Origin of the sequence: Pseudomonas sp. 13B_3.2_Bac1 (genome assembly GCF_025466205.1) — a bacterium.
GTDB classification, from domain to species: Bacteria; Pseudomonadota; Gammaproteobacteria; order Pseudomonadales; family Pseudomonadaceae; genus Aquipseudomonas; species Aquipseudomonas fluorescens_H.
The window spans coordinates 1-57,671 of the sequence record NZ_JANLOG010000013.1 but is presented as its reverse complement, the minus strand read 5'-3'; the positions used below and the strand labels follow the sequence as shown (position 1 = coordinate 57,671).

At 61.2% G+C, this 57,671-nt stretch carries 47 protein-coding genes (1 of these 47 running past the window's edge); 27 read left to right on the top strand and 20 right to left on the bottom strand.

All coding sequences use genetic code 11. The features are described 5' to 3' along the window. From betA to betI, 3 genes are all read right to left on the bottom strand, one after another. On the bottom strand, positions 1-370 hold the beginning of the coding sequence (betA, locus tag NTD85_RS02320; RefSeq protein ID WP_262141324.1) for a choline dehydrogenase. 1,334 nt of this gene lie to the left of the window's left edge; 370 of the gene's 1,704 nt are visible here — the first part of the coding sequence; it begins with the start codon at positions 368-370; the stop codon falls past the left edge of the window. A 180-nt stretch (positions 371-550) separates the two neighbouring features. Beyond that, positions 551-2,023 carry a betaine-aldehyde dehydrogenase gene (betB, locus tag NTD85_RS02315; RefSeq protein ID WP_003228997.1) on the bottom strand — a complete coding sequence of 491 codons (1,473 nt, stop codon included), beginning with the start codon at positions 2,021-2,023 and terminating at the stop codon, positions 551-553. 62 nt (positions 2,024-2,085) lie between these two features. Then, positions 2,086-2,706 carry a transcriptional regulator BetI gene (betI, locus tag NTD85_RS02310; protein ID WP_003228996.1) on the bottom strand — a complete coding sequence of 207 codons (621 nt, stop codon included), beginning with the start codon at positions 2,704-2,706 and terminating at the stop codon, positions 2,086-2,088. A 428-nt stretch (positions 2,707-3,134) separates the two neighbouring features. Between betI and betT the strand changes: the two genes are divergently transcribed. Next, positions 3,135-5,132 carry a choline BCCT transporter BetT gene (gene betT, locus NTD85_RS02305; protein WP_262141323.1) on the top strand — a complete coding sequence of 666 codons (1,998 nt, stop codon included), beginning with the start codon at positions 3,135-3,137 and terminating at the stop codon, positions 5,130-5,132. A gap of 201 nt (positions 5,133-5,333) precedes the next feature. Here the strand turns inward: betT and choV are convergent, their stop codons facing one another. The 3 genes from choV to NTD85_RS02290 all read right to left on the bottom strand — a co-directional run bounded on the left by choV (position 5,334) and on the right by NTD85_RS02290 (position 8,368). Next, positions 5,334-6,512 carry a choline ABC transporter ATP-binding protein gene (gene choV, locus NTD85_RS02300; protein WP_003228994.1) on the bottom strand — a complete coding sequence of 393 codons (1,179 nt, stop codon included), beginning with the start codon at positions 6,510-6,512 and terminating at the stop codon, positions 5,334-5,336. Next, positions 6,509-7,354 carry a choline ABC transporter permease subunit gene (choW, locus tag NTD85_RS02295; protein WP_007962645.1) on the bottom strand — a complete coding sequence of 282 codons (846 nt, stop codon included), beginning with the start codon at positions 7,352-7,354 and terminating at the stop codon, positions 6,509-6,511. Before choW ends, choV begins: the two co-directional genes overlap by 4 nt. 66 nt (positions 7,355-7,420) lie before the next feature. Next, positions 7,421-8,368: a choline ABC transporter substrate-binding protein gene (locus NTD85_RS02290; protein ID WP_003228992.1), complete on the bottom strand. Its 948-nt coding sequence runs from the start codon at positions 8,366-8,368 to the stop codon at positions 7,421-7,423. A gap of 434 nt (positions 8,369-8,802) precedes the next feature. On the opposite strand from NTD85_RS02290, the gene NTD85_RS02285 reads away from it, so the two are divergent. Both NTD85_RS02285 and NTD85_RS02280 read left to right on the top strand, forming a co-directional pair. Further along, entirely contained in the window at positions 8,803-10,179 is a 1,377-nt protein-coding gene (locus tag NTD85_RS02285; RefSeq protein WP_003228991.1) for an L-serine ammonia-lyase, read from the top strand. 550 nt (positions 10,180-10,729) lie between these two features. Further along, a complete protein-coding gene (locus tag NTD85_RS02280) occupies positions 10,730-11,833 on the top strand; it encodes a GlxA family transcriptional regulator (RefSeq protein WP_103484870.1) in 1,104 nt (367 codons plus the stop codon). 153 nt (positions 11,834-11,986) lie between these two features. Here NTD85_RS02280 and NTD85_RS02275 read toward each other — a convergent pair whose 3' ends face one another. The 5 genes from NTD85_RS02275 to NTD85_RS02255 all read right to left on the bottom strand — a co-directional run bounded on the left by NTD85_RS02275 (position 11,987) and on the right by NTD85_RS02255 (position 16,145). Then, positions 11,987-12,250 (bottom strand): hypothetical protein, encoded by a 264-nt coding sequence (locus NTD85_RS02275; protein ID WP_262141322.1) that lies wholly within the window; start codon positions 12,248-12,250, stop codon positions 11,987-11,989. 262 nt (positions 12,251-12,512) lie between these two features. Beyond that, entirely contained in the window at positions 12,513-12,989 is a 477-nt protein-coding gene (locus NTD85_RS02270) for a thioesterase family protein (protein ID WP_201136385.1), read from the bottom strand. A 127-nt stretch (positions 12,990-13,116) separates the two neighbouring features. Further along, entirely contained in the window at positions 13,117-14,082 is a 966-nt protein-coding gene (locus NTD85_RS02265; protein ID WP_262141321.1) for an L-carnitine dehydrogenase, read from the bottom strand. A gap of 155 nt (positions 14,083-14,237) precedes the next feature. Next, complete coding sequence (locus NTD85_RS02260) at positions 14,238-15,125, bottom strand: 3-keto-5-aminohexanoate cleavage protein (protein WP_103484867.1); 888 nt, start codon at positions 15,123-15,125, stop codon at positions 14,238-14,240. Positions 15,126-15,200: 75 nt separating this feature from the next. Next, positions 15,201-16,145 (bottom strand): choline ABC transporter substrate-binding protein, encoded by a 945-nt coding sequence (locus NTD85_RS02255; protein WP_262141320.1) that lies wholly within the window; start codon positions 16,143-16,145, stop codon positions 15,201-15,203. Between the two features lie 190 nt (positions 16,146-16,335). Between NTD85_RS02255 and NTD85_RS02250 the strand changes: the two genes are divergently transcribed. Beyond that, a complete protein-coding gene (locus NTD85_RS02250; protein ID WP_166495372.1) occupies positions 16,336-17,280 on the top strand; it encodes a GlxA family transcriptional regulator in 945 nt (314 codons plus the stop codon). Positions 17,281-17,419: 139 nt separating this feature from the next. On the opposite strand, the gene NTD85_RS02245 is transcribed toward NTD85_RS02250, so the two are convergent. The 3 genes from NTD85_RS02245 to NTD85_RS02235 form a co-directional block, all read right to left on the bottom strand. After that, positions 17,420-17,836: a DUF3010 family protein gene (locus tag NTD85_RS02245; RefSeq protein ID WP_064589572.1), complete on the bottom strand. Its 417-nt coding sequence runs from the start codon at positions 17,834-17,836 to the stop codon at positions 17,420-17,422. A gap of 28 nt (positions 17,837-17,864) precedes the next feature. Then, positions 17,865-18,188: a helix-turn-helix domain-containing protein gene (locus NTD85_RS02240; protein WP_262141319.1), complete on the bottom strand. Its 324-nt coding sequence runs from the start codon at positions 18,186-18,188 to the stop codon at positions 17,865-17,867. A 103-nt stretch (positions 18,189-18,291) separates the two neighbouring features. Next, positions 18,292-18,693, bottom strand: a complete 402-nt coding sequence (locus NTD85_RS02235; RefSeq protein ID WP_262141318.1) for a lysozyme inhibitor LprI family protein — start codon at positions 18,691-18,693, stop codon at positions 18,292-18,294. Positions 18,694-18,927: 234 nt separating this feature from the next. Here NTD85_RS02235 and NTD85_RS02230 point away from each other — a divergent pair, with 234 nt between their 5' ends. The 9 genes from NTD85_RS02230 to NTD85_RS02190 all read left to right on the top strand — a co-directional run bounded on the left by NTD85_RS02230 (position 18,928) and on the right by NTD85_RS02190 (position 34,559). Then, a complete protein-coding gene (locus NTD85_RS02230) occupies positions 18,928-19,905 on the top strand; it encodes a dipeptidase (protein ID WP_007962626.1) in 978 nt (325 codons plus the stop codon). A gap of 78 nt (positions 19,906-19,983) precedes the next feature. Then, positions 19,984-20,514 carry a DUF5943 domain-containing protein gene (locus tag NTD85_RS02225; protein WP_003228980.1) on the top strand — a complete coding sequence of 177 codons (531 nt, stop codon included), beginning with the start codon at positions 19,984-19,986 and terminating at the stop codon, positions 20,512-20,514. A gap of 15 nt (positions 20,515-20,529) precedes the next feature. Continuing rightward, positions 20,530-22,590, top strand: a complete 2,061-nt coding sequence (gene dgcA, locus NTD85_RS02220) for a dimethylglycine demethylation protein DgcA (protein WP_003228979.1) — start codon at positions 20,530-20,532, stop codon at positions 22,588-22,590. Between the two features lie 154 nt (positions 22,591-22,744). Continuing rightward, positions 22,745-24,694: a dimethylglycine demethylation protein DgcB gene (dgcB, locus tag NTD85_RS02215; RefSeq protein ID WP_262141317.1), complete on the top strand. Its 1,950-nt coding sequence runs from the start codon at positions 22,745-22,747 to the stop codon at positions 24,692-24,694. Continuing rightward, entirely contained in the window at positions 24,694-25,914 is a 1,221-nt protein-coding gene (locus NTD85_RS02210) for an electron transfer flavoprotein subunit alpha/FixB family protein (RefSeq protein ID WP_262141316.1), read from the top strand. The genes dgcB and NTD85_RS02210 overlap by 1 nt, the downstream gene beginning before the upstream one ends. Before the next feature lie 10 nt (positions 25,915-25,924). Next, positions 25,925-26,695: an electron transfer flavoprotein subunit beta gene (locus tag NTD85_RS02205; RefSeq protein ID WP_262141315.1), complete on the top strand. Its 771-nt coding sequence runs from the start codon at positions 25,925-25,927 to the stop codon at positions 26,693-26,695. A 1,074-nt stretch (positions 26,696-27,769) separates the two neighbouring features. After that, positions 27,770-31,222 carry a GMC oxidoreductase gene (locus NTD85_RS02200; protein ID WP_262141314.1) on the top strand — a complete coding sequence of 1,151 codons (3,453 nt, stop codon included), beginning with the start codon at positions 27,770-27,772 and terminating at the stop codon, positions 31,220-31,222. A 198-nt stretch (positions 31,223-31,420) separates the two neighbouring features. Next, positions 31,421-33,289, top strand: a complete 1,869-nt coding sequence (locus tag NTD85_RS02195; protein ID WP_262141313.1) for a hypothetical protein — start codon at positions 31,421-31,423, stop codon at positions 33,287-33,289. Positions 33,290-33,314: 25 nt separating this feature from the next. Then, complete coding sequence (locus NTD85_RS02190; RefSeq protein ID WP_103520297.1) at positions 33,315-34,559, top strand: metallophosphoesterase family protein; 1,245 nt, start codon at positions 33,315-33,317, stop codon at positions 34,557-34,559. Positions 34,560-34,681: 122 nt separating this feature from the next. On the opposite strand, the gene gbcA is transcribed toward NTD85_RS02190, so the two are convergent. Continuing rightward, positions 34,682-35,977, bottom strand: coding sequence for a glycine-betaine demethylase subunit GbcA (gbcA, locus tag NTD85_RS02185; RefSeq protein ID WP_016772823.1), 1,296 nt, complete (start codon positions 35,975-35,977; stop codon positions 34,682-34,684). Between the two features lie 281 nt (positions 35,978-36,258). Here gbcA and gbcB point away from each other — a divergent pair, with 281 nt between their 5' ends. Further along, positions 36,259-37,359 (top strand): glycine-betaine demethylase subunit GbcB, encoded by a 1,101-nt coding sequence (gene gbcB, locus NTD85_RS02180; RefSeq protein ID WP_262141312.1) that lies wholly within the window; start codon positions 36,259-36,261, stop codon positions 37,357-37,359. A gap of 121 nt (positions 37,360-37,480) precedes the next feature. Here the strand turns inward: gbcB and NTD85_RS02175 are convergent, their stop codons facing one another. Both NTD85_RS02175 and NTD85_RS02170 read right to left on the bottom strand, forming a co-directional pair. Further along, on the bottom strand, positions 37,481-38,305 hold the full coding sequence (locus tag NTD85_RS02175; protein ID WP_262141311.1) for an SDR family oxidoreductase: 825 nt from the start codon (positions 38,303-38,305) through the stop codon (positions 37,481-37,483). A gap of 278 nt (positions 38,306-38,583) precedes the next feature. Next, positions 38,584-39,624, bottom strand: a complete 1,041-nt coding sequence (locus NTD85_RS02170; protein ID WP_003228968.1) for a low specificity L-threonine aldolase — start codon at positions 39,622-39,624, stop codon at positions 38,584-38,586. Positions 39,625-39,750: 126 nt separating this feature from the next. Here NTD85_RS02170 and NTD85_RS02165 point away from each other — a divergent pair, with 126 nt between their 5' ends. The 8 genes from NTD85_RS02165 (at position 39,751) to fdhA (ending at position 49,924) form a co-directional block, all read left to right on the top strand. Next, positions 39,751-40,461 carry a conjugal transfer protein TraX gene (locus tag NTD85_RS02165; RefSeq protein WP_262141310.1) on the top strand — a complete coding sequence of 237 codons (711 nt, stop codon included), beginning with the start codon at positions 39,751-39,753 and terminating at the stop codon, positions 40,459-40,461. A gap of 272 nt (positions 40,462-40,733) precedes the next feature. Next, complete coding sequence (gene glyA, locus NTD85_RS02160) at positions 40,734-41,987, top strand: serine hydroxymethyltransferase (RefSeq protein WP_003228965.1); 1,254 nt, start codon at positions 40,734-40,736, stop codon at positions 41,985-41,987. A gap of 20 nt (positions 41,988-42,007) precedes the next feature. Further along, entirely contained in the window at positions 42,008-43,258 is a 1,251-nt protein-coding gene (locus tag NTD85_RS02155; protein WP_003206307.1) for a sarcosine oxidase subunit beta, read from the top strand. Positions 43,259-43,272: 14 nt separating this feature from the next. Further along, positions 43,273-43,602, top strand: a complete 330-nt coding sequence (locus tag NTD85_RS02150; protein WP_003228964.1) for a sarcosine oxidase subunit delta — start codon at positions 43,273-43,275, stop codon at positions 43,600-43,602. Then, positions 43,599-46,616: a sarcosine oxidase subunit alpha gene (locus NTD85_RS02145; RefSeq protein WP_262141309.1), complete on the top strand. Its 3,018-nt coding sequence runs from the start codon at positions 43,599-43,601 to the stop codon at positions 46,614-46,616. Before NTD85_RS02150 ends, NTD85_RS02145 begins: the two co-directional genes overlap by 4 nt. 194 nt (positions 46,617-46,810) lie before the next feature. Further along, on the top strand, positions 46,811-47,443 hold the full coding sequence (locus NTD85_RS02140; protein ID WP_262141308.1) for a sarcosine oxidase subunit gamma: 633 nt from the start codon (positions 46,811-46,813) through the stop codon (positions 47,441-47,443). A 223-nt stretch (positions 47,444-47,666) separates the two neighbouring features. After that, positions 47,667-48,524: a formyltetrahydrofolate deformylase gene (purU, locus tag NTD85_RS02135; RefSeq protein ID WP_003228959.1), complete on the top strand. Its 858-nt coding sequence runs from the start codon at positions 47,667-47,669 to the stop codon at positions 48,522-48,524. Positions 48,525-48,724: 200 nt separating this feature from the next. Next, positions 48,725-49,924, top strand: a complete 1,200-nt coding sequence (gene fdhA / locus NTD85_RS02130) for a formaldehyde dehydrogenase, glutathione-independent (RefSeq protein ID WP_103484819.1) — start codon at positions 48,725-48,727, stop codon at positions 49,922-49,924. A 215-nt stretch (positions 49,925-50,139) separates the two neighbouring features. Here fdhA and NTD85_RS02125 read toward each other — a convergent pair whose 3' ends face one another. Continuing rightward, positions 50,140-50,814, bottom strand: a complete 675-nt coding sequence (locus NTD85_RS02125) for an anti-sigma factor domain-containing protein (protein WP_262141307.1) — start codon at positions 50,812-50,814, stop codon at positions 50,140-50,142. Then, on the bottom strand, positions 50,811-51,446 hold the full coding sequence (locus tag NTD85_RS02120; protein ID WP_262141306.1) for an RNA polymerase sigma factor: 636 nt from the start codon (positions 51,444-51,446) through the stop codon (positions 50,811-50,813). The genes NTD85_RS02125 and NTD85_RS02120 overlap by 4 nt, the downstream gene beginning before the upstream one ends. Before the next feature lie 148 nt (positions 51,447-51,594). Here NTD85_RS02120 and NTD85_RS02115 point away from each other — a divergent pair, with 148 nt between their 5' ends. Next, entirely contained in the window at positions 51,595-52,152 is a 558-nt protein-coding gene (locus NTD85_RS02115; protein ID WP_103521264.1) for a DUF2780 domain-containing protein, read from the top strand. Position 52,153: 1 nt separating this feature from the next. Here NTD85_RS02115 and NTD85_RS02110 read toward each other — a convergent pair whose 3' ends face one another. Next, the gene (locus tag NTD85_RS02110) at positions 52,154-53,041 is read right to left on the bottom strand and encodes an acyltransferase (RefSeq protein WP_262141305.1); all 888 of its coding nucleotides are present in this window, start codon (positions 53,039-53,041) and stop codon (positions 52,154-52,156) included. Positions 53,042-53,351: 310 nt separating this feature from the next. On the opposite strand from NTD85_RS02110, the gene NTD85_RS02105 reads away from it, so the two are divergent. From NTD85_RS02105 to creD, 4 genes are all read left to right on the top strand, one after another. Continuing rightward, entirely contained in the window at positions 53,352-53,858 is a 507-nt protein-coding gene (locus tag NTD85_RS02105; RefSeq protein WP_103486433.1) for an ATP-dependent zinc protease, read from the top strand. A gap of 68 nt (positions 53,859-53,926) precedes the next feature. Beyond that, positions 53,927-54,607, top strand: a complete 681-nt coding sequence (gene creB, locus NTD85_RS02100) for a two-component system response regulator CreB (RefSeq protein ID WP_103486457.1) — start codon at positions 53,927-53,929, stop codon at positions 54,605-54,607. Beyond that, positions 54,607-56,025: a two-component system sensor histidine kinase CreC gene (gene creC / locus NTD85_RS02095; RefSeq protein WP_262141304.1), complete on the top strand. Its 1,419-nt coding sequence runs from the start codon at positions 54,607-54,609 to the stop codon at positions 56,023-56,025. Before creB ends, creC begins: the two co-directional genes overlap by 1 nt. Before the next feature lie 200 nt (positions 56,026-56,225). Further along, complete coding sequence (gene creD, locus NTD85_RS02090) at positions 56,226-57,596, top strand: cell envelope integrity protein CreD (protein ID WP_262141303.1); 1,371 nt, start codon at positions 56,226-56,228, stop codon at positions 57,594-57,596. Positions 57,597-57,671: the final 75 nt, after the last annotated feature.

Below are 57,671 nucleotides of genomic sequence, written 5' to 3'. Positions count from 1 at the left end.
GGCAGTCGAGGTAGGTCCAGTCTTCCAGGCCTGGCAGTTTCGCCCAGTTGTCGTAGTCCATCGCGTTGCCACGGATGTAGCACATGCCGTTGATCAGCGAAGAACCGCCGAGGCCTTTGCCGCGACCGCATTCCATCCGGCGACCGTCCATGTGTGGCTCCGGATCGGTTTCGTACGCCCAGTTGTAGCGACGACCTTGCAGCGGGAATGCCAGTGCAGCCGGCATTTGCGTGCGGAAGTCAAAACGGTAGTCCGGGCCGCCGGCTTCGAGCAGCAGAACGGTGACGCCTTCGTCTTCAGTCAGACGGGTCGCCAGGGTGTTACCGGCCGAGCCGGCACCGATGATGATGTAATCGAATTCTTGGGACATTGAATGCACCCTCTTTAGATGTGGTCAGGTAGGACCTCGGCGAGTGCTGCGCACTCGAATCGCTGGCAAGCCAGCTCCCACAAGGATTGGGAGCTGCCACAGATTTGATGGACGACTCCAGACCTGTGGGAGCGGGCTTGCCCGCGAAGAGGCCCTCGCAGGCAATACAAGACTCGGGGCTTAGAACACCGAAACGTAATCGCCCAGCTCGACCTGTACCGATTTGATGCGTGTGTAGTTGGTCAGCGAGCTGATGCCGTTTTCACGACCCACGCCCGACTGCTTGTAACCGCCCACCGGCATTTTTGCGTCGGACTCGCCCCAGGCGTTGATCCAGCAGATACCGGCTTCCAGTTGATGAATCACGCGGTGTGCGCGGTTCAGGTCTTTGGTGACGATACCGGCGGCCAGGCCGAAGTCGGTGTCGTTGGCGCGGCGGATCACTTCTTCTTCGGTCTCGTAGGAGAGGATCGCCATCACCGGGCCAAAGATTTCTTCACGGACGATGGTCATCTCGTCGGTGCAATCGGTGAACACGGTCGGTGCAACGAAGGCGCCTTTGGCGAATTCGCCGTCGGTCAGACGCTCGCCGCCGCACAGGACGCGGGCACCTTCTTCTTTACCCTTGGCGATGTAGCCCAGCACGCTTTCCATGTGGGCGAAGCTGACCAGCGGGCCGAAGTTGGTGTTTTCGTCTTCCGGGTTGCCGATGCGGATGCGCGCTACGCGCTCGACGATCTTGGCTTCGAAAGCGGCTTTCAGGTGGCTCGGTACGAACACGCGAGTACCGTTGGTGCAAACCTGACCGGAGCTGTAGAAGTTGGCCATCATCGCGGTGTCGGCGGCGCGATCGAGGTCGGCGTCGTCGCAGATGATCAGCGGCGACTTGCCGCCCAGTTCCATGGTCACGTCTTTCAGCGACGAAGCCGAAGCGCTGGCCATGACTTTCTTGCCGGTGTCGGTGCCGCCGGTGAAGGAGACTTTTTCGATGCGCGGGTGCTCGGTCAGCCAGGTGCCGACTTCACGGCCGCTGCCGGTCAGGACGTTGAACACGCCGTTTGGCAGGCCGGCTTCGGTGTAGATCTCGGCCAGTTTCAGGGTGGTCAGCGAGGTGACTTCGCTTGGCTTGAAGATCATCGCGTTACCAGCGGCCAGGGCTGGTGCGGATTTCCACAGCGCGATCTGGATCGGGTAGTTCCACGCGCCGATACCGGCGACCACGCCCAGCGGCTCGCGACGGGTGTAGACGAAGGACGTGTCGCGCAGCGGGATCTGCTCGCCTTCGATCGCCGGCACGAGGCCTGCGTAGTATTCCAGCACGTCGGCGCCGGTGACGATGTCGACGTATTTGGTTTCGGAGTAAGCCTTGCCGGTGTCCAGGGTTTCCAGAGCAGCCAGTTCATCGTTGCGCTCGCGCAGGATGTCGACGGCGCGACGCAGGATGCGCGAACGCTCCATGGCGGTCATTGCGGCCCAGATTTTCTGGCCCTTTTCAGCGCTGACCACTGCGCGCTCGACGTCTTCCTTGGTCGCACGTTGCACTTGGGCGAGGACTTCACCGTTCGCCGGGTTGATGGCTTCGAAGGTGGCATCGCTGCCAGCGTCGGAGTACGCGCCATCGATGTAGAGTTTTTGCAGTTCGAAACGGGCCATAGTGTCCTCGCAAGTGCATTAGTGGTTGGCGTCGACCACCGCGCTGAAACTGCGGTGGCGGTTCAGGTGCCGAGCGTTTTCTGTGTGCTCTGGCTCACCTGCTTGGCCAATTGGAAATCCATGTATTCGTAAGCGATCTGTTGCGCCTGCGCCGTGTCGAAAGCGTCTCCCGACAGCGCGCCGCGCAACCACAAGCCGTCGATCAACGCTGCCAGTCCACGCGCTGCACTGCGCGCCTCTTCGAGCGGCAACACACGGCGGAACTCGCAGCACAGGTTGGAATACAGACGGTGATCGTTGATCCGCTGCAACCTGTGCAAAGACGGCTGGTGCATGCTGGTGGCCCAGAAGGCCAGCCAGGTTTTCATTGCCGGGCCATTGACCTGGCTGGCGTCGAAGTTGCCTTCGATGATCACCTGCAGATGCGCCCGTGGGCTGCTGTCTGCCAGCGCCTGACGGCGCGCGGTGACGTTCTCGCTGAGGACGTTCATCAGATACCGCATCGTGGCGGCGATCAGGCCGTTCTTGTCCTGAAAGTAATGACTGATGATGCCATTCGAGACACCGGCCAAACGGGCGATCAGCGCAATGCTGGCGTCCCCCATTCCGACCTGATCGACCGCTTGCAACGTGGCTTCGATCAGTTGTTGGCGGCGGATGGGTTGCATACCGACCTTGGGCATCTTGCACATCTCCTTAGGCCTTCCGACGGGCGATAAACGCCTATCGGATTGAGGGCCAGTCTATTTTGTTTTGATTGAACGTTCAATCAACAAAGAATAAGATCTGCGACAAATCGTCGCTGCCTACAGATTTTTTCTGCTTGTAAATGGCGATAAAACGACATCCGAAAATGCTTGAAACCTGCGTGGGGCATGGCGCGGTTCGCTATTCGATGGACGTGTTGAAAGGGCAAGACGCTCGGGGCCAGGTTTCGGATGAACGTCCGCACAGCTTTGGCCACGAAAGCGATTCGCAACGCCATTTCGGCAGGTTCGGGCTTTTTTCGGGGTGTCTTTATATCACCCGCCGGTCGGCTGCCAACTAACCGATTGGTCGGGTTCCGTGTTGCCTTGTGTTCTTCTCTCGCACTGCCTGGAGCATTTGTGCCATGAGTTCTGCCTCTCTTATAAAGACCCCGCCCGAGAAGGTGACGGTCAACGGTTGGGTGTTTTACACCTCTACCGCGTTGATTCTGTTGTTGACCGCCATTCTGATCATCGCCCCGCAAGAGGCCGGCAGATTGTTGGGTATCGCTCAGGCCTGGTTGTCGCGCAGCTTCGGCTGGTACTACATGGTGGTGATCGCCGCCTACCTGGTGTTTGTGGTGGGCCTGGCGTTTTCCTCCTACGGCAAACTCAAACTGGGCAGCAAGGACGACACCCCGGATTTCAGCTACGGCGCCTGGGCGGGGATGTTGTTCTCGTCGGGTATCGGTATTTCGCTGCTGTACTTCGGCGCCTCCGAGCCGCTGGATCATTACTTCAATCCGCCGGAAGGCGCATCGGCCACCAACATGGCCGCGCGTCAAGCTGTACAGCTGACCTTCCTGCACTGGGGCCTGCACGGCTGGGCGATCTATGCACTGGTCGGTCTGGCCGTGGCGTACTTCGCTTACCGTCATAACCAGCCATTGGCCCTGCGTTCGGCGCTGTATCCGCTGGTCGGCGAGCGTTGGGTCAAGGGCGCCGCCGGTCATGCGGTGGACGGCTTCGGTATGTTCGTGACCCTGCTGGGTCTGGTGACCAACCTGGGGATCGGTTCGCTGCAAGTGTCCTCCGGCCTGGAAAACCTGTTCGGCATGGAACACAGCAACACCAACCTGCTGATCGTGATCATCGTGATGAGCACCGTGGCGACCATCGCTGCGGTGTCCGGTGTGGAAAACGGCATCCGTCGTCTGTCCAACCTGAACATCGTGCTGTTCAGCGGTCTGCTGATTTTCGTCCTGCTGTTCGGCCCGACCCTGCACCTGCTCAACGGCTTCGTGCAGAACATCGGCGACTACCTCAACGGCGTGGTGCTGAAGACCTTCGACCTGTACGTCTATGAAGGCGACAGCGCCAAGTCCGACCGCTGGCTGGGCCTGTGGACCCTGTTCTACTGGGCGTGGTGGATTTCCTGGGCGCCATTCGTCGGCATGTTCATCGCGCGTATTTCCCGTGGGCGTACCGTGCGTGAACTGGTGGCCGGCGTGCTGCTGATCCCGCTGGGCTTCACCTTGGCCTGGTTGTCGATCTTCGGTAACTCGGCGCTGGATCTGGTGATGAACCAGGGGGCGGTGGAACTCGGCAAGACGGCGCTGGAACAGCCGTCGATGGCGATCTACCAGTTGCTGGAACACTACCCGGCGTCGAAAGTCGTCATCGGTGTGTCGATCTTCGTCGGTTTCGTGCTGTTCCTGACCCCGGCCGACTCCGGCGCGGTGATGATGGCCAACCTGTCCTGCAAGGGCGGTAACGTTGACGAAGATGCGCCGCACTGGCTGCGGATCTTCTGGTCGGTGGTGATCACGCTGGTGACCATCGGTCTGCTGTTCGCCGGTAACTTCGAAGCCATGCAAACCATGGTGGTGCTGGCCGGTCTGCCGTTCTCGGTGGTGCTGGTGTTCTTCATGTTCGGCCTGCATAAGGCGATGCGTCAGGACGTGCAGATCGAACAGGAGCAGGCGCAACTGGCCGAGCGCGGGCGTCGTGGCTTCAGCGAGCGTCTGACGCAACTGGACCTGCAACCGAGCCAATCGGTGGTGCAGCGTTTCATGGACAAGCAGGTCAGCCCGGCGCTGGAAGACGCTGCTGCACAAATGCGTGCGCAGGGTCTGGAAGTGCAGACGCTGCTGGGCAAATCCAAGCGCTGCATGGGCGTGCGCGTCGAGATGGAAGAGGGCAACCCTTTCGTCTACGAAGTGAGCCTGGATGGTTATCTGGCGACCCCGACCGAATCGGCCCAGTCCGATGAAGCGCGCCAGCGTTACTACCGCGCCGAGGTGTATCTGCACAATGGCAGCCAGGACTATGACCTGATGGGCTTCACGCAGGAGCAGATCACACGCGATGTGCTCGATCAGTTTGAAAGCCATCGGCAGCTCCTTGGCCGGGTGTATAGCTAAGTTGTAGGTGGTGCGGTGTTTCTGTCTGAAGCACCGTGCCGCATTCTTCGCGAGCAAGCCCGCTCCCACATTGGAATGCATTTCAAATGTGGGAGCGGGCTTGCTCGCGAAGGGGCCATCAGCTCCAACGCTGAACGCCCTGTATTCCGATAAACAAAAACGCCGCGATCCTCTCGCGGCGTTTTTGTGTCTGCGGGGTTCTTACCCTAGGTTCTTGCCCAGCAGCGCGTGATACAGCTCGCTGTCGCCAAGAATCCCCACCACATGATTGTTGTCGTGCAGCACCAGTTTGTTGCCGGTCTGATAACGAATCTGCAGCGCATCGCGCATGCCGATATTCGAATCCACCAGTGTCGGCTTGCGCTCCAGCGCTTCCACCGCTTGCCCCGGTGCCCAGTTCTGCAGGTTCAGCACCGAACCGTTCTGCCGCGCGCCTTTGATGGTGTTGCCTTCGGCCAGATCCAGCCACGAATCGCCACCCGGGTCGAGGCACACCGAACCGTTGATGCGTTTGCAGTTGTCCAGCGTGCGCATCAGGCTGCGGCCACACAGGACGTTGAGCGGATTGGTGTGGGCCACGAAGGTGCGCACATAGTCGTCCGCCGGATTGAGCACGATCTCTTCCGGCACGCTGTACTGGATGATCCGGCCGTCCTTCATGATCGCGATGCGGCTGCCCAGTTTGAGCGCCTCGTCGAGGTCGTGACTGACAAACACGATGGTCTTGCTCAGCTTGCGTTGCAGCTCCAGCAGTTCGTCCTGCAGGCCCTGACGGATCAGCGGGTCGAGTGCCGAGAACGGTTCGTCCATCAGCAGAATATCGGCGTCCATCGCCAGCGCCCGGGCCAGGCCGACACGCTGCTGCATGCCGCCGGAGAGTTCATCGGGCTTCTTGTTGCGCCATTGAGTCAGGCCGACCAGTTCGAGCTTGTCGTCCACCAGCTTGCGCCGTTCCTTCTCCGGGCGACCCTGCATTTCCAGACCGAAGCTGATGTTCTCGCGCACGGTCAGCCATGGCATCAGGGCGAACTTCTGGAACACCATGGCGATGCGTTTGGTGCGCATCATCTTCAGTTCGGCCGGGGTGCAGGAGGCGATGTCGATCTGCTTGCCTTCGTGCTCGACGAACAGCTTGCCGCGGCTCACGGTGTTGAGGCCGTTGATGCAGCGCAGCAGGCTCGACTTGCCGGAGCCGGACAGGCCCATCAGCACGCAGATCTCGCCCTTGTTGATATCCAGCGTGGCTTTTTCCACACCGACGATCTGTCCGGTCTTTTTCAGGATCTCGTTACGCGTCATGCCCTGATCCAGCAGCTTGAGCGCCTCGCGTGGATCCTTGGAGAAGATTACGTCGACGTCTTCGAAGCGAATTATGCTCATGCGTCACCCCCTACTTTGGCGTCGGGTTGTTTGCAGATACGGTCGAGCATGATCGCCAGCAGTACGATCGCCAGGCCCGCTTCGAAGCCCAGGGCGATATCAGCAGTGTTCAGTGCGTTGACCACCGGTTTGCCGAGTCCGTCGGCGCCCACCAGTGCCGCGATCACCACCATCGACAGCGACAGCATGATGCACTGGGTGATGCCGGCAGCGATGCTCGGCATGGCGTGAGGCAGTTCGATCCGTGAGAGCAATTGGCGACGCGAGCAGCCGAAGGCCTTGCCGGCGTCCATCAGTTCTTGCGGGACATCGCGGATGCCCAGGTAGGTCAGGCGGATCGGCGCAGCGATGGCGAACACCACCGTGGAGATCAGGCCCGGCACCACACCCAGCCCGAAGAGGGTCAGGGTAGGAATGAGGTAAACGAAGGTCGGTACGGTCTGCATCAGATCGAGTACCGGACGCATTAATGTGTAGAACATCGGCTTGTGCGCGGCGACGATGCCCAACGGCACGCCGATGACCACGCAGACCAGGGTCGCGAACATGACCTGGGCGAGGGTTTCCATGGTTTCCTGCCAGTACCCCAGGTTGAGGATCAGCAGGAACGAGGCAATCACAAAAACAGTCAGCCCCCATTTGCGCTGGATGAAATGTGCGAGCAGGGCAATGAGGCCGATCAACACAAAAGGATTGAACCAGGTCAGCGCAAACGTCACGCCGTGGATCATCGTTTCCAGTGTCACGGCGATTGCGTCGAAGGTGCTGGCGCCGTGTTGCGTCAACCATTCAACGAAGCCCGCGATGTACTGGCCTAAAGGGATTTTCTGATCAATCAGCATGGTAGTGAACGTCCGCATGCAAGGAATAAACAGCCCGGGCGAGCGAACTCGCCCGGCGTAAGGCAATTACTGTGCGAGCTTGGCTTTCACGGCCTCCAGGCCTGGTTTACCGTCAATGGTGGTCACGCCAGCGAGCCAGGTATCGAGCACCTGTGGATTCTTTTTCAGCCAGGCCTTGGCGGCCGCGTCAGGCTTCATCTTGTCGTCGAGGATGTTGCCCATCAGCTCGCTTTCCATGTCGACGGTGAACTCCAGGTTTTTCAGCAACTGACCGACGTTGCTGCATTCGGTGCTGTAGCCCTTGCGAGTGTTGGTCGCCACGGTGGCAGCACCGAAATCGGGGCCGAAAAAGTCATCGCCGCCGGTCAGGTATTGAATCTTGAAGCGCTTGTTCATTGGGTGCGGCGCCCAGCCGAGGAAGACCACGGCGGTGTCGCGTTTCTGCGCACGATCGACCTGCGAGAGCATGCCCGCTTCGGACGACTCGACGACCTTGAAGCCGGCGGTTTTCAAGCCGAAGGCGTCTTTGTCGATCATGCTCTGGATCAGGCGGTTGCCGTCGTTGCCAGGCTCGATGCCGTAGATCTTGCCATCGAGCTCTTTCTTGAATTTGGCGATGTCGGCGAAGTCATGCAGCCCTTTGTCATACAGCGCCTGCGGCACGGCGAGGGTGTACTTGGCGCCCTTGAGGTTGGTGCGCACGGTTTCCACGGTGCCGGCGTCACGGTAGGCCTTGATGTCGTTTTCCATGGTCGGCATCCAGTTACCGAGGAACACGTCCATGTTCTTGCCGTCGGCCAGCGACTTGTAGGTCACGGGCACGGAAATCATGGTGGTCTTGGTCTTGTAGCCGAGCGCATCGAGCACCACCGAGGTGGTGGCGGTGGTGGCGGTGATGTCGGTCCAGCCGACATCGGAGAAGTTCACGGTACTGCACTGAGCGGGTTCTGCAGCTTGAGCCAGTAACGGCAGACTCAGCATGGCGGCCAACAACAACGACGGGGAACCTTTCATGGATGGACTCCTTGGTGTTTTTTTTGGCAGTGTTCCGACTGGACCACCGCACTTATAGGTTGCGGTTGGATGGCGTTCTGGAGACAGCTCTACCACGGCGCCTTGCAATCGAGTCATAACGATCATGTACCAGTGAAAATCTGACGCCTACAGGGTGGGTCGTATCCAGTACAGGGATGGTCGCATCCAGTGTCAGTGACGTCGTTTACAGCTTTTTTCTGCTCCGTCTGGCCATCTGAACCGCATAAAAACGGCGAAAACACGGGAGAAAACCGGCACGGCGTTGGTGGGCATGAGTGCGTCGGTGTCAGACGCCGAGCGACCCGGCAAAAGCCTGATGATGCGGGCATTCCGGCGGATCGCAGCTTGAGCGTAGCAGCTCCGCCAGCGGGCGCTTAATGCCCGGGAACGGCATCCTCAGGAGCTCTGCAGCAATGGCTATCAGCGTTTTCGACCTGTTCAAGATCGGCATTGGCCCGTCCAGTTCTCACACCGTCGGGCCGATGCGCGCCGCCGCCCTGTTTGTCGAGTCGTTGCGCGACAAATTCCTGCTGGAGCAGGTACGACGTATAGAAGTGCAACTGTTCGGTTCGCTGTCGGCCACCGGTATCGGGCACGGCAGCGACAACGCGGTGATCATGGGCCTGATGGGCGAGTGGCCGGACGCAATCGACCCGTCGCAGATCGGCCCGCGGATTCAGGCGCTGCGTGAAACCCACACACTTCTGCTGGATGGGCGCTTGTCGGTGCCGTTTGTCTGGGCCCGCGACATGCGTCTGATCGACGAGAACCTGCCGTTCCACCCCAACGCCATGACCCTGATTGCCGAAGGCGATCACGGCGAGATTCATCGTGACACCTACTATTCGGTCGGTGGCGGTTTTGTCGTGGATCAAGCGCAGGCATCCAGTGGCGTGGTCGATCTGGATCGCACCGAATTGCCCTATGACTTTTCCAGCGCGGTGGAGCTGCTGGAGCTGTGCAAACAGAACAACCTGCGCGTCGCCGAATTGATGATGGCCAACGAAAAGGTCTGGCGCAGCGAAGAGGAAATCCGTGCCGGGCTGATGAAGTTGTGGCGGGCGATGCAGGATTGCGTCGAGCAGGGCCTCAAGCACGAAGGCATCCTCCCCGGCGGCCTCAATGTGCGGCGCCGTGCTGCCAAGCTGCATCGCAGCCTGCAGGAATTGAACAAACCCAACGTGATCGGCTCGACCCTCAGTGCCATGGAGTGGGTCAACCTGTTTGCCCTCGCGGTCAACGAAGAAAACGCGGCGGGTGGGCGCATGGTCACCGCACCGACCAATGGCGCGGCGGGGATTATCCCGGCGGTGTTGCACTACTTCATGAAGTTCAGCGAAGCGGTCACCGACGCCAACGTGGTCGACTACTTTCTGGGGGCGGCGGCGGTGGGCATTCTGTGCAAGAAGAACGCTTCGATCTCCGGTGCCGAAGTCGGCTGCCAGGGTGAGGTCGGTTCGGCCTGTGCGATGGCGGCGGCGGGGCTGGCGGAGATTCTCGGCGCGACGCCGGAGCAATTGTGCAACGCGGCGGAAATCGGCTTGGAACATAACCTCGGATTGACCTGCGATCCGGTGGGTGGACTGGTGCAGGTGCCGTGCATCGAGCGCAACGCGATTGCCGCGGTGAAGGCGATCAACGCGGCGCAGATGGCCTTGCGCGGGGATGGTCAGCACTTCATCTCGCTTGACCGGGTGATCCGCACCATGCGTGATACCGGCGCGGATATGCATGACAAATATAAGGAGACGTCACGTGGTGGGTTGGCGGTCAGTGCGGTTGAGTGCTGAATCAGCAATACCGAGTGGAATTCTTCGCGAGCAAGCCCGCTCCCACAGTGGATCTACAGTGAACACAGAATTTGTGAACACCCGGTTCCAATGTGGGAGCGGGCTTGCTCGCGAAGGGGCCAGACCAGTCAAAACTGCTCACCAAGTGCACACGCTAATCAAATCACGCCACCTTTTGGCGCGTCGCAATCAGATAAGAGTGTTTCCCACCCACAGTGCGCCATTCGCACCCCCTACCGTCCGTCACCCGTGCCTGCGGTGACACTCTGAAACAACCCCGCGCAAGCCTGTTCCCACAAGTGCTACCGATCTGCTCACAGGCAGCGGGGCAGGGCTTTCAACGCCGCTGATGGCACTTCGAAATACCTTTCGTCGGACGTCTTGAATAGACACGTCGCGACGTCGTTTTCAGGAGTTATTGAACAGCCATTCAATTTTAGGCATGGCAATTGCTCTGTCATAACAAAGCCCGTCTCCCACGCGAGAACGCTGGCAATAACAAGAGCCTCCGCCTGAGGCCATCACCCGCTTTGTGTGAGGAGATACCGCGATGACGTCGTTCAACTCCGGGGCCCAACCCCAGAACCGTGCGCCTCAATCCATCGGCTTTCTGCTGCTGGACAATTTCACGCTGATTTCCCTGGCCTCTGCGGTAGAACCGCTACGCATGGCCAACCAATTGTCCGGTCGTGAGCTGTATCGCTGGAGCACCCTGACGGTCGATGGCGGCCAGGTGTGGGCCAGTGACGGTCTGCAAATCACCCCCGATGCCTCCATGCACAAAGCCCCGCCCCTGGACACCGTGATCGTCTGCGGCGGCATTGGCATTCAACGCACCGTGACCCGTGAACACGTGTCCTGGTTGCAGAGCCAGGCCCGTCAATCGAAACGTCTCGGCGCCGTGTGCACCGGCAGCTGGGCTTTGGCTTGCGCCGGTCTGCTCGACGGTTTCGATTGCAGCGTGCACTGGGAATGTCTGGCGGCGATGCAGGAAGCTTTCCCCCGCGTGGCGATGAGCACTCGTCTGTTCACCCTCGACCGTAACCGTTTCACCAGCTCCGGCGGCACCGCGCCGCTTGACATGATGCTGCACCTGATCAGCCGCGATCACGGTCGTGAACTGTCTGCTGCGATCTCGGAAATGTTTGTCTACGAGCGTATCCGCAACGAGCAGGATCACCAGCGTGTGCCGCTCAAGCACATGCTCGGTACCAACCAGCCGAAGCTGCAGGAAATCGTCGCGCTGATGGAAGCCAATCTGGAAGAGCCGATCGACCTCGACGAACTGGCGGTGTACGTCGCCGTGTCGCGTCGACAGCTGGAGCGCCTGTTCCAGAAATACCTGCATTGCTCGCCGTCGCGCTACTACCTCAAGCTGCGCCTGATCCGTGCGCGGCAACTGCTGAAGCAGACGCCGATGTCGATCATCGAAGTGGCGTCGGTGTGTGGTTTCGTCTCGACCCCGCACTTCTCCAAGTGCTATCGCGAATACTTCGGCATTCCACCGCGTGACGAACGCGTAGGCTCCAACACCACCCAGCAAGTGGCGATGATGCCACTGCCGCAGGCAATCGTGATGTCGCCGCTGTCGGGGCCGCTGTCGGCGTTGAGTCAGGCGCGTAATGAGTCGACGTTTGCCAGCGTAAGGCTGTAGACCGGACAGTTTTTGTGGCGAGGGAGCTTGCTCCCGCTCGAGCGCGAAGCGCTCGTAAAATCTGCGAATGCGATTTATCTGGAATAGTGCATCTGCCGGTTTGGGGCCGCTTCGCGGCCCAGCGGGAGCAAGCTCCCTCGCCACAGTTGCTCGTCAGGCGCTGCGGGTCTGTTGGTATTGCGCCAATGCCGGCAACAACTGCTTGTCGATCGCCTGACGCACCGCTGGCTGGATACTGGCGCCGCTGGTGTACATGTCCTTGACCATCTTGCGCAGTTCAAACGCGCGAACATTATCCAGACCGCGCACCGCGCACTCACAGGCCTGCTCGGCGGTTGAGCCGCTCGGCACCTGAAACCCCAATGCCTTGAGCTGGCCCAACAGGTCTTCCTGATCGATCAAATCGGCGTACATCATGGCGCGCATCCTTCTTCGGTAACGGAGGTCGTGGCTCGATTCTGGTAGGCACGGGAAGTGACGGCAAGGGCGATTTGTCGCAGTGGCTGCGACGGCTATGAACAGGTCGTTTTCGGCTAACTGACCGCCCAGGGGAGTGGGCACACTGGCCTCAGCTCGCTACACGACGGTTTGGTCACCCTCGACTGGCAGCTCCTCAACAGTACCCTCTGCCCCGATCCTGTCACGGCTTGTATCGGGGCTTTTTTTGCGTGCCGCATGCTTACCGTGCCGGTGGCAAAGCGATGATGCGACCGACATAGGCGGGGGCGGGTAGATCGGACTGCTCGGCGATGATGGCTTGCAGGCGGCTCAGGGTGTCCGTAGTGAAAGGCGCCGAACGCGGGCCGGCGAGGTCGACGTGCAGCAGCATCTGCTCGTTGCCGGCCAGTTCCTTGTCGTCACCGGGAAGGTGCAGGCTGTGATAGAGGTGCAGGCGTTTGCTGTCGTGACCGATGATCTGCGTGCGCACTTCGACCTCGGCGTCGAGCTTCACTTCGTGCAGATAATTGAGGTGCAGTTCGAGGGTGAACAGCGAATGACCGCTGGCTTCGCGGTTGTTGCTGTCCATGCCGAGGCGATCCATCAAGGCGTCGGTGGCGTAGCTGAAGATCAGCAGGTAGAAGGCGTCGCGCAGGTGGCCGTTGTAGTCGACCCAGTCGGGGATGATGCGGGTTTGGTAGGTGGTGAGGCTGGGCATGGTGTCAGATCCAACATTGATGGTGGCTGGGCTGCCGTCTTCGCGAGCAAGCCCGCTCCCACATTGGAATGCGCTCACCTGTGGGAGCGGGCTTGCTCGCGAAGGGGCCGGAACTGCTGAGCAAGGATTACTCGCTGAAACTCATTCCATGCTTCTCCTTGGTGGTCTTCACAGCCTCCAGCACCGCCAGCAGGCAGTCATCACGATAGCGCTCCAGCGCGGAAATGCTGTGGCGGCCGAGCTGATCAGTGGTGCCATCGACCACATCGTCAATCAACTTGTCGGTCAGCTCCGGTGCCGGCAGATAGGTCCACGGCAACTGCAACGCCGGGCCGAACTGCGACATGAAGTGACGCATTCCGGCATCGCCACCGGCGAGGGTGTAGGTCAGGAAAGTGCCCATGAATGACCAGCGCAGCCCGGCGCCAAAACGGATCGCGTCGTCGATCTCGCCAGTCGTCGCTACGCCGTCGTTGACCAGGTGCAGCGCCTCACGCCACAGCGCTTCGAGCAGACGGTCAGCGATGAATCCCGGTACTTCCTTGCGCACATGCAGCGGGCGCATGCCGAGGGATTCGTAGACTTTCATTGCCGCTTGTATAGCTTCCGGTGCGGTGTGCTTGCCACCGACCACTTCCACCAGCGGCAACAGGTAAACCGGATTGAACGGATGGCCGACCACGCAGCGTTCCGGGTGGGTCGAGCTCTCGTAGAACTCACTCGGCAACAGGCCCGAGGTGCTGGAGCCGATCAGCGCATTGGGCTTGGCGGCCGAGCTGATTTTGCTGTGCAGTTCCAGTTTCAGGTCAAGGCGTTCCGGAGCGCTTTCCTGAATGAAATCTGCGTCGCGCACGCACTCCTCGATGGTCGCGACAAAGCGCAAGCGATCCTGCGAGGCGCCGGGCGCCAGACCGTTTTTCTCCAGCGCGCCCCAGGCATTCGCCACACGTTTGCGCAGCGCGGCTTCAGCGCCGGGCGCCGGGTCCCAGGCCACCACGTCGAGGCCATGGGCGAGGGCGCGCGCAACCCAGCCGCTGCCGATGACACCGCTGCCAAGGGCGGCGAAGGTTTTGATGTTGGTGATAAAACTCATAGAAACTCCCTGAAAAAGGTGTTTCCTGTAGGAGCTGCCGAAGGCTGCGATCTTTTGATTTTGATTTTTTGAAGCAAGATCAAAAGATCGCAGCCTTCGGCAGCTCCTACAGGTGAAATCGGGGGGCAGTCAGGGCCCCATTTTTTTGCTGGTGGTTAGCCGCGCTGGGTCAGGCCCATCTTCTTGCGGCCCTCAGCCGGGGTCAGCACGCGGGCGCCGAGGCGGCTGAGGATCTCGCTGGCGCGTTCGACCAGTTGGCCATTGGTTGCCAGCACACCCTTGTCCAGCCACAGGTTGTCCTCCAGCCCGACCCGCACGTTGCCGCCGAGCAGTACCGCTTGCGCGGCCATCGGCATCTGCATCCGGCCAATGCCGAACCCGGCCCAGACCGCATCGGCCGGCAGGTTGTCGACCATGGCTTTCATGGTGGTGGTGTCAGCCGGCGCGCCCCACGGGATGCCCAGGCACAGTTGGAACAACGGGTTGTCGAGCAAACCTTCCTTGATCAGCTGCTTGGCGAACCACAGGTGACCAGTGTCGAAAATCTCCAGCTCGGCCTTCACCCCCAGCTCGGTAATGCGTCTGGCGCCAGCGCGCAGTTGCGCCGGGGTCGAGACGTAAATGGTGTCGCCGTCGCCGAAGTTCAGCGTGCCGCAATCAAGGGTGCAGATTTCCGGCAGCAGCTCTTCGACGTGGGCCAGGCGGGTCAGCGGGCCGACCAGATCAGTGTTCGGGCCGAACTCCATCGGGTGCTCGCCGGCACCGATTTCCAGGTCGCCGCCCATGCCGGCGGTGAGGTTGACGATGATGTCGACGTCGGCTTCGCGGATGCGCTCCATCACTTCGCGGTACAGCGCCACGTCGCGGCTGAACTTGCCGGTCTGCGGGTCGCGCACATGGCAGTGCACAACCGTGGCACCGGCCTTGGCGGCTTCCACGGCGGCAGCTGCGATCTGTTTCGGGGTGACCGGCACATGCGGGCTCTTGGCGGTCGTGTCGCCAGCACCGGTGAGTGCGCAGGTGATGATGACGTCGTGGTTCATGGTGCGGTTTCCTTCAGGCGTGATGGGTCTGTTCGCAGCCCTTTTTCAGGCTGCGAAGGGTTGATTCGGGGTACGTTATTGGCTGGTCAGTTGCAGGTTTTCAGCCGCCGGTTTGCCGTCGAAGGTGGTCACACCTTCCAGCCAGCGCTGCTTGTCTTCGGGGTGATCCTTGAGCCATTGCTTGGCCGACTCGAAGGCGTCCTTGTGATCGAGCAGTGGCTGCATCATCCGGCTCTCGTCTTCGGCGGTGAACGTCAGGTTGCTCAGCAGGCGACCGACGTTCGGGCATTGCTCGGCGTATTTCGGCGCGGTGACGGTCCACACCGTGGCCATGCCTTCGTTCGGGCCGAGGGCGTCGTCGCTGCCGGTGAGGTAAGTCATTTTCACGTTGACGTTCATCGGGTGCGGCGCCCAGCCGAAGAACACCACGGCCTCCTTGCGGCGTACGGCGCGGTCGACGGCGGCGAGCATTCCGGCTTCGCTGGACTCGACCAGCTGGAACTTGCCGAGGCCGAACTGGTTTTTGGCGATCATCGCCTTGATCTGCGTGTTGGCGCCCGAGCCCGGTTCGATGCCGTAGATCTTGCCGCCCAGTTCCTTCTCGAATCTGGCGATGTCGGCGAAGGTTTTCAGGCCCTTGTCGGCCAGATAAGTCGGCACGGCGAGGGTCGCGCGGGCGTCCTTCAGGCTCGGGGCTTCGAGGACTTTGACCTGGTTGGCGTCGACGAACGGGGTGATGGTCTGGGTCATCAGCGGGTTCCAGTAACCGAGGAACAGGTCCAGCCGCTGATCGCGAATCCCGGCGAAGATGATTTGCTGGGAGGCGCTGGTTTGTTTGGTGTTGTAGCCGAGGCCATCGAGCAGCACCTGGGTCATGGCACTGGTGGCGATCACGTCGGTCCAGTTGACTACGCCCATGCGTACGTTCTGGCACGACGCGGGTTCGGCTGCCATGACGCTGGCGCTCAAGAAAGCGGTACCGCTGAGTGCAAGAACGCAGCTGCTGATCAGTCGTTTCATGTCGGGTTCCTCGGCAGGTCGTTATTGTGAGTTCCGGCGTCTGCGCGCCGGTGATGCCAAGTTACGCAGCAACGGCCCCGTGAAAGCGCACTGCGGCGACTGGCATTTGCACTGTAGCGACCTGTGCGCTTGAACGCTGATGACAATCGGCGTATCAACGTTCCACGCTACCCGCTAACCGAGTGCGCCCATGTCCCAGGATTTCTACTTTCTGCTGATGCCGGGGTTCTCCGCCATCGGCTTCATCTCTGCGATCGAACCGCTGCGGGTGGCCAACCGCTTTCGCGGCGAGCTGTACCGTTGGCATGTGCTCAGCGCCGACGGCGGGGCGGTGCTGGCGAGCAACGGCATGTCGGTCAACGCCGACGCGGCGCTGGAGCCGCTGAAAAAGGGCGCGACGCTGCTGGTGGTCGCCGGGTTCGAACCGCTGAAGTTCGCCACGCCAACGCTGGAGCACTGGCTGCGCCGGCTGGACAACGAAGGCGTGACCCTCGGCGCCATCGACACCGGTAGTTTCGTCCTCGCCGAAGCCGGCCTGCTCGACGGTCATCGCCTGACCCTGCACTGGGAAGCCATTGATGCGTTCAAGGAATCTTATCCACAGCTCAGCGTCACCCAGGAGCTGTTCGAGATCGACCGCCGACGCATCACCTCGGCGGGCGGCACCGCCTCCATCGATTTGATGCTCGACCTGATCGCCCAGGCCCATGGCCCGCAACTGGCGATTCAGGTCAGCGAGCAGTTTGTATTGGGGCGGATTCGTCCGCGCAAGGACCACCAGCGCATGGAAGTCGCCACGCGCTACGGCATCAGCAACAAGAAACTGGTGCAAGTGATTGGCGAGATGGAACAGCACAGCGAACCACCGCTGACCACACTGCAACTGGCGGAATCGATCAAGGTGACGCGGCGACAGCTGGAGCGTTTGTTTCGGCTGCACCTGAACGACACGCCGAGCAATTTCTATCTGCGTCTGCGATTGGAGAAAGCCCGGCAGCTGTTGCGCCAGACCGACATGAGCGTGCTCGAAGTCAGCATCGCCTGCGGCTTTGAATCACCGTCGTATTTCACCCGCAGCTACCGCGCGAAGTTCGCCCGCTGCCCTCGCGAAGACCGGCGTACCGCCAACGCCTGAATGGATGCACACAAAACCAATGTGGGAGCGGGCTTGCTCGCGAATGCGGTGTGACAGTCAATTCATTTGGCAACTGATCCACCGCATTCGCGAGCAAGCCCGCTCCCACATTTTGATCTTCTGTGTCTGGAGGATCGGGTTACTTCTTCACCAACGCCGAACACGCCGCCTTGTAAGCCTCATGCTGATACTTGTTCAGCGTCCCCGGCAGCTCAAAGTTGTGCTTCTTGGCCTGCGCATTGATCGTCTGCGGCGACAACAACGTCACCTCACACCCGTCCAGCAACTGAAACACACCCTCGATCTTGAACGTGGTCGGCCCACCGGCAAACTCACCCTTCTTGCTGCGCTTCTTGATCGCAATCCGGTCAATCGAATGCTCGCGTACAAACGACGCCACCTGTGCCGCGAAGCGTTTGACGTTGGCCGCCTCGTCATCATCGTCGAGGGCGATTTTCTTGGTGTTGAGCGCCACATGGCTCAGCGTTGCCCCGTCAAGGGAGGCCACGGCGATGATCGCTTCGCTGCCTTTGATTTCGATGCCGCAGATGTTCATGGGAATTCCTTTGAATGAAGAGGGCAGCCTACAACTCAAGCTGATTGGCGGTGATGCCGAACGCTGCGGCAATTTTCTCCCGAGTTGCCTTGCGTGGCTTCGCTACCGTTTCCTGTTGAGCGAACGCCGGCTGGGAAATTCCCAGACGTTTCGCCACTTCTTCCTGAGTCAGGTTCAGGTGTTCGCGCCAGGCACGGATCGGTGTCGCCCCGTCAACCATGCGGCTCACCACCTCATGCGGGATCAGATCGGGCTGCATTTTCTGTGCGACGTATTGAGCGTAGGGTATGACTACGAAGGCCGGGTTGCCCTCGGCATCTTTGATGATCTGGATGTCGGCAGGTGGATTCATGGCGTTGGAAATATAAGTCTTTTATAAGATTTTCGAATCTTTACTTATATTTCCCAGTCGGCCAATCAACAACGTTTGTCGGCGTGTTGCCGAACTTCCAGGATCACTCCTGCCCAATCGACTCCAAAAACTCCGACCGTTCGTCACTCATCCGCGCCACACAGTCATTCTGCGAAATCTTGAACGCCTTGCTGCCTTCGGTGGCGGGGAACGCTTCTACCGCGCAATCGGCGTCGCGGGTTTTCAGCCATTGTTGCTGGGCGGTTTTGAGTTTTGCGGTGATGTCGGCCAGTTGCGCGGCGTTTTTGCCGTAGGTGGCCTGCATGCGTTCGTTGAGGCTGGCGTAGTTGTCCTTGAGCAGGTCTTCGGCGGTGGTGCGGCTGTAGGTCGAGCATTCCAGGGTCTGGACGTCGTTTTCCACCGCGTCGCACGGGTTGTTGTCGGTGTCTTCGGCGGCGTGTACGCCGGTCGCAATCAGTGCCAAGGCCAGGAAGATCGATTTCATTGATGTCGCCGCTCTAATCCAGTGGTGTATCCAAGATGCGCCAGATTCTGGCTCAAGCTTGCGGGCTTGAACAGGTGGCTGGTCGGGTCGCCTGATGACGCTTTGTCGCGGATTGACGCTTTCGGCAATTCCCCTGTCGTTTTTGCACCCGGTCGCCCCGGCACCGAGGCATATGCTGGCCCCAAAGCGCCGGCAGACGATTCGGCGCATGAATCGCCAATAAGGGGACGCCTGATGAGCCCAGCCGAATTACACGCCGACAGCATCGTTATCGACGGTCTGATCATTGCCAAATGGAACCGCGAGCTGTTCGAAGACATGCGCAAGGGCGGTCTGACGGCGGCCAACTGCACTGTGTCGGTGTGGGAAGGCTTTCAGGCGACTGTGAACAATATCGCCGCCAGCCAGAAGCTGATCCGCGAAAACAGCGACCTGGTGATGCCGGTGCGCACCACCGCCGACATCCGTCGCGCCAAGGAACAGGGCAAGACCGGCATCCTCTTCGGCTTCCAGAATGCCCACGCGTTCGAAGACCAGATCGGCTATGTCGAGGTGTTCAAGCAGCTCGGCGTCGGCATCGTGCAGATGTGCTACAACACCCAGAACCTGGTGGGCACCGGGTGCTACGAGCGTGATGGCGGCCTGTCGGGCTTCGGTCGCGAAATCGTCGCTGAGATGAACCGCGTCGGCGTGATGTGCGACCTGTCCCACGTCGGCTCCAAGACGTCCGAAGAAGTCATCCTCGAATCGAAAAAACCGGTCTGCTATTCCCACTGCCTGCCGTCGGGTCTGAAAGAGCACCCGCGCAACAAGTCCGATGCTGAACTGAAGTTCATCGCTGACCACGGCGGTTTTGTCGGCGTGACCATGTTCGCGCCGTTCCTCGCCAAGGGCATCGATTCGACCATCGACGATTACGCCGAAGCCATCGAATACACCATGAACATTGTCGGCGAAGACGCCATCGGCATCGGCACCGACTTCACCCAGGGTCACGGCCAGGACTTCTTCGAATACCTGACCCACGACAAGGGCTATGCCCGTCGTCTGACCAGCTTCGGCAAGATCATCAACCCGCTGGGCATCCGCACCGTCGGCGAGTTCCCGAACCTGACCGAAACCCTGCTCAAGCGCGGCCATTCCGAGCGCGTGGTGCGCAAGATCATGGGCGAGAACTGGGTCAACGTCTTGAAAGATGTTTGGGGCGAATAAGCCACCGCACTTCTGAATCCTTTCCCCCGGCCGTCCGCGCCGGGGGCAATACACAAATTTTTCTGGAGTTAAGTTTCCATGGCCAAGATCGCCCCGCAATTGCCAATCGAAGTCGACAGCGAGACCGGTGTCTGGACCTCCGACGCCCTGCCGATGCTCTATGTGCCACGGCATTTCTTCGTCAACAACCACATGGGTATCGAGGAAGTGCTGGGCGCCGAAGCCTATGCCGAAATCCTCTACAAGGCTGGCTACAAGTCCGCCTGGCACTGGTGTGAAAAAGAAGCCGAATGCCACGGCCTGGAAGGCGTCGCGGTGTTCGAACACTACATGAAACGCCTGTCGCAACGCGGCTGGGGCCTGTTCAAGATTCAGGACATCGACCTCGACAAAGGCACCGCCAGCGTCAAGCTCGAACACTCGGCATTCGTCTATGTGTACGGCAAGGTCGGGCGCAAGGTCGACTACATGTTCACCGGCTGGTTTGCCGGCGCCATGGATCAGATCCTCGCTGCACGTGGCAGCAAGATTCGTACGGTGGCCGAGCAAGTCTACGGTGGCTCCGAAGAAGGCCACGACGACGGCCTGTTCACCGTCAAGCCGTTGTAAGTCGAGGAACCCGCCATGGCTTTCGAAGCAATGTTCCAGCCGATCCAGATCGGCAAACTGACCATCCGCAACCGCGTGCTCAGCACCGCGCACGCCGAGGTCTACGCAACTGACGGCGGCATGACCACCGACCGCTACGTCAAATACTACGAAGAGAAAGCCAAGGGCGGCATCGGCCTGGCGATCTGTGGCGGTTCTTCCAGCGTGGCCATCGACAGCCCGCAAGGCTGGTGGAAATCGGTGAACCTGGCAGACGACCGGATCATCCCGCACTTCCAGAATCTGGCCGACGCCATGCACAAGCATGGCGCCAAGATCATGATCCAGATTACCCACATGGGCCGTCGCTCGCGCTGGGACGGCGAGCACTGGCCGACCCTGCTGTCGCCGTCGGGCATCCGCGAGCCGGTGCACCGTGCGACCTGCAAGACCATCGAGCCGGAAGAAATCTGGCGGGTGATCGGCAACTACGCCACTGCTGCGGCACGGGCCAAGGCCGGTGGCCTGGACGGCGTCGAATTGTCTGCCGTGCACCAGCACATGATTGACCAGTTCTGGAGCCCGCGCGTCAACAAGCGTACTGACGAGTGGGGCGGCAGCTTCGAGAACCGCATGCGTTTCGGCCTCGAAGTGATCAAGGCTGTGCGCAAGGCAGTCGGTGACGATTTTTGCGTCGGTATCCGTATCTGCGGTGACGAATTCCACCCGGACGGCCTGTCCCACGAGGACATGAAACAGATCGCCAAGTATTACGACGACACCGGCATGATCGATTTTATTGGTGTCGTGGGTTCAGGGTGCGACACCCACAACACCCTGGCCAACGTGATCCCCAACATGAGTTATCCACCGGAGCCGTTCCTGCACCTGGCGGCCGGGATCAAGGAAGTGGTGAAAGCGCCGGTGCTGCACGCGCAGAACATCAAGGACCCGAACCAGGCTACGCGCATCCTTGAAGGTGGTTACGTCGACATGGTCGGCATGACCCGCGCGCACATCGCCGACCCGCACCTGATCGCCAAGATCAAGATGGGCCAGGTCGACCAGATCAAACAGTGCGTCGGCGCCAACTACTGCATCGACCGCCAGTACCAGGGTCTGGACGTGCTGTGCATCCAGAACGCCGCGACGTCCCGTGAATACATGGGCGTGCCGCACATCATCGAGAAATCCACCGGGCCGAAACGCAAAGTCGTGGTGGTCGGTGCCGGCCCGGCCGGGATGGAAGCCGCGCGCGTGGCGGCCGAACGGGGCCACGACGTGACCCTGTTCGAGAAGAAAGAATTCATCGGTGGGCAGATCACTACCGCGTCGAAAGCGCCGCAGCGTGACCAGATCGCCGGTATCACCCGCTGGTTCCAGCTGGAGCTGGCGCGGCTGAAAGTCGACCTGCGTCTGGGTACAGCGGCCGATGCAGCAACCATCCTCGATCTGCGTCCGGACGTGGTGGTGCTGGCCGTCGGTGGGCATCCGTTCCTTGAGCAGAACGAGCACTGGGGCGCCGCCGAAGGGTTGGTGGTCAGCAGTTGGGACGTGCTCGACGGCAAGGTGGCGCCGGGCAAGAACGTGCTGGTCTACGACACCATTTGCGAGTTCACCGGCATGTCGGTCGCCGACTTCCTCGCCGACAAGGGCAGCCAGGTCGAGATCGTCACCGACGACATCAAACCGGGTGTGGCCATCGGCGGGACATCGTTCCCGACTTACTACCGCAGCATGTACCCGAAAGAAGTGATCATGACCGGCGACATGATGCTGGAGAAGGTCTACCGCGAAGGCGACAAGCTGGTGGCGGTGCTGGAGAACGAATACACCGGCGCCAAAGAGGAGCGGGTGGTTGATCAGGTGGTGGTGGAAAACGGCGTGCGTCCGGATGAAGAGCTGTATTACGGACTCAAGGACGGTTCGCGCAACAAGGGTCAGATCGACATCGATGCCTTGTTCGCGATCAAGCCGCAGCCATCGCTGAGTACCACCGGCGACGGCTACTTGCTATTCCGTATCGGCGACTGCGTGGCGCAGCGTAATACCCATGCTGCGATCTACGACGCCCTGCGGTTGTGCAAAGACTTCTAAGGACTTGCACATGACCCCTGTGGGAGCGAGCTTGCTCGCGAATGCATTCTGTCAGTTCTGCATGAGTTGACTGATCCAGCGCTTTCGCGAGCAAGCCCGCTCCCACAGTAATGCAGACCGTGTTTCTCCAGGCTGTACTGGTGGGAGCTTCACCATGTTGAACACCCTTCTTCCAATCCTGTTGTTCGCTGCCCTGGGCCTTGGTGTCCTCGGCGCGTTGCGGCGGGTGGCCATGTGGCGTCGGGGCCGGGCCTCGAAGGTCGATCTGCTCGGCGGCCTGTTCGCCATGCCCAAGCGCTACATGGTCGACTTGCACCACGTGGTGGCGCGGGACAAATACATCGCCAACACCCACGTCGCCACGGCGGGCGGCGCGGTGGCGTCGATCGTGCTGGCGATTCTGGTGCACGGTTTCGGCCTGCATAACCGCATCCTCGGTTACGCGTTGCTGTTGATGACGGCGGTGATGTTCGTCGGCGCGATCTTCGTCTACCGGCGCCGGCTCAATCCGCCGGCACGCCTGTCGAAAGGCCCGTGGATGCGCCTGCCGAAAAGTCTGCTGGCGTTCTCCGCGTCGTTCTTCCTGGTGACCCTGCCGGTGGCCGGCATCCTCCCGGAGAACTTCGGCGGCTGGCTGCTCGCGGCGATTCTCGGGCTCGGCGTTTTGTGGGGCGTGTCGGAATTGTTCTTCGGCATGACCTGGGGCGGGCCGATGAAGCACGCGTTCGCCGGCGCCTTGCACCTGGCCTGGCACCGTCGCGCCGAACGCTTTGGCGGCGGTCGTTCCACCGGGTTGAAACCGCTGGACCTCAACGATCCATCCGCACCGCTGGGCGTGGAAAAACCCAAAGATTTCACCTGGAACCAGTTGCTCGGTTTTGACGCCTGCGTGCAGTGCGGCAAGTGCGAAGCGGCGTGCCCGGCCTTCGCTGCCGGCCAGCCGCTGAACCCGAAAAAGCTGATTCAGGACATGGTCGTCGGCCTCGCTGGCGGCACCGATGCCAACTTCGCCGGCAGCCCGTATCCGGGCAAACCAATTGGCGAACACAGCGGCAATCCGCATCAACCGATCGTCAACGGTCTGGTCGATGCCGAGACCCTGTGGTCGTGCACCACCTGCCGCGCCTGCGTCGAGGAGTGCCCGATGATGATCGAGCACGTCGATGCCATCGTCGACATGCGCCGCCACCTGACGCTGGAAAAAGGTGCGACCCCGAACAAGGGCGCCGAAGTTCTCGAGAACCTGATCGCCACCGACAACCCCGGCGGTTTCGCCCCGGGCGGGCGGATGAACTGGGCAGCGGATCTGAACCTCAATCTGCTCAGCGAAAAGAAATCCACCGACGTGCTGTTCTGGGTCGGCGACGGCGCCTTCGACATGCGTAACCAACGCACCTTGCGCGCGTTCGTCAAAGTGCTGAAAGCCGCGAAAATCGACTTCGCCGTACTCGGCCTGGAAGAGCGCGACAGCGGCGACGTGGCCCGTCGTCTGGGTGACGAAGCGACCTTTCAGTTGCTCGCCAAACGCAATATCCAGACCCTGGCCAAATACAGCTTCAACCGCATCGTCACCTGCGATCCGCACAGCTTCCATGTGCTGAAAAACGAGTACGGCGCCTTCGACGGCAACTACCTCGTCCAGCACCACAGCACCTACATGGCGGAAATCATTCAGGCCGGTGCGCTGAATCTCGGTCAGCACAAAGGCAACAGCGTGACCTATCACGACCCGTGCTACCTCGGTCGCTACAACGGCGAGTACGAGGCGCCGCGTGAAGTGCTGCGCGCCCTCGGCATCGAGGTCAAAGAGATGCAACGTTCCGGCTTCCGCTCGCGCTGCTGCGGCGGCGGTGGCGGCGCGCCGATCACCGACATTCCGGGCAAGCAGCGGATTCCCGACATGCGCATGGACGACATCCGCGAGACCGGCGCCGAGCTGGTGGCCGTGGGTTGTCCACAGTGCACGGCGATGCTCGAAGGCGTGGTCGAACCGCGTCCGTTGATCAAGGACATCGCCGAGCTGGTGGCCGATGCGCTGCTCGAAGACGCCGCGCCAGGCAAGCCGACTGCACCGGCCAAACGTGAACCTGCGGAGGCCCACTGATGAGCGACATTATCCGCCGCGACCCACGCGCCGAATGGATTGCGCGTAACCGCCTGCACCCGTTGCACGCGGCGATGCAACCGGCGCAACACAGCTGGATGGGGCCTAACGGCGTCATCCGCAAGAACCTGCACGGCATCGGTTTCATCGGCCCCAACGGCATCAAGCGTATCGACCGCAGCGGCGCGCAACAGGGCGGGGCGGTCAAACGCTCGGCCACGGTTGCAGTGCAATTGCCGCTGCATCAGGTACCGGCCCCGGCGTTCTACATCAGTGTGGTGCCGGACATGGTCGGCGGTCGCTTGAGCAGCCACGACCGCGACTTGCTCGGCCTCGCTCATCAACTGGCCGGCAACGACGGCGCGGTGTTGGCGGTGGTGTTTGGCGAACACAAAGAGAACGCCTTCGCCACGGCCGGCGTTGATCGCTTGCTGGTACTGGAGGGCGACCAATTCAGCGGTTATGCACCGGAGCAACGGGTGCAGGGCCTGCGGGCTGTGGATAACCAGTTCAACCCGCGTCACTGGCTGCTGCCGGACAGTCGCAGCGGTGGCGGTGAACTCGGTCGGCGTTTTGCCGCGGCACTGGGCGAACGCCCGGCGACGCGGGTGTGGCAGGTCAAGGATCAGCAATGCATCGGCCGCGCCGGTGCGGGCTTGCAAGACCTGGCGCGTCCGGTCGCACGCTTGATTCTGGCTTCCGCCGAATGCGCAGAACCGGTCAGCGAAACCCGTCACGAAGCCCTGCCGGTGGAGTTATCCACAACGATTGCGCGCAGCCTGTCGCGGATTGAGGATCTTGGCGCGGTGGCGGTGGATCCGGCGGCGATTCCGATGGCCGAGGCCGAATTCATTTTCTCCGGCGGCAACGGGGTCAAGGACTGGGCGCTGTTCCACCAGACCGCTGCGGCGCTCGGCGCCACCGAAGGCGCCTCGCGGGTGGCGGTGGACGACGGCTTCATGGCGCGTGATCGGCAGGTCGGTGCGTCCGGTACCTGGGTCACCGCACGGGTTTATGTGGCTGTGGGTATCTCCGGAGCGATCCAGCATCTGCAGGGCATTGGTGCCTGCGACAAGGTGGTGGCGATCAATCTCGACCCCGGTTGCGACATGATCAAACGTGCCGATCTTTCGGTGATTGGCGAAAGCGCAGAAATTCTTCAGGCGTTAATCGCGGCGGTAGCGGCTTACCGCAACGAAGCCAAGCGCGATGCGGCTTAAGGAACGGGTTATGAGCACAAAGATCATCAGTCTGGTTTCCATCGGTGCGCACCCGACGTCGGGCCGGCCACGCCGCGCCGAACAGGACGCCCGCGCCGTGGAACTGGGCCTGCAACTGGCTGGGGATAACCTGCAAGTGCTGCATGCCGGGGATGTCGCGGAACCGGCGCTGCGCGCCTATCTGGGCATGGGCCTGGAACAGCTGCATGTGCTGGAGCAACCCGCTGGCGCCGACGCCTTGCCGGCGCTGACCGCGTATCTGCGCGATGCCGGTGCACAGGTGGTGCTGACCGGCACTCAGGCGGAAACAGGTGAGGGCTCGGGCATGTTGCCGTTCCTGCTCGCCGAAGGGCTGGGCTGGCCGTTGGTGGTGGGGCTGGCGCAGGTCGAGTCGATCACCGACGGTTCGGCGCTGGTGCTGCAAGCCTTGCCCCGTGGGCAGCGGCGGCGTTTGAAGGTGCGCTTGCCGTTTCTGGCGACTGTGGATAACGCCGCGCCCAAGCCGCGGCAGAGTGCGTATGGCCCGGCGCAGCGTGGCGTGTTGAACGCCGAAGACGTGGAGGCGCTGGATGATGAATTGCTGGCGGTTGCCACGCTGCAACCGGCCAAGCCACGGCCGAAACGCCTGAAGGTGATCAAGGCCAAGAGCGGCGCTGACCGGATGAAAGCTGCCACCGCCAAGGCCAGTGGTGGCGGTGGGCAGGTGCTCAAAGGCGTGACCGCGCAGGCCGGGGCGGAAGCGATTCTCAAACTCCTGATCGAAGAGGGTGTCGTCCGCTAGCCACAATCCTCCAGACACTGAACACCCCCTGTGGGAGCGGGCTTGCTCGCGAAAGCGTCGTTTCAGCTGCATCAAAGTTGAATGACCCACCGCTTTCGCGAGCAAGCCCGCTCCCACATTGGTTAAGGGGGCAGCAGATCTCAGTGTGTTTACCCACAATCCCTGTTGGCGGATCTGTGGATAACGTGTTCGCCCATCCCCAGACCCCACGCCAATCAAGCCCTCCAGGCCTTAGCTCAAAAAACGACCAGCCTAAGTCACGGTTTTTCCGGGCTTTTTCTCCTGAATAACTTTGCAAGTTGCCCCCAATCTCTGTTGGCGCTTCTGTGGACAAGATGTTCGCTGTCCGCTGCAAGCCATATAGAACGTGGCCTGTAGAGATTTGATCAATAAGTGATCAATTGGGCTTTTCAGGCTGATAATTCCTGCGCAAACCCCGATTTCACACAGCCCTCAGCGCTTTTCCACAGCATCCGCAAAGTTACCCCCGAAGTCTGTTGGCGCTTCTGTGGATAACGTGTTCGCCATCCTCTACAGGTCAAGTGAAACGTGGCTTGCAGAGTGTTGATTAAAAAACAGCCAATCCGGCGCGCAATCCGTCCTTCTGGATAAGTCACGATTTTTCTTCACAAATCAGCCAGTTATTTTTCCACTCATCCACAGTTACCCCCATTTGCTGTGGGTGGCTATGTGGATAACTTGTTCGCCAAACCCTGCAGGCCCCGCCAGGCATAGTCCAAACAGCAATTGATCAGATTTCATACAGTTCTAAGGCGTTGCCTTGACTTGGATGCGGTGCCTGTCTTCACTGGACATTGCACAAGGATCGCTATCACTTATCCACATCTGGTTCTGGGAGAACGCATGATGGATAGCCGGCCACATCGCCCGACCCCCTCGCGACGCAAGCGCACGTTACGTCGTGCGGCCAATCAACACGCTCGCCTGTAGCGTCGATTCCTGTTCATACCGCTGTGCTGTCGCCGGGTTTGCCCCGGAGGCCAGGTGCTCGTTCGCCCATTGATTGCAGGCAACCGCAGAGTTGCCCCATCAGCCTGAGAAAGGATCAGTCTCATGACACGCATCGCAACGCCCATCAGCGAGATCAAGGAACACTACGACGTCATTGTCATCGGCTCCGGTTATGGCGGCGGCATTGCTGCGTCGCGCCTGTCCCGGGCGGGTAAGCAGGTGTGCCTGCTGGAGCGGGGCCGGGAGATCCAGCCCGGCGAATACCCCAACACGATGATTGCCGCGACCGAAGAATTGCAGGTGCACGACCCCGACGGCCATATCGGTTCGCGCACCGGACTGTTCGACCTGCACGTGAATGCGCAGCAGAACGTGGTGGTCGGTTGCGGCCTCGGCGGCACATCGTTGATCAATGCCAACGTCGCGCTTGAACCCGAGCCCGGGGTATTTGATGACCCACGCTGGCCTCAAGCTGTGCGCGAACACCGCGACACCTTGCTCAAGGACGGTTACGCCCGCGCCCGGGAAATGCTCAAGCCCAATCCGTACCCGAACAACGCGCCGAACCTGCCCAAGCTCGACGCCAACAAAAAGTCTGCGGACTACCTCAAGCAGGGCGCGCATTTCTACAAGCCGCCGATCAACGTGACCTTCGACAAACTGCCGAACAACCTCAACCACGTCGGCGTCGAACAGCTGCCGTGCAATCAGTGCGGCGACTGTGTCTCGGGCTGTAACAACAAGGCCAAGAACACCACGCTGATGAACTATCTGCCAGACGCCTGGAACCACGGCGCGGAGATTTTCTGTCAGGCCGAGGTGCGCTATCTGGAGCGCGATGGCGATGGCTGGATCGTGCACTTCCAGTATCTCGACAGCGGTCGCGAGAAATTCGACGCGCCAACGTTGTTTGTGAAGGCCGATATCGTCGTGGTCTCCGCCGGCACTCTTGGTTCGACCGAGATTCTGCTGCGCTCGCGGGACAAGGGCCTGGTGATGTCCGGTCAGCTCGGCGAGAACATGAGCGGCAACGGCGACATCCTCGGCTTCGGCCATAACTGCGAGCAGACCATCAATGGCATCGGTTTCGGCGCGCACTCGGCCAAGGAGCTGCAGCCGGTTGGCCCGTGCATCACCTCGGTCATCGACATGCGCACCGAAGGTGACTGGCGCAGCCGCATGGTCATCGAGGAAGGTTCGATCCCCGGCGCCCTCGGCCGGCCGATGGTGCCGGCGATGGCCGGGTTTGCCGAGATGATCGGTGTGGCCACTGACGACAGTTTCAGCGGCAAGCTCGGCTACAAGGAACGCGAAGCCGAAAGCTTTCTGCGCGGCCCGTATTACGGCGCGCTGCACAACATGCAGACCTACCTGATCATGAGCCACGACAGCGGCCAGGGCCGGATGATTCTCGACAACAAGGACCAGTTGCGCATCGACTGGCCGGGTGTCGGCGAGCAGGAAAACTTCAAACTCGGCAATGAGCGTCTGTACCAGAGCACCAAGGCGTTGGGCGGAGTCTGGGTCGAGAATCCGATCTGGACCCAACTGCTCAAGCACAGCATCGTCTCGGTGCATCCGCTGGGCGGTTGCGTGATGGGCGAGGACGCCGCGCAAGGCGTGGTCAATCACAAGGGCCAGGTGTTCAGCGGCGCCAACGGCACTGATGTCTACGCCAGCCTGTACGTGACTGACGGCGCGGTGATCCCGACCTCGCTGGCGGTCAATCCGCTGCTGACCATCTCCGCCGTGAGTGAACGCAACATGGGCCTGCTGGCCGCCGACCGTGGCTGGAAGATCGACTACACGCTGCCGTCGGCACCGCGCAAGCAGGTGGCACCGCCGACTCTCGGCGTGCAGTTCACCGAGACCATGAAGGGCTATTTCTCCCGCGCCTTCACCGCCGCGCAAAGCACCGATCTGAAAGTCTATGAAGCGGCGGCCAAACGCGGCGAGGCGGACAATTCGCCGATCGACTTCACCCTGACCATCACCGCCAACGACCTCAATCGGATGATCAAGGAACCGGAACACGCCGCGACCATTGTCGGCACCGTGAATGCCCCGGCGCTGTCGCCGCAACCGCTGACCGCCAGCAATGGCGTGTTCAACCTGTTCGAGCAGTTCGAGCAGCAGGTCGACACGCGCCACATGAAATACGACATGAAACTGACCGCCGAGGACGGCAACGACTATTTCTTCAGCGCCTTCAAAACCGTGCCGGAAGACAACGGCGTGCTGAACATCTGGCACGACACCAGCACCTTGTACGTGACCCTGTATCGCGGGCCGGACAAGTCGGGCGAGGTGATCGGCTCCGGGGTAATGCACATTCATCCGACCGATTTCGCCAAGCAGATGACCACCATGAAAGTGCTCAACGCGCGCAACGAGCGCGAGCGCATCGAAGGCCTGGCGCGCTTCGGCAAGTTCTTCGCCGGAATCCTCTGGGAGAGTTACGGCGGAGTGTTTGCCGGTGATGTCTACTTCAATCCCGACGCGCCGCCACGGTTGAAACGGCCGCTGGATGCGCCGACCCCGGCGGTGTATTTCTTCCCCACCGAAGACGGCGTCGAGCTGCGCCTGACCCGCTATCAGGCCGGCAGCAAAGGCCCGGTGATGCTGGTGCATGGCCTGGGTGTCGGTTCGAATATCTTTTCCACCGACACCATCCAGACCAACCTGCTGGAGTACCTGTGCAAGCACGACTATGACGTGTGGCTGCTGGATTTCCGTGTGAGCATTCTGCTGCCGGCGAGCAAGAAAGAATGGAACGGCGACCAGATTGCCCAGTACGACTTCAAGGCGGCCATCGCGCAAATTCAGCAGGAGACCCAGGCCAAGGACGTGCAATGCGTGGTGCATTGCTACGGCGCGACCACGTTCTTCATGTCGTTGCTGGCGGGGCTGCAGGGCGTGCGTTCGGTGGTCTGCTCGCAGATTGCCGCTGACACCGTGGTCGCCACGGCTACGGGGTTGAAGGCCGGTCTGCACCTGCCGGGGATGCTCGATGCGATCGGCATCAAGTCGATGACGGCGTACGCCGACAGCAAGGAAAACTGGTTCAACCGCCTCTACGACAAGGCCCTCAACGGCTACGCGCGGATCGAGGCGCAGGGCTATTGCACCAATCCTGTGTGCCACCGCATCACCTTCATGTACGCCTCGCTGTATCGCCACGACACCCTCAACGAAACTCTGCACGACAACCTGCACGAGCTGTTCGGCGAGTCGAACATCGAGACCTTCGAGCACCTGGCGCTGATCGTGCGCAAAGGGCATCTGGTGGATTTCAAAGGCAACGATGTGTACATGCCGCACTTCGACCGGCTGAGCATGCCGATCTGCTTCATCAGCGGTGCGGAGAACCAGTGTTACCTGCCGGAAAGCACGCTGAAGACTTACCAGCGAGTCTGCGAAGTCCACGGGCCGGAGCGCTACAGCCGGCATGTGGTGCCGGGCTACGGCCACATCGACTGCATGTTCGGCAAGAACGCGGTGGTGGATGTGTATCCGATCATCCTTGAACACCTGGAGAAGACGGCCCTCGGTTGATGAAGTTTTTCTGTGGCGAGGGAGCTTGCTCCCGCTGGGCTGCGAAGCGGCCCCAAAATCTGAGCGTGCGGTTTTCCTGAAACACCGCATCTGCCGGGTTTACGACGGCTGCGCCGCCGAGCGGGAGCAAGCTCCCTCGCCACAAAAGCTCATCACACAGAGGGACTCTCCTAAGGTCTGCACAAGGAAATGGATGACATGGATACCTGTATCCGCTGGTTTCAACGCTTCATCTGGATCGGCATTGCAATGAACATGGTGTTCGCGATTCCGGCGCTGTTTGCGCCGGGGTTGCTGACATCGGTGGTCGGCCTGCCGCCGCAACTCTCCGACCCGTGGCTGGAAAACGCCGGGATGCTGCTGGTGGGCATCAGCGTGTTTTACATGCCGTCGGGCTTCAACGCGCCGCGCTACGTGGTGCATTCCTGGTTGTGCGTACTGACGCGGCTGATCGCCGTGGTGTTCTGGATTTACCTGATCAATACGAGCATTCAGGGTTCGGTGTTCGTGCCGATGCTGATGGGCGATCTGAGCTTCTTTCTGATCCTCGGCATTCTGCTGTACCTGGGCACCACGCCCGAGCACCGGCCATGGGCATTGCTCTGCGATGGCTGGCGCGAGTGGCGCGCGGCCTGGGCGCGGCAATGGCAGAGCCACGCCTTCAAGGTCGGCACCTTGATCGTGGTGGCGCTACTGGGTTTCATCGGTTACGAAACCTGGTACCAGATGCTGCGCGTGGTGCCGGAGCAGGAATACGCCTCCGACGAAGACCACTACAAATACGCCGCCATCGGCTTGGGCATCGAAGCGCGGATCCCGTATTACCTGTTCGCCGTGCTGCCGCAGATGTGCCCGGAAAAAATGCCCAAACCCGGCGGCTGGGAAGTGTTCGGCTTCCTCTATGAAAACGGCAAGGACCTACCGATCGGCATGGCCAAGCGACAAATCGGTTACCCGACCGTAGAGCCGAACTGCGCGCTGTGCCACACCGGCTCCTACCGGGCCAATGCCAGCGACGTCGCGGTCAACGTGCCGAGCGCACCGGCCAACACCCTGCAACTGCAAGCCTTCCAGTGGTACGCCTACGATTGCGCCAGCGATCCGAAATTCACCACCGACGCGGTGATGGCGGCGATCAACAGCAAATTCCAGCTGGGCTTTTTCGAGAAGCTCTACAACCGCTACCTGATCATCCCGATGGCCAAGAGCGCGCTACTCAAACAGAAACAGGCCTATGCCTGGCAGAAGTTGCGGCCCGCTCAGGGGCCGGGCCGCACCGACACCTTCAACCCGACGAAAATGGTGGTGTTCGGCTTCCCGGATGACTCGACCATCGGCACCGTCGACCTGCCGCAAGTGTGGAACCAGAAGCCGCGGGAGTCGATGTACCTGCACTGGGACGGCAATAACAACAAGATCCACGAACGCAACTACGCCGCCGCCATGGCCGTGGGCGCGACCCCGGAATCGGTGCTGCCACCGAGCTTCAACCGGGTGACCAACTGGCTGCTCGGGCACAAGCCGCCGGCGTGGCCGTGGGCGCTGGATCAAGCGAAAGTCGCGCAGGGCAAACCGATCTGGGAAGCCAATTGCGCCGGTTGCCATGACTTCGGGCGTGCCGACACCGGGCAGGTCACCACCAACATCGATCAGCTCGGCACCGATCCGCATCGGCTGGACTCGTTTACCACCGGTCTGGTGACGGCGTTCCACACCTTCAAAAAACCGCCGTTCGACTTCGGCGCCTATCGCAAGACCCAGAGCTACAGCAACACGCCGACTGACGGCATCTGGCTGCGCGCGCCGTATCTGCACAACGGTTCGGTACCGACCCTGTGGGATCTGCTGCAACCGCCGGAAAAACGTCCGGTGGTGTTCACCACCGGGTCCGACGTCTACGACCCGGTCAACGTCGGTTTCGTCACCAGCGGCGCCCAGGCCAAGGCCTCGGCGGACTTCAAATACGACACGCGGCTGGAGGGCAACCACAACAGCGGTCACCTGTATGGCACGACGCTGTCGGATGACGACAAGCGTGCGTTGATCGAATTCATGAAAACCCTGTGAGCCCTTACGGATAGAGGAATACGCCATGTCAGCGGTCGGTCATCTGAAACACGAATACGACAAGGTCAAAGTGCGCATTCACGGCTTGTTCACGCGCATGGAAATGGCCTGGATGAAGCTCATCAGCGAACTTGAACCGAAGGAGTTCGAGGCCATTATCAAGTTGCTACAGCGTGGTCACGATCAGGCGCAGTACGTGCTGAAAAACGGCGAGTTGCCGGACGACGAGCCGAGCGTACCCTGGGAGCTGTCTCACGGTTTGTCGATCCTGCGCATCGGCAATGCCACGCCGTTGCCGCAGTCGAGCGATCAACTGCAAACCCGTGTGCTGAAGGACGGCAGCCTGCTCGGCTGTCGCAAGTGGGAGTTGCTCGACCTGCTGTGGAGCGAGGCTTTGCTCAAGTGGATTGAAAACCTGCGTCATCACGCGACCTTCGGCACTGACCCGGCGGTGGTGCAGATGGAGCGCGACGTGACCCTGGCGATTGCCGGCGACTGGGGCACCGGCCCCTTTGACAGTCATGCGCCGGCGGTTTCAGTCGCCAACCAGATGCAACTGGCGCAAGCCGATTTCACCATCCATCTGGGTGACGTGTATTACGCCGGCAGCCACTCGCAGGAAGACGTCGACATGGCCGGTTGGCCGATGGGCAGCCACGGTTCCTTCACCCTTAATTCCAACCATGAGATGTACAGCGGCGCCCACGGCTATTTCAAGGAACTGGCCAAGCGCTTTCCGGGGCAGCAGGGCACCAGTTATTTCGCCTTGATCAATGACGATTGGCTGGTGGTCGGCCTCGATTCGGCCTACGCCTCGGATGCGATGAACCTGTACATGGATGGCACGCTGAACGAGCCGCAGATCGTCTGGATGAAAGGCCTGCCGAAACGCAAAAAGATCATGGTGCTCAGCCATCATCAGGGCTTCGACATTTCCGGGCACAACAAGACCGCGCTGTATCAACCGGTGTGCGATGCCCTGGGGCGGGAGCCGGATTACTGGTATTGGGGGCATCTGCACAACGGCATCGTCTATGCGCAACAGGGCGGTTTGCATGCGCGCTGCGCCGGGCACGGGGCGATTCCATACGGCAATGCCAGCGAGCTGGACGGGCATTCGCGGGTGCTGTGGTCGGAGACGCAGGGTGCCAAAGACCCGGACTATCCGCAGCGGGTGTTGAATGGCTACGCGAAAATCAGGCTGGTGGGGGAGGATATTTTTGAGGAGTTTATTGGCGAGGATGGATCGGTGAGGTGGTCATCCAAGTGACGCGGTGACTGGGCCGGCCTCTTCGCGAGCAAGCTCGCTCCCACAGTGGTCGGCGGTGATAACAGAATTTGTGTACACCGCCAGTCCCTGTGGGAGCGAGCTTGCTCGCGAAGCTTTTGCTTTTAGCCTTGGACAGGCACCCCTTTAAGATACGGCGCCGGCTCGGCCCCAAGGTTGTTGAGCATCCGCTCGCTGTACCAATCCACGAAGTTGACCACGCCAAACTCATAGGTCTTCGAGTACGGCCCAGGCTGATAGGCGGTGGAGTTGATCCCGCGCTGGTTCTCTTCGGCCAGACGCCGGTCCTGATCGTTGGTCGCGTCCCACACCTGGCGCATGCGTTCGACGTCGTAATCCACGCCTTCGACCGCGTCCTTGTGCACCAGCCACTTGGTGGTGACCATGGTTTCCTGGGCGCTGATCGGCCACACGGTGAAGACGATGATGTGGTCGCCCATGCAGTGGTTCCACGAGTGCGGCAGGTGCAGGATGCGCATCGAACCGAGGTCGGGGTTCTTGATCCGGCCCATCAGTTTGGCGCAGCCCTGTTTGCCGTCCAGGGTCATCGACACGGTGCCCTTGAGCAGCGGCATGCGCACGATACGGTTGCGCAGGCCGAAACTGGCGTGGGCGTAAGGGATCTTCTCGGCTTCCCACGCCGCGGCGGAGGCGGCGACGTGATCCTTGAACGCCTGATCGGCGCGCGGGTCGGTGACGTCGTCCCATTCCAGCAGGGTCTTCAGCAGTTCCGGGTGCGACGCGTTGCAGTGGTAGCACTCGCGGTTGTTTTCCAGCACCAGTTTCCAGTTGGCCTTTTCCATCAAGGTGGTGGTGATCGCCACCTTGGTGTTCTCCATGTCGTACGGTTCCATGTAGTGGTTCAGCGTCGACAGGAAGTCATCGATGGCCGGCGGGTTTTCCGCCAGGCTGATGAAGATGTAGCCGCCGGCAGTCTTCACGTTCACCGGTTTGAGGCCGTACTGTTTCATGTCGAAGTCGGCGCCCATCTCGGTGCCGGCGAACAGCAGACGACCGTCCAGCTCATAGGTCCACTGGTGGTAGTGGCAGACCAGTTTGGCGACCTTGCCTTTTTCACTGGTGCACAGGCGCGAGCCACGGTGGCGGCAAACGTTATGGAAAGCATGCACCACACCTTCAGCGCCACGAATGACGATGATCGGGTTCTTGCCGACCTGCAGGGTCAGGTAGTTGCCCTTGGCCGGGATCTCGCAGGTCATGCCGGCGATCAACCACTCTTTCTGGAAGATCTCCTGCATGTCGATATCGAACAGGCGTTCGTCGCTGTAGAACGGCTGCGGCAGCGAGAAAGTGCGCTCGCGCTCCTGCAGCATCTGTGCGGTGGCCTTGCGTGCGGGTTCCAGCGGATCGCCCAGGCTGATTTTTGCGGTGACGTCCATCGATGTATTCCTCAAGGCCATCTGCGTGGCCGCGAAAGTGGCTGATCAGGGTTGCTACGCAAGGTGTAAAGAATTCGTCTTGGTGTGGGGCGAGTGTGGGGCCGGCGCTGGCCGGAACCTTATCCATGGGCGACATGGTGCAATCTGTTCCCGACGCGCAACCCCCGGTGGTTGGGGGCTGGTCGCGATAAGCATGCCGATGTCGCGGATAGGTAAACGGGCGGTCTGCGCTATACGCAGAATCGCCACATGAAGGCCGACAGTCGGCCGTGGAGAACAGCATGTCCAACAGCTTCCTGAATCCGGTCACCACCCAGACCTGGGCCAATGGCCGACACATCGTCCGTTGCGTCAAAGTCATCCAGGAAACCTGGGACGTGCGCACTTTCTGTTTCATGGCCGACCAGCCGATCCTGTTCTTCTTCAAGCCCGGGCAGTTCGTGACCCTGGAGCTGGAAATCGACGGCCAGCCGATCATGCGTTCGTACACCATTTCCAGTTCGCCATCGGTGCCGTACAGCTTCTCGGTGACGATCAAACGGGTGCCGGGTGGCAAGGTCTCCAACTGGCTGCACGACACCTTGCATGAAGGCCAGGAGCTGGCGGTGCACGGGCCGGTCGGGCTGTTCAACGCGATCGACTTCCCGAGTCCGAAAGTGCTGTATCTCAGCGGTGGCGTGGGGATCACTCCGTGCATGTCGATGGCGCGCTGGTTCTACGATACCAACGCCAACGTCGACATGACCTTTATCCACAGCGCGCGCTCGCCGAAAGACATCATTTATCACCGCGAACTGGAGCACATGGCGTCGCGGATCGATAACTTCAGCCTGCACCTGATCTGCGAAAAACACGGGCTGGGCGAGCCGTGGGCCGGCTATCGCGGCTACCTCAATCACAAGATGCTCGAACTGATGGTGCCGGACTTCCTCGAACGCGAAGTGTTCTGCTGCGGCCCGACGCCGTACATGACCGCGGTCAAGCGCTTGCTGGAAGCCGCCGGTTACGACATGTCGCGGTATCACGAGGAATCCTTCGGCGCCACGCCACCGGAAGCTCGTGCCGATGCGGTGGAGCAGGCCGAGCAGGCAGCCGATGCACCGGAAATCGATGCAGCGGATCTGCATCAGGTCGAATTCACCGCGTCCGGCAAAAGCATTCGCGTGGCCCCGGGCGAAACCGTGCACGCAGCCGCGGCCAAGCTCGGCCTGATGATCCCGAAAGCCTGCGGCATGGGGATTTGCGGCACGTGCAAGGTGCTCAAGCTCGGTGGCGAAGTGGAGATGGAGCACAACGGCGGGATCACCGAGGACGACGAGGCGGAAGGGTTCATCCTGTCGTGCTGCAGCGTGCCGAAGGGCGACGTGCGCATCGAGTTCTAAGGGTCGTTGCAAATCCCCTGTGGGAGCGGGCTTGCTCGCGAAAGCGTCGGATCAGTCGACAAACGTGTTGAATGACACACCGCTTTCGCGAGCAAGCCCGCTCCCACACGGGAATGTGTTTTCAATCGATGAACAGGTCGGGCATCAGGGTTGCGTTGCTGTCCGGCTCGAATCGGTAATGATCGAATTCGGTCACGCCGTTTTCTCGCAAAATCTCCTCATCAATCAACAGCCGACCGCTGATCTGCCGCCCGCTGCTGCTCAGGATCACATGCGCCGCATCCGCCATGATCGCTGGCGTGCGCGCATGCTTGAACGACTCTCTGTTGCCCAGCTGAAACTCGATCGCCGCCGTGGCAATCATGGTCTGCGGCCACAGCGAATTGACGCTGATCCCGTAATTGGCGAATTCCTCGCTCATGCCCACCGTCAGCATGCTCATGCCGTATTTGGTCACGGTGTAGGGGCTGTACTGGGCGAACCATTTGCTTGCCAGATTCAGCGGCGGCGACAGGTTGAGGATGTGTCCGGCGGATTTTTTCAGATAGGGCAGGGCGGCCTGGCTGCACAGCAGCACCGCGCGGGTGTTGATCTGGTGCATCAGGTCGAAACGTTTGAGTTCGATGTGTTGCACACCGGTGAGCTTGATCGCCCCGGCGTTGTTCACCAAGGCATTGATGCCGCCAAAATGTTCGTTGGCCTGGGCCAGTGCACTGCGCACCGCATCTTCATCACGCACGTCCAGTTGCAGCGCCAATGCCTTGCCGCCAGCGGCTTCGACTTCTGCGGCGACGCTGTGGATGGTGCCGGGCAATTTCGGATGAGCTTCGGCGCTCTTGGCCGCAATCACGATATTGGCCCCGTCCTTCGCGGCGCGCAGCGCAATCTCACGCCCGATGCCACGGCTGGCGCCGGTGATGAACAGGGTTTTGCCTTGTAGCGACATGCCGATGCTCCTGCTGTTGTTATGTGAGCGGGGGGCTCGACAGACAATGTAGACCAAGCAGATGGCGGGGTAGGGGCGGCGAAGTGGACTTGTGGCGAGGGAGCTTGCTCCCGCTCGGCTGCGCAGCAGTCGTAAACCCAGGCAATGCGGTTTGTCTGACGAACCGCACGCTCAGGTTTTGGGGCTGCTACGCAGCCCAGCGGGAGCAAGCTCCCTCGCCACAGGGGATCAACTTATTACCGGAGATCCCCTCATCCAGGCGTTCATTTGCCAAGGAATCAGGCCGACATCACTTCGCGGATGTCACGGGCCAGTTCGCGTACGCGTTCTTCTTCGGTGTCCCACGAGCACATGAAGCGTGCGCCGCCCTTGCCGATGAAGGTGTAGAAGCGCCAGTTTTTTGCGGTCAGCGCGGCGATGGCCGGTTCCGAAAGTTGCAGGAATACGCCGTTGGCCTGCACCGGGAACATCAGTTCCACGCCAGGAATGTCGCTGACCAGTTCGGCCAGCAGTTGTGCGCAGTGGTTGGCGTGGCGAGCGTATTTGAGCCAGGCGTCGTTTTCGAGGATGCCGACCCACGGTGCCGAGAGGAAGCGCATTTTCGACGCCAGTTGCCCGGCCTGTTTGCAGCGGTAGTCGAAGTCTTCGGCCAGTTTGTGGTTGAAGAACAGAATCGCTTCACCCACGGCCATGCCGTTTTTCGTACCGCCGAAGCACAGCACGTCGACGCCGGCCTTCCAGGTCAGATCGGCCGGCGAGCAGCCGAGGAAGGCGCAGGCGTTGGAGAAACGCGCGCCGTCCATGTGCAGGTGCAGGCCCAGTTCCTTGCAGGTGGCGCTGATGGCGCGGACTTCTTCCGGGGTGTAGACGCTGCCGACTTCAGTGGCCTGAGTCAGGGTCACGACGCGCGGTTTCGGGTAGTGGATGTCCTGGCGCTTGAGCGCGACTTCGCGGATCGACTGCGGGGTGATCTTGCCGTTTTCGGTGCCAGCGATCAGCAGTTTCGAGCCGTTGGAGAAGAATTCCGGTGCGCCGCATTCGTCGGTTTCGACGTGGGCGGTTTCCGAGCAGATCACGCTGTGGTAACTCTGGCACAGTGACGACAGCGCCAGCGAGTTGGCGGCGGTGCCGTTGAAGGCGAAGAACACTTCGCAGTCGGTTTCGAACAATTTGCGGAAATAGTCCGAAGCGCGTGCGGTCCATTCATCGTCGCCATAAGCGCGCTGGTGGCCGTGGTTGGCCTGTTCCATGGCAGCCCAGGCTTCAGGGCAGATACCGGAGTAGTTGTCGCTGGCGAATTGTTGGCTCTTGTCGGTCATGGCCGGCTTCCGTGGTCGAGACTCTTGTGAAGGCTCGTGGTCAATGAGGGTGCGCACTTTACCGAAGATCTTCCGGGGAGCACACGGGATGTCGCTTTCAGAAAATTACCAGTTTGTTGCCCGATTATGCACGTGACTAAACGCGACGGCGCGCTGGATCTGCTCAAGTGGCTGGCGCTGCTGAGCATGCTGCTCGATCACCTGCGATATGTCGGGATCAGCGCCGATTGGCTGTATGTGCCGGGGCGTCTGGCGTTTCCGTGGTTCTGTCTGGCGATGGCGGCGAACCTTGCCCGGGCCGGTGCGCAGAAGACCGAGTGGCGCTATCTGGGCTGGTTGCTGCTGTTCAGCCTGGTCAGCGAGATTCCCTACCGCTTGTACATTCCTGATCCCGACACCTTAAACGTGATGCCCACGCTGGCGCTCGGTTTGCTGGTGGCGCGAGGGTGGCAGGATCGAACCTTGCTATCGCGCCTGTTGGGCGTCGGTGCCTTGCTGCTGGCGGCGCTTTTTTCGCAGTGGCTGATGTTCGGCGTGTTTGGCGTGTTGCTGCCGCTGGCGCTGCTGTGGGTGATCCGTCGCCCTTGGTACTTCGGCCTGCTGCCGGGGCTGGTGTGTCTGGCGGGGAATCAGTGGCAGGTGCTGTATGAGGCGGCGGAGTTTGGCAACTACGTGGCGGTGTTCGGCATCGCGGCATGCCTGATTGCGCCAATGCTCGGGCTGTTCTTGTTGCGACACTTCAGATCTATCCATCCGCTGCCCATGCGCCGTTGGGCGTACGCGCTCTATCCCCTGCATTTCCTCTTGCTGCTCGCCATTCGCACGGCCTGCACATAACCCCGGTGGGAGCGGGCTTGCTCGCGAAAGCGTTGTATCAGACGGCATAGATGGCGACTGACACACCACTTTCGCGAGCAAGCCCGCTCCCACAAGGGATCTGCGTGGATTCATTCGGTCATTTCCCGCCATGTCGTAAACGCACCTTTGTGTGGCGTCCGTAGGCATCTGGGCTGTCTGCGCCGGCCATACCATCGCATCAAAGGGCACCGTCGCAAGCCGCGTGCCTGACCAAGACAAAATGGCGCACTGCCGCCGCTGGGAGAGACGCGATGTTCAGCAAGCAAGACCAGATCCAGGGTTACGACGATGCACTGCTGGCGGCGATGAATGCCGAGGAGCAACGTCAGGAAGATCACATCGAGCTGATCGCGTCGGAAAACTACACCAGCAAACGCGTGATGGAAGCGCAAGGCAGCGGCCTGACCAACAAATACGCCGAAGGCTATCCGGGCAAGCGCTACTACGGCGGCTGCGAGCATGTGGATAAAGTCGAAGCGCTGGCCATCGAGCGCGCCAAGCAGCTGTTCGGCGCCGATTACGCCAACGTCCAGCCGCACTCCGGTTCCTCCGCCAACAGCGCGGTGTACCTGGCGCTGATCCAGCCGGGCGACACCATTCTGGGCATGAGCCTGGCCCACGGCGGTCACCTGACCCACGGCGCCAAAGTGTCGTCCTCGGGCAAGCTGTACAACGCGGTGCAGTACGGGATCAACACCGATACCGGGCTGATCGATTACGACGAAGTCGAGCGTCTGGCCGTCGAGTGCAAGCCGAAAATGATCGTTGCCGGTTTCTCCGCTTATTCGAAGACCCTGGATTTCCCGCGCTTCCGGCAGATCGCTGACAAGGTTGGTGCGCTGCTGTTCGTCGACATGGCCCACGTCGCCGGTCTGGTCGCTGCTGGCCTGTACCCGAATCCGCTGCCGTACGCCGACGTGGTCACCACCACCACGCACAAGACCCTGCGCGGTCCGCGTGGCGGGCTGATCCTGGCCAAGTCCAACGAAGAGATCGAGAAGAAGCTCAACGCCGCGGTATTCCCCGGTGCCCAGGGCGGCCCGCTGATGCACGTCATCGCCGGTAAAGCGGTGTGCTTCAAGGAAGCGCTGGAGCCTGGCTTCAAGGCCTATCAGCAGCAAGTGATCGACAACGCCAAGGCCATGGCCAGCGTGTTTATCAAACGTGGCTACGATGTAGTGTCCGGCGGTACCGACAACCACCTGTTCCTGGTCAGCCTGATCCGTCAGGGCCTGACCGGCAAGGATGCTGACGCCGCCCTTGGCCGTGCGCACATCACCGTCAACAAGAACGCCGTGCCGAACGACCCGCAATCGCCGTTCGTGACCTCGGGCCTGCGCATCGGCACCCCGGCCGTCACCACCCGCGGCTTCAAGGTCGCCCAGTGCGAAGTGCTGGCCGGCTGGATCTGCGACATCCTCGACAACCTCGGTGACGCCGACGTTGAAGCGAATGTGGCCAAGAACGTCGCGGCACTGTGCGCCGACTACCCGGTTTATCGCTGAGCGGTTTGGAGTAAATGACTATGCAACGCTATTCGGGCTTCGGCCTCTTCAAACACTCCCTCAGCCACCACGAGAACTGGCAGCGCATGTGGCGCACGCCAACGCCGAAGAAGGTCTACGACGTGGTCATCGTTGGCGGCGGCGGGCACGGTCTGGCGACCGCCTACTATCTGGCGAAAGAGCACGGCATCACCAACGTGGCCGTGGTCGAGAAGGGCTGGCTGGGCGGCGGCAACACTGCGCGCAACACCACCATCGTGCGTTCCAACTACCTGTGGGACGAGTCGGCGCACCTGTACGAACACGCGATGAAACTGTGGGAAGGCCTGTCGCAGGACCTGAACTACAACGTGATGTTCTCCCAGCGCGGCGTTTACAACCTGTGCCACACCCTGCAAGACATCCGTGATTCCGAGCGTCGGGTCAGCGCCAACCGCCTCAACGGCGTCGACGGCGAACTGCTCAATGCCAAGCAAGTGGCCGACGAGATTCCGTACCTCGACTGCTCGAAAAACACCCGCTACCCGGTGATGGGCGCGACCGTTCAGCGTCGCGGCGGCGTCGCTCGTCATGATGCCGTGGCCTGGGGCTTTGCCCGTGCTGCCGACGCCTTGGGCGTGGACTTGATCCAGCAGACCGAAGTCATCGGTTTCCGCAAGGAAAACGGTGTGTGCATCGGCGTTGAAACCAACAAGGGTTTCATCGGTGCCAAGCGCGTCGGCGTGGTCACCGCCGGTAACTCCGGGCACATGGCCAAGCTCGCCGGTTTCCGTCTGCCGATCGAATCCCACCCGCTGCAAGCGCTGGTGTCCGAGCCGATCAAACCGATTATCGACAGCGTGATCATGTCCAACGCCGTGCACGGTTACATCAGCCAGTCGGACAAGGGCGACCTGGTGATCGGCGCCGGTATCGACGGCTACAACGGCTATGGTCAGCGCGGTTCGTACCCGGTGATCGAGCACACCATTCAGGCCATCGTCGAGATGTTCCCGGTGCTGTCGCGGGTGCGCATGAACCGCCAGTGGGGCGGCATCGTCGACACCACCCCGGACGCTTGCCCGATCATTTCGAAAACCCCGGTGCCGAACATGTTCTTCAACTGCGGTTGGGGCACCGGTGGCTTCAAGGCGACTCCTGGCTCGGGCAACGTGTTTGCCGCCAGCCTCGCCAAGGGTGAAATGCACCCGTTGGCTGCACCGTTTTCCATCGACCGTTTCCACAACGGCGCACTCATCGACGAACACGGCGCTGCTGCCGTCGCCCACTAACAGGAGAAATCCCCATGTTGCATATCTTCTGTCCTCACTGCGGCGAACTGCGCTCCGAAGAGGAATTCCATGCATCCGGTCAGGCGCACATCCCGCGTCCGCTGGATCCGAACGCCTGCACTGATGAAGAGTGGGGCGACTACATGTTCTTCCGCGATAACCCGCGCGGTCTGCACCACGAACTGTGGGATCACGTCGCCGGTTGCCGCCAGTACTTCAACGTCACCCGCGACACCGTGACCTACGAGATTCTCGAAACCTACAAGATCGGCACCAAGCCGCAATTCACCGACAAGGCTGATACAGCGAAAACAGCCACGACGGCGCTGGGAGAGAAGGTATGAGCCAGACCAATCGCCTGTCCAACGGTGGACGGATCGACCGCAACAAAGTGCTGAGCTTCACCTTCAACGGTCAGAGCTACAAAGGCTTCGAGGGCGACTCGCTGGCCTCGGCACTGATCGCCAACGGCGTCGACATCATCGGTCGCAGCTTCAAGTATTCGCGTCCACGCGGGATCTTCGCCGCCGGTGCCGAAGAGCCGAACGCCGTGCTGCAGATCGGTGCCACCGAAGCCACGCAGATTCCCAACGTGCGCGCCACGCAACAGGCGCTGTACCAAGGCCTGGTCGCCACCAGCACCAACGGCTGGCCGAGCGTCAACAACGACATGATGGGGATTCTCGGCAAGGTCGGCGGCAAGCTGATGCCGCCGGGTTTCTACTACAAAACCTTCATGTACCCGCAATCGTTCTGGATGACGTACGAGAAGTACATTCGCAAGGCTGCAGGGCTTGGCCGTTCGCCGACCGAAGTCGATCCGGACACCTACGACTACATGAACCAGCACTGCGACGTGCTGATCGTCGGCGCCGGCCCTGCCGGTCTCGCCGCTGCCCTGGCGGCTGCGCGCAGTGGTGCGCGGGTGATCCTCGCTGATGAGCAGGAAGAGTTCGGCGGCAGCCTGCTCGATTCCCGCGAAAGCCTCGACGGCAAACCGGCGATGGAGTGGGTGGCCAGCGTTATCGCTGAACTCAAGGACACCCCGGACGTGCTGCTGTTGCCGCGCGCCACGGTCAACGGTTACCACGACCACAACTTCCTGACCATTCACGAACGCCTCACCGATCACCTCGGTGACCGTGCGCCAATCGGTCAGGTACGTCAGCGCATCCACCGCGTCCGCGCCAAGCGTGTCGTGCTGGCGACCGGCGCGCACGAGCGTCCATTGGTCTACGGCAACAACGACGTGCCGGGCAACATGCTTGCCGGTGCGGTCTCGACTTACGTACGCCGTTACGGCGTGGCACCGGGCAAGAAGCTGGTGCTGAGCACCAACAACGATCACGCCTACCGCGTGGCGCTGGACTGGCTCGACGCCAGCCTGCAAGTGGTGGCCATCGCCGATGCGCGGAGCAATCCGCGGGGTGCGCTGGTGGAAGAAGCCCGCGCCAAAGGCATTCGCATCCTCACCGGCAGCGCCGTGATCGAGGCCCGTGGCAGCAAGCGCGTGACCGCTGCCCGCGTCGCCGCCATCGATGTCAAAGCCCACACGGTGACCAGCCCGGGCGAATGGCTCGACTGCGACGTGATCGCCAGTTCCGGCGGTTACAGCCCGGTGGTGCACCTGGCTTCGCACTTGGGTGGCAAGCCGATCTGGCGCGAAGATATCCTCGGTTTCGTACCCGGCGAAGCACCGCAGAAACGTGTGTGCGTCGGTGGTATCAACGGCGTCTACGGCCTCGGTGATTCGCTGGCCGATGGCTTCGAAGGTGGCGCACGCGCTGCCAGTGAAGCCGGCTTCGGGGTGGTCGAAGGCACGTTGCCCAAGGCCCTGAGCCGCCTCGAAGAAGCAACGCTGGCGTTGTTCCAGGTGCCGCATGAGAAGGGCACTGCGCGGGCACCGAAGCAATTCGTCGATCTGCAGAACGACGTCACCGCCGCCGCCATCGAACTGGCGACCCGCGAAGGTTTCGAGTCGGTCGAGCACGTCAAACGCTACACCGCGCTGGGCTTCGGCACCGATCAGGGCAAGCTCGGCAACGTCAACGGTCTGGCCATCGCCGCGCGCTCGCTGAACGTGACCATCCCGCAGATGGGCACCACGATGTTCCGCCCCAACTACACGCCGGTGACGTTTGGCGCGGTAGCGGGTCGTCACTGTGGGCACATTTTCGAACCGGTGCGCTACACCGCGCTGCATGCCTGGCATGTGAAGAACGGCGCCGAGTTTGAAGACGTCGGCCAGTGGAAACGTCCATGGTACTTCCCGAAAAACGGTGAAGACATGCACGCCGCGGTGAAGCGCGAATGCAAAGCCGTGCGCGACAGCGTCGGCCTGCTCGACGCCTCGACCCTCGGCAAGATCGACATTCAAGGCCCGGATGCCCGCGAGTTTCTCAACCGCGTGTACACCAACGCCTGGACCAAGCTCGACGTGGGCAAGGCCCGTTACGGCCTGATGTGCAAAGAAGACGGCATGGTCTTCGACGACGGTGTAACAGCCTGCCTGGCCGACAACCATTTCGTCATGACCACCACCACGGGCGGCGCCGCGCGCGTCCTGCAGTGGCTGGAGTTGTACCACCAGACCGAATGGCCGGAGATGAAGGTGTATTTCACTTCCGTCACCGATCACTGGGCGACCATGACCCTGTCCGGACCGAACAGCCGCAAGCTGCTCAGCGCCGTGACCGACATCGATCTGAGCAACGAAGCCTTCCCGTTCATGACCTGGAAAGAAGGCCTGGTCGGCGGCGTGCCGGCGCGGGTGTTCCGCATCTCGTTCACCGGTGAGCTGTCGTACGAAGTCAACGTCCAGGCCGACTACGCGATGGGCGTGCTGGAGAAAATCGTCGAGGCCGGCAAGCAGTACAACCTGACGCCGTACGGCACTGAAACCATGCACGTTCTGCGCGCCGAGAAAGGTTTCATCATCGTCGGTCAGGACACCGACGGCTCGATGACTCCGGACGACCTGAACATGGGCTGGTGCGTCGGTCGTACCAAACCGTTCTCGTGGATCGGTCAGCGCGGCATGAACCGTGAAGACTGTGTGAAGGATCAGCGTAAGCAACTGGTGGGCCTGAAGCCGATCGATCCAAATGTCTGGCTGCCGGAAGGTGCGCAACTGGTGTTCAACACCAAGCAGGCGATCCCGATGACCATGGTCGGCCACGTGACCTCCAGCTACGCGCACAACTCCCTCGGTTATTCGTTTGCCATGGGCGTGGTCAAGGGCGGTCTCAAGCGTATGGGCGAGCGGGTATTTGCGCCGCTGGCCGACGGCAGCGTGATCGAGGCGGAGATTGTGTCTTCGGTGTTCTTCGATCCGAAGGGTGATCGGCAGAACATCTGATTGCTCGGGGGACGGTGGGGTGTCAGTGGGTGCGAGTCGTCTGATCGATTCGCGAGCAAGCCCGCTCCCACAGGTTCCGGGTCGTTAATGGAATTTGTGTCAGGCATCAGTCCCCTGTGGGAGCGGGCTTGCTCGCGAAGGCGGCAGTACAGCCACCACAAGGACCGGACCAACAGAATTGAGATAGGTGCTTTATGACCACAGCCAACGTGTACCAACAACGCCCGACCACCGGTGCCAAGGCCGAGTCGTCGCTGCACCATGCCGACCTCGCCAGCCTGGTCGGCAAGGGTCGCAAGAACGCCGGCGTCATCGTGCGTGAAAAGAAACTCCTCGGTCACCTGACCATTCGTGGCGATGGCCACGATGCAGCCTTCGCCGCCGGTGTGCACAAGGCCCTCGGCATTGAATTGCCGGGCGCCCTGAGCGTGATCGTCAAAGGCGACACCAGCCTGCAATGGATGGGCCCGGACGAGTGGCTGCTGATCGTGCCAAGCGGTGAAGAATTCGCCGCCGAACAGAAACTGCGCGAGGCGCTGGGCGATCTGCACATCGCGATCGTCAACGTCAGCGGCGGCCAGCAAGTGCTCGAACTGAGCGGGCCGAACGTACGGCAGGTGCTGATGAAATCCACCAGCTATGACGTGCACCCGAACAACTTCCCGGTCGGCAAAGCGGTAGGCACGGTGTTCGCCAAATCGCAACTGATGATTCGCCACACCGCCGAAGACACCTGGGAACTGCTGATCCGTCGCAGCTTCTCGGATTACTGGTGGTTGTGGTTGCAGGATGCGTCGGCCGAGTACGGGCTGAGCGTGCAGGCCTGAAAGATCAAGAGCCACCCCCTCACCCCAGCCCTCTCCCCCAAGGGGGAGAGGGGGGAAGGGAGCAGATTTGTGTGGTTTTCGAGCCCGAGTTCGACCCGATACTTCAGGCCGGCGTAGCTCGAAAGAACACCTCGGTCAGTCCCCTCTACCTCCGGGAGAGGGCTAGGGTGAGGGGCAAAAATCCCCCAGACACCGCGCACAAAAGAACAGGAGTCACCGCACCATGAGCCGCGCCCCAGACACATGGATTCTGACCGCCGACTGCCCCAGCGTCCTCGGCACGGTGGACGCGGTGACGCGTTTTCTGTTCGAGCAGGGTTGCTACGTCACCGAGCACCATTCGTTCGATGACCGGCTCTCGGGCCGTTTCTTCATTCGCGTGGAATTCCGTCAGCCTGACGGTTTCGACGAACAATCCTTCCGCGCCGGCCTTGCCGAGCGCGGTCAGGCGTTCGGCATGGTCTTCGAACTGACCGCGCCGAACTACCGGCCGAAAGTGGTGATCATGGTTTCCAAGGCCGATCACTGCCTCAACGACTTGCTCTACCGCCAGCGCATCGGCCAGTTGTCGATGGACGTCGCGGCGGTGGTATCCAACCATCCGGATCTCAAGCCTTTGGCCGACTGGCACCAGATTCCCTACTACCATTTCCCCCTCGACCCCAACGACAAGCCGGCGCAGGAGCGTCAGGTGTGGCAGGTGATCGAAGAGTCCGGCGCCGAACTGGTGATCCTCGCCCGCTACATGCAAGTGCTGTCGCCGGAGCTGTGCCGCAAGCTCGATGGCAAGGCGATCAACATCCATCACTCGCTGCTGCCGGGGTTCAAGGGTGCCAAGCCGTATCACCAGGCCTACAACAAGGGCGTGAAACTGGTTGGCGCGACGGCGCATTACATCAACAACGACCTCGATGAAGGGCCGATCATTGCCCAGGGCGTCGAGGCGGTGGATCACAGTCATTACCCCGAGGATCTGATTGCCAAGGGGCGCGATATCGAGGGTCTGACCCTGGCCCGGGCGGTGGGTTATCACATCGAAAGAAGGGTGTTTTTGAACGCCAACAGAACCGTTGTTCTTTAGATCGCCATCGCTGGCAAGCCAGCTCCCACAGGGATTTGTGTCGTACACAATTTTTGAGTCCCACCCGAAACCTGTGGGAGCTGGCTTGCCAGCGATGAGGCCATAACAGGCAACACAACAATCAGCATCTGTACCCGAGCACTTAACGCGCTGCCTGTCTGGGCAACGCGGTTCCATAAAAACAACAGCGAGGTGAAAGCATGTCTGGCAATCGTGGTGTGGTGTATCTCGGCGCTGGCAAGGTCGAAGTGCAGAAAATCGACTATCCGAAAATGCAGGACCCGCGCGGCAGGAAGATCGAGCACGGTGTAATCCTGCGTGTGGTATCCACCAACATTTGTGGCTCCGACCAGCATATGGTGCGCGGCCGTACGACGGCGCAGACCGGTCTGGTGCTGGGCCATGAAATCACCGGCGAAGTGATCGAAAAAGGTTCCGACGTCGAGAACCTGAAAATCGGCGATCTGGTTTCCGTACCGTTCAACGTGGCTTGCGGGCGCTGCCGTTCCTGCAAGGAGCAACACACCGGTGTCTGCCTGACCGTCAACCCGGCGCGTGCCGGCGGTGCTTACGGTTATGTCGACATGGGCGACTGGACTGGCGGCCAGGCCGAGTACGTGCTGGTGCCGTACGCCGACTTCAACCTGCTGAAACTGCCGGATCGCGACAAGGCCATGGAGAAAATCCGCGACCTGACCTGCCTCTCCGACATTCTGCCGACCGGCTATCACGGTGCGGTGACGGCGGGCGTTGGCCCGGGCAGCACCGTTTATATCGCGGGCGCCGGCCCGGTCGGTCTGGCCGCGGCTGCCTCGGCGCGTCTGCTGGGCGCGGCGGTGGTGATCATCGGCGACGTCAACACCATCCGTCTGGCGCACGCCAAGGCTCAGGGTTTTGAAGTGGTCGACCTGTCCAAGGACACGCCGCTGCACGAGCAGATCGCCGAGCTGCTGGGCGAACCGGAAGTCGATTGCGCGGTGGACTGCGTGGGCTTCGAAGCCCGCGGCCACGGCCATGACGGCGTGAAATCCGAAGCCCCGGCCACCGTGCTCAACTCGCTGATGGGCGTGGTGCGTGTCGCCGGCAAGATCGGTATCCCGGGCCTCTACGTCACCGAAGATCCGGGTGCCGTGGACGCCGCCGCGAAAATGGGCAGCCTGAGCATCCGCTTCGGTCTGGGCTGGGCCAAATCTCACAGCTTCCACACCGGCCAGACCCCGGTGATGAAGTACAACCGCCAACTGATGCAGGCGATCATGTGGGACCGCATCAACATCGCCGAAGTGGTGGGCGTGCAAGTCATCAGCCTCGACCAGGCGCCGGAAGGTTACGGCGAGTTCGATGCCGGTGTGCCGAAGAAGTTTGTGATCGATCCGCATCGGTTGTTCAGTGCGGCGTAAGCTTCAGGCAGTGCAGAACGGCGACCTCAAGGTCGCCGTTTTTTATTGGGATGAGCATTAAACCTGTGGCGAGGGAGCTTGCTCCCGCTCGGCGGCGAAGCCGTCGTAAAATCCACACATGCGGCATCTCAGGAAAATTACCCACACAAGATTTGGGCCGCTTCGCAGCCCAGCGGGAGCAAGCTCCCTCGCCACAGAGGTTTGTCGTGCCAGAGTCAGAGAGCCGCTAAGGCGCCTTGGTAAAGCACCGGCCCCGTCGGCTGCCCGGTCGGCGAGCCACCCTTCGGCTCCAGACTCACCGCCAGCGCAATCGGCTGGCCGATCAAGACTTTCTGCGCCGCGCTCAATTCAACCTTGCCCTTGCCCCCCGCCGGAATCACCCCCAGCGAAATCGGCTTGCCATCCGCTGGAATCGCCCACAATTCCAGGCTGCGATCAGGCCCGACTGCCGCCAATGTCAGCGGCTCGACTTGCAGATAATCGGCATGCGCCTCGACCTTCAGCGCCGGCCGCGCGTCGGCGGTCAGCAGGGTGGCGCGGTAGCGGGCGTCGTCGCGGTTGTACAGCGAGCCGAGGAATACCAGGATCACGATCGAACATAGCGCGGCGGTGACCCGTAGCCAGTTCCAGAACGGACGTTTTTCCGGGACGTGCAGCACTTGCGGTTCGATCCGCGCGGTGATGCCTTGCCACACCCGATCCGGCACCGGGCGCTCCGGCAGCGTTTCGGTAAGGCTGGCAAGGCTCTCCTGCCACTGCGCCAACTCGTTTCGCAGTGCTGCGTCATCCAGCAGCAATTGTTCAAAGCGCCTGCGCGCCGCCGCAGACATCAGGCCAATGGCGTAATCGGCAGCGAGGGCGCGGCGCAGGGCGGGGGTCTGGTAGTTCATGATTCAAGGCACCTGCGCAGACGCTCCATGCCGCGGCGAATCCACGACTTCACCGAGCCCAGCGGTGCGGCCAGCTGTTCGGCCAGTTCCGAGCAGGAAAGGCCCTGGAAGTAGGCGACGCTGATCGACTGGCGCTGCATGCCGTCGAGGGTGTCCAGGCAGCGATGCAGCGCGCTGGCTTCGCGGCTGCTGTTCAACAGGTCGTGGGCTGAAGGGCCATCGTCCGGCAGGGTGTCCTGTTCGAAGTCGGTCAGCGGCCGTTCGCGCTGTTTGCGTAATTGGTCGATGGCCTGATTGCGAGTGATGTTGATCATCCAGGTCAGCGGCGCCGACAAGTGGGCTTCGTAGCGCGAGGCGTTGTTCCAGATCCGCACGAAGCTTTCCTGCAGCACGTCCTCGGCCAGATCCGCCCGGCCCATGATGCGCAGGGCCACGCCGTGCAGACGCGGGCCAACGCTGCGATAGAGCGTTTCGAACGCAGCACGGTCACCCAGTGAGCACTGGGCCAGCATCTGGCGCAATTGATCGGGGTCGGCGATGGAAATGACGGCTCTCCAGGCAATGGGCGGGCGACGAGGGCGGTGCTCGGGCTGTTCACAGGCTAGTTCAGGGACAGCGCTTGTGCCATTCATCTCGGGTTATCCGCGGTTTCACGTTTTATATACGTGGGCATGCTGAAAATGGATGCGCCGGCGAGGAACATGCTGGCTGAAACCCGGTCAAATCGGCAGTTTTGCCGCCCATTGAGGGGCGGTCACCACAGCGCAAGAGGATGTCTGAATGAAGATTTCACGCGGTATTGCCTTGGCTTCACTGATGACCCTTGCGGCTGGCCCGGTGTTCGCAGGGTTCAGTCTGGACGACGTGACCAAAGCGGCTTCGAGCATGCAGGGTGGCAACGCTGCCACCGCCGCCGCGCCGACCTCGGAAACGGCTGGTTTGCTGAAAGCGGTCACCGATCTCGGCGTTACGCCGCAGCAAGCCGTCGGTGGCACCAGCGCCATGCTTGGCCTGGCCAAGAACCAATTGAGCAGCACCGATTATTCGCAGTTGGCCAAAGAAGTGCCGGGCATCGACAAGCTGTCGGGCGGTAGCGGCAACCTGGCGGCGTTGAGCGGGTTGCTCGGCTCGTCGGGCAAGTCAGCCGGGCTGGAAAACGCGCTGGGTAACGTCAAGAACACCAGCGACCTGAACAATGCCTTCGGCGCGTTGGGCATGGACAGCGGCATGGTCGGTCAGTTTGCCCCGGTGCTGCTCAAGTACCTGGGTGATCAAGGCGTCGGCGGCCCACTGCTGCAGAGCCTGGGCAGCATCTGGGGCGCCGGCACCGGTAGCTGATTCAGGCGCGCTCGCCGCGCAGTTGGCTGATGCGCTGATCCTTCTCGGTCCAGAGCTGGTTGACCCAGTTCTGGACCTGCTGGCGAAACAGCGGATCGTTCTCGTAATCGCCCTGCGACAGCGCCGGGTCGAGTTCGCGGGTCTGGATGTCTACGATCACCCGCGGCACGCTGCCGCTGATCAAATCCCAGAATCCCGGGATCTTCTGCTGTGGATAGACCACGGTCACGTCGAGCAGCGCGTCCAGCTGTTCGCCCATCGCCGCCAGAACAAATGCCACGCCACCCGCCTTGGGTTTGAGCAGGTGCTTGAACGGTGACTGCTGCTGCGCGCTTTTCGCCGCGGTGTAGCGAGTACCTTCCAGATAATTCACCACCGTTACCGGCTGGCGCTTGAACAGCTCGCAGGCCTGTCGGGTGATTTCCAGATCCTTGCCCGCCAGCTCCGGGTGCCTGGCCAGAAACGCCTTGCTGTAGCGCTTCATGAACGGGTAATCCAGCGCCCACCACGCCAGCCCCAGGAACGGTACCCAGATCAGCTCTTTCTTGAGGAAGAACTTGAAGAACGGCGTGCGCCGGTTGAGGGTCTGGATCAGCGCTGGAATGTCGACCCACGACTGGTGGTTGCTGACCACCAGATACGAGGTGTCACCACGCAGGTTTTCACCGCCGCGAATGTCCCATTGAGTGGGGATGCACAGGCGAAAGATCAGCTTGTCGATTTCCGCCCAAGTCTCGGCAATCCACATCACCGCCCACGAGGCGTAATCGCGCCAGCGCCCCGGCGCAATCAGTTTGAGCAGGGCAAAGACCAGCAACGGCCCGATCAGAATCAGGGTGTTGAGCAACAGCAGCAGGGTGACGAAACAGCCGGTGAGCAGGCGGCGCATAAGCAACTCTATGAAGGCGGATGGGCGCGCCATGATAAGTGGCTTCGGGCGACAGGCCAAATCGATGGTGACGAATGTTTCACTTTTGGCTGGCTATGCTGGAGCTGATTACTGTGCTGGCAGGGCTGGCCTCTTCGCGAGCAAGCCCGCTCCCACAGTGGATCTTCAGTGTGCATGCCATCTTCAACAGATCCCCGATCCCCTGTGGGAGCGGGCTTGCTCGCGAAGGCGGATTCAGGGCGAACGAATTGCCCAATGGCTGTCTAAAATCTCGCGTCTGACGCCCTCATTTTCCAAGGAAGCCCTCTACGTGAAATCCCTCCTTGCACTGTTTGCCCTCGTCGCCCTGCCGGTCATGGCCGCCGAGCCGACCCTGTACGGGCGTTACGAATACATCGCGCTGCCGGAAATCGGTGGTGAGGTGCTCAAGGCCAAGATGGACACCGGCGCGCTGACCGCTTCGCTGTCGGCCAAGGACATCGAGACCTTCACCCGCGATGGCGAAGACTGGGTGCGTTTTCGCCTCGCTACCAAGGATGCCGATAACAAGGTCTACGAGCACAAGGTCGCGCGGATCAGCAAGATCAAGAGTCGCTCCGACGAGGACGATGAAGATCGCGACGTCACCGAAGTCGCCAAGCGTCCGGTGGTCGATCTGGAGCTGTGCCTGGGCAACGTCAAGCGCACCGTTGAGGTCAACCTGACCGACCGCAGTCACTTCAACTATCCCCTGCTGATCGGCGCCAAGGCCCTGCGCGAGTTCGGCGCGGCAGTGAACCCGGCACGGCGTTTCACCGCCGACAAGCCGGACTGCTAAGTGGTCTCATTGACGTAAGGTCAGGCTTGGGGCACCGTTCGCGCACTTAACCCATGGGCTCGGACGCCATGCCTCATATCCTGATTGTCGAAGACGAAGCGGCGATTGCCGACACGCTGATTTTTGCCCTGCAGGGCGAGGGGTTTGCCACCACGTGGCTGAGCCTCGGCGCGGCGGCGCTGGAGCATCAACGGCAGACCCCGGCTGACTTGATCATTCTCGACATCGGCCTGCCGGACATCAGTGGTTTCGAAACCTGCAAACAGCTGCGGCGCTTCAGTGAAGTGCCGGTGCTGTTCCTCAGCGCCCGGGACGCCGAGATCGACCGGGTGGTGGGGCTGGAGATCGGCGCCGACGATTACGTGGTCAAGCCGTTCAGCCCGCGTGAGGTCGCGGCGCGGGTCCGGGCGATTCTCAAGCGCATGGCGCCGCGTCCCGTGGTTGAAGCCTCCTCGGCGCTGTTTCGCATCGATCCCGAGCGCGTGCAGATCGTCTACCGGGGGCAGCCGCTGAACCTGACCCGCCACGAATTCCGCCTGTTGCAATGCCTGCTTGAACAACCGCAGCGGGTGTTCAGCCGCGAGCAATTGCTCGACGCGCTGGGCGTTGCCGCCGACGCCGGCTACGAGCGCAGCATCGACAGCCACATCAAGAGCGTGCGCGCCAAACTGCGTCTGGTGCGGGCCGACGCCGAGCCGATCCAGACCCATCGCGGCCTCGGTTACAGCTACAGCCCGGGGCACAGCTGATGTCGCTGGGGCTGCGGATTTTTCTGGTGTATGTGCTGTTTGTCGGCCTGACCGGTTATTTCGTGCTCAACACGGTGATGGAAGAAATCCGCCCCGGCGTGCGCCAGTCCACCGAAGAAACCCTGGTCGACACCGCCAACCTGATGGCGGAAATTCTCCGTGATGATTTCAAGGCCGGCACGCTCAGCGAGAACCGCTGGCCCGAATTGCTGCGGGCCTACGGCGAACGCCAGCCACAGGCGACGATCTGGGGCCTGGCGAAAAACCAGGTCAACCACCGCATCTACGTCACCGACGCCAAAGGCATCGTGGTGCTGGATTCCAGCGGGGTGGCGGTCGGGCAGGATTATTCGCGCTGGAACGACGTCTACCTGACCCTGCGCGGCGAATACGGCGCGCGCTCGACCCGCAGCGATCCGAACGACCCGGCGTCCTCGGTGATGCACGTCGGCGCGCCGATCCGTGATAACGGGCGGATCATCGGTGTGGTCACCGTGGCCAAGCCCAACAGCTCGTTGCAGCCTTATGTCGATCGCACCGAACGGCGCTTGCTGTTTTACGGTGCCGGGCTGATCGGCCTCGGCCTGCTGTTCGGCGCTTTGCTGTCGTGGTGGCTGAGCCGCGCGCTGCACCGTTTGACCGGCTACGCAAAAGCAGTGAGCGAAGGGCGCCGGGTTGAAGTGCCGCATTACCGTGGCGGCGAGCTGGAGCAACTGGCCACGGCGCTGGAGCAGATGCGCACCCAGCTCGAAGGCAAGGCTTACGTCGAACGCTACGTGCACACCCTGACCCATGAATTGAAAAGTCCGCTGGCGGCGATTCGCGGTGCGGCGGAGTTGCTGCAGGATGAGATGCCAGCGATTCAGCGCCTGCGCTTTATCGGCAACATCGACAGCGAAAGCGCACGGATGCAGCAACTGATCGAGCGCCTGTTGAACCTCGCGCAAGTCGAGCAGCGGCAGGGGCTTGAGGAGCGGGTGGCGGTGCCGCTGGCGGCGTTGGTTGATGAATTATTGCAGGCGCAGGCAGCGCGGATCGAAGGCCGGCGGCTCAAGGTCGAGCAGACGATTGCGTCGGATCTGTTGCTGATCGGCGAGCCGTTTCTGCTGCGTCAGGCGTTGGGCAATCTGCTGGAGAATGCGCTGGATTTCACCCCGGTCGGCGGGTTGCTGCGTTTCAGTGCCGAGCGTGTTGGAGAGCAGGTCGAGTTGCGCTTGTTCAACGAAGCGGCGGCGATTCCCGAGTACGCCTTGCCGCGTCTGAGTGAGCGGTTTTACTCATTGCCGCGTCCGGACAGTGGGCGCAAGAGCACCGGTTTGGGGCTGAACTTCGTTGAAGAGGTGATGAAGTTGCATGGTGGGTTGATGCAGATCCGCAATGTCGAGAATGGCGTGGAAGTGATTTTGCGTTTGTCCTGATACCGAGTCGCTGCCTTCGCGAGCAAGCCCGCTCCCACAGGTTTTTGTGTTGTACACAGATATTGCTTACACCTGAGTCACTGTGGGAGCGGGCTTGCTCGCGAAGGGGCCGGTGCAGTCTCCACACAATCTCCATATTCCCCCCACATTCCCCTCATACATCAACACCAGACTCTGCCCATCCAAACAGGGAGAGTCCCATGAACAAGAATCTGACCATCAAGCTCGGGGCGATTGCCCTGCTGATCCTGCTGTTGCTGATACCGCTGCTGATGATTGACGGCATCATCGATGACCGCCAGCAACGGCGCGATGGCGTGCTTGAAGACATTGCCCGCAGCTCCAGTAATAGCCAGCAACTGAGCGGGCCGGTGATGGTGGTGCCGTATCGCAAAGTGATTCACAACTGGAAGCTCAACGACAAAACCAACCAGCGCTACGACGAGCCAAGTGAAGAGCGCGGTCGTCTGTATTTTTTGCCGGAGCGCTTCGAGCTCGACGGCCAGGTGCAGACCGAGCTGCGCAATCGCGGTATCTACGAAGCGCGACTGTTCCACGCCGACAATCGCATCAATGGGCATTTCTCGTTGCCGGCGCAGTTGGGGATCCAGGAAGATTTTGCCGACTACCAGTTCGATGCGCCGTTTCTGGCGGTGGGCATCAGCGATATTCGCGGCATCGAAAACGCGCTGAAACTGGAACTCGACGGCCAACGCCTGGATTTCGTACCCGGCACCCAGGTCGGCTGGCTCGGCGAAGGTGTACGGGTCACGCTGCCGGTGCTGGACACCCGCAACGCTACAGAGCTGACCTTCGGTTTCGACCTGCGTCTGCAAGGCACCGGTTCGTTGCAGGTGTTGCCGGTGGGCAAAAGCAGTCACGTCAGCCTTGCCGCCAACTGGCCGCATCCAAGCTTTGTCGGCAACTTCCTGCCGGGCAAACGCGAGATCAGCGATCAGGGCTTCAGCGCCGATTGGCAGACCACGTTCTTCTCCACCAACCTGCAAGAAGCCATGAGCCGTTGCGTGATGGGCAATGACTGCGAGGCGTTCAACGGGCGCAGCTTCGGCGTGAGTTTCATCGATCCGGTGGACCAATATCTGAAGAGTGATCGGGCGATCAAATATGCGCTGTTGTTCATCGTCCTGACGTTCGCTGGTTTCTTCCTGTTCGAAGTGCTCAAGAGTCTGGCGGTGCACCCGGTGCAATACGCGTTGGTCGGGGTGGCGCTGGCGTTCTTTTACCTGTTGCTGCTGTCGTTGTCGGAGCACATCGGCTTTGCTCTGGCGTATCTGCTGTCGGCCAGTGGCTGTGTGTTGTTGATCGGGTTTTATGTTTGCCACGTGCTGCACAGCGTGCGTCATGGCCTGAGTTTTTCTGTGGGATTGGCGGCGTTGTATGGCCTGCTGTATGGCTTGCTGAGCGCCGAGGATTACGCGTTGCTGATGGGTTCGTTGCTGCTGTTCGGCCTGCTCGGGGTGTTCATGGTGCTGACGCGCAAACTCGACTGGTACGGGATCGGGCAGAAACCGGCCAAGCCGCTGGAGTTTGATGTGGGGGGGATGCAATGAGCGGGCTGCGTGAGGATCAGCGCTGGAAGGAAGCATTGGTGACGCGGATTGTCGGGTTTCTGCCAGTGAGACCGA

Excerpts from the sequence above, each read along its gene's own strand:
- betB (WP_003228997.1), bottom strand. The coding sequence starts at position 2,023 with ATGGCCCGTTTCGAACTGCAAAAACTCTACATCGATGGCGCGTACTCC.
- betI (WP_003228996.1), bottom strand. The coding sequence starts at position 2,706 with ATGCCCAAGGTCGGTATGCAACCCATCCGCCGCCAACAACTGATCGAA.
- betT (WP_262141323.1), top strand. The coding sequence starts at position 3,135 with ATGAGTTCTGCCTCTCTTATAAAGACCCCGCCCGAGAAGGTGACGGTC.
- choV (WP_003228994.1), bottom strand. The coding sequence starts at position 6,512 with ATGAGCATAATTCGCTTCGAAGACGTCGACGTAATCTTCTCCAAGGAT.
- choW (WP_007962645.1), bottom strand. The coding sequence starts at position 7,354 with ATGCTGATTGATCAGAAAATCCCTTTAGGCCAGTACATCGCGGGCTTC.
- NTD85_RS02290 (WP_003228992.1), bottom strand. The coding sequence starts at position 8,368 with ATGAAAGGTTCCCCGTCGTTGTTGTTGGCCGCCATGCTGAGTCTGCCG.
- NTD85_RS02285 (WP_003228991.1), top strand. The coding sequence starts at position 8,803 with ATGGCTATCAGCGTTTTCGACCTGTTCAAGATCGGCATTGGCCCGTCC.
- NTD85_RS02280 (WP_103484870.1), top strand. The coding sequence starts at position 10,730 with ATGACGTCGTTCAACTCCGGGGCCCAACCCCAGAACCGTGCGCCTCAA.
- NTD85_RS02275 (WP_262141322.1), bottom strand. The coding sequence starts at position 12,250 with ATGATGTACGCCGATTTGATCGATCAGGAAGACCTGTTGGGCCAGCTC.
- NTD85_RS02270 (WP_201136385.1), bottom strand. The coding sequence starts at position 12,989 with ATGCCCAGCCTCACCACCTACCAAACCCGCATCATCCCCGACTGGGTC.
- NTD85_RS02265 (WP_262141321.1), bottom strand. The coding sequence starts at position 14,082 with ATGAGTTTTATCACCAACATCAAAACCTTCGCCGCCCTTGGCAGCGGT.
- NTD85_RS02260 (WP_103484867.1), bottom strand. The coding sequence starts at position 15,125 with ATGAACCACGACGTCATCATCACCTGCGCACTCACCGGTGCTGGCGAC.
- NTD85_RS02255 (WP_262141320.1), bottom strand. The coding sequence starts at position 16,145 with ATGAAACGACTGATCAGCAGCTGCGTTCTTGCACTCAGCGGTACCGCT.
- NTD85_RS02250 (WP_166495372.1), top strand. The coding sequence starts at position 16,336 with ATGTCCCAGGATTTCTACTTTCTGCTGATGCCGGGGTTCTCCGCCATC.
- NTD85_RS02245 (WP_064589572.1), bottom strand. The coding sequence starts at position 17,836 with ATGAACATCTGCGGCATCGAAATCAAAGGCAGCGAAGCGATCATCGCC.
- NTD85_RS02240 (WP_262141319.1), bottom strand. The coding sequence starts at position 18,188 with ATGAATCCACCTGCCGACATCCAGATCATCAAAGATGCCGAGGGCAAC.
- NTD85_RS02235 (WP_262141318.1), bottom strand. The coding sequence starts at position 18,693 with ATGAAATCGATCTTCCTGGCCTTGGCACTGATTGCGACCGGCGTACAC.
- NTD85_RS02230 (WP_007962626.1), top strand. The coding sequence starts at position 18,928 with ATGAGCCCAGCCGAATTACACGCCGACAGCATCGTTATCGACGGTCTG.
- NTD85_RS02225 (WP_003228980.1), top strand. The coding sequence starts at position 19,984 with ATGGCCAAGATCGCCCCGCAATTGCCAATCGAAGTCGACAGCGAGACC.
- dgcA (WP_003228979.1), top strand. The coding sequence starts at position 20,530 with ATGGCTTTCGAAGCAATGTTCCAGCCGATCCAGATCGGCAAACTGACC.
- dgcB (WP_262141317.1), top strand. The coding sequence starts at position 22,745 with ATGTTGAACACCCTTCTTCCAATCCTGTTGTTCGCTGCCCTGGGCCTT.
- NTD85_RS02210 (WP_262141316.1), top strand. The coding sequence starts at position 24,694 with ATGAGCGACATTATCCGCCGCGACCCACGCGCCGAATGGATTGCGCGT.
- NTD85_RS02205 (WP_262141315.1), top strand. The coding sequence starts at position 25,925 with ATGAGCACAAAGATCATCAGTCTGGTTTCCATCGGTGCGCACCCGACG.
- NTD85_RS02200 (WP_262141314.1), top strand. The coding sequence starts at position 27,770 with ATGACACGCATCGCAACGCCCATCAGCGAGATCAAGGAACACTACGAC.
- NTD85_RS02195 (WP_262141313.1), top strand. The coding sequence starts at position 31,421 with ATGGATACCTGTATCCGCTGGTTTCAACGCTTCATCTGGATCGGCATT.
- NTD85_RS02190 (WP_103520297.1), top strand. The coding sequence starts at position 33,315 with ATGTCAGCGGTCGGTCATCTGAAACACGAATACGACAAGGTCAAAGTG.
- gbcA (WP_016772823.1), bottom strand. The coding sequence starts at position 35,977 with ATGGACGTCACCGCAAAAATCAGCCTGGGCGATCCGCTGGAACCCGCA.
- gbcB (WP_262141312.1), top strand. The coding sequence starts at position 36,259 with ATGTCCAACAGCTTCCTGAATCCGGTCACCACCCAGACCTGGGCCAAT.
- NTD85_RS02175 (WP_262141311.1), bottom strand. The coding sequence starts at position 38,305 with ATGTCGCTACAAGGCAAAACCCTGTTCATCACCGGCGCCAGCCGTGGC.
- NTD85_RS02170 (WP_003228968.1), bottom strand. The coding sequence starts at position 39,624 with ATGACCGACAAGAGCCAACAATTCGCCAGCGACAACTACTCCGGTATC.
- NTD85_RS02165 (WP_262141310.1), top strand. The coding sequence starts at position 39,751 with ATGCACGTGACTAAACGCGACGGCGCGCTGGATCTGCTCAAGTGGCTG.
- glyA (WP_003228965.1), top strand. The coding sequence starts at position 40,734 with ATGTTCAGCAAGCAAGACCAGATCCAGGGTTACGACGATGCACTGCTG.
- NTD85_RS02155 (WP_003206307.1), top strand. The coding sequence starts at position 42,008 with ATGCAACGCTATTCGGGCTTCGGCCTCTTCAAACACTCCCTCAGCCAC.
- NTD85_RS02150 (WP_003228964.1), top strand. The coding sequence starts at position 43,273 with ATGTTGCATATCTTCTGTCCTCACTGCGGCGAACTGCGCTCCGAAGAG.
- NTD85_RS02145 (WP_262141309.1), top strand. The coding sequence starts at position 43,599 with ATGAGCCAGACCAATCGCCTGTCCAACGGTGGACGGATCGACCGCAAC.
- NTD85_RS02140 (WP_262141308.1), top strand. The coding sequence starts at position 46,811 with ATGACCACAGCCAACGTGTACCAACAACGCCCGACCACCGGTGCCAAG.
- purU (WP_003228959.1), top strand. The coding sequence starts at position 47,667 with ATGAGCCGCGCCCCAGACACATGGATTCTGACCGCCGACTGCCCCAGC.
- fdhA (WP_103484819.1), top strand. The coding sequence starts at position 48,725 with ATGTCTGGCAATCGTGGTGTGGTGTATCTCGGCGCTGGCAAGGTCGAA.
- NTD85_RS02125 (WP_262141307.1), bottom strand. The coding sequence starts at position 50,814 with ATGAACTACCAGACCCCCGCCCTGCGCCGCGCCCTCGCTGCCGATTAC.
- NTD85_RS02120 (WP_262141306.1), bottom strand. The coding sequence starts at position 51,446 with ATGAATGGCACAAGCGCTGTCCCTGAACTAGCCTGTGAACAGCCCGAG.
- NTD85_RS02115 (WP_103521264.1), top strand. The coding sequence starts at position 51,595 with ATGAAGATTTCACGCGGTATTGCCTTGGCTTCACTGATGACCCTTGCG.
- NTD85_RS02110 (WP_262141305.1), bottom strand. The coding sequence starts at position 53,041 with ATGCGCCGCCTGCTCACCGGCTGTTTCGTCACCCTGCTGCTGTTGCTC.
- creB (WP_103486457.1), top strand. The coding sequence starts at position 53,927 with ATGCCTCATATCCTGATTGTCGAAGACGAAGCGGCGATTGCCGACACG.
- creC (WP_262141304.1), top strand. The coding sequence starts at position 54,607 with ATGTCGCTGGGGCTGCGGATTTTTCTGGTGTATGTGCTGTTTGTCGGC.
- creD (WP_262141303.1), top strand. The coding sequence starts at position 56,226 with ATGAACAAGAATCTGACCATCAAGCTCGGGGCGATTGCCCTGCTGATC.